The organism is Shewanella sp. 0m-6 (assembly GCF_052977325.1).
The window spans coordinates 1-57,671 of sequence record NZ_JBRIMD010000020.1 but is presented as its reverse complement, the minus strand read 5'-3'; the positions used below and the strand labels follow the sequence as shown (position 1 = coordinate 57,671).

Annotated in this window: 52 protein-coding genes (1 of these 52 running past the window's edge); 32 read left to right on the top strand and 20 right to left on the bottom strand. The window is 43.3% G+C overall.

Going from position 1 to position 57,671, the window contains the following annotated elements:
* Both ACVBJC_RS14945 and ACVBJC_RS14940 read left to right on the top strand, forming a co-directional pair.
* Nucleotides 1-2,397, top strand: the 3' portion of a protein-coding gene (locus ACVBJC_RS14945) for an amidohydrolase family protein (RefSeq protein ID WP_447161646.1). 798 nt of this gene lie to the left of the window's left edge; 2,397 of the gene's 3,195 nt are visible here — the last part of the coding sequence; the start codon falls outside the window, past its left edge; it ends in the stop codon at nucleotides 2,395-2,397.
* Between the two features lie 223 nt (nucleotides 2,398-2,620).
* Nucleotides 2,621-3,286, top strand: coding sequence for a hypothetical protein (locus tag ACVBJC_RS14940; RefSeq protein ID WP_447161645.1), 666 nt, complete (start codon nucleotides 2,621-2,623; stop codon nucleotides 3,284-3,286).
* Between the two features lie 18 nt (nucleotides 3,287-3,304).
* On the opposite strand, the gene ACVBJC_RS14935 is transcribed toward ACVBJC_RS14940, so the two are convergent.
* A complete protein-coding gene (locus ACVBJC_RS14935) occupies nucleotides 3,305-3,865 on the bottom strand; it encodes a DNA-3-methyladenine glycosylase I (RefSeq protein ID WP_447161644.1) in 561 nt (186 codons plus the stop codon).
* A gap of 117 nt (nucleotides 3,866-3,982) precedes the next feature.
* Here ACVBJC_RS14935 and glyQ point away from each other — a divergent pair, with 117 nt between their 5' ends.
* Together glyQ and glyS are read left to right on the top strand one after the other, a co-directional pair.
* Nucleotides 3,983-4,888 carry a glycine--tRNA ligase subunit alpha gene (gene glyQ / locus ACVBJC_RS14930; protein WP_447161643.1) on the top strand — a complete coding sequence of 302 codons (906 nt, stop codon included), beginning with the start codon at nucleotides 3,983-3,985 and terminating at the stop codon, nucleotides 4,886-4,888.
* A gap of 11 nt (nucleotides 4,889-4,899) precedes the next feature.
* Nucleotides 4,900-6,969, top strand: a complete 2,070-nt coding sequence (glyS, locus tag ACVBJC_RS14925) for a glycine--tRNA ligase subunit beta (RefSeq protein ID WP_447161642.1) — start codon at nucleotides 4,900-4,902, stop codon at nucleotides 6,967-6,969.
* Between the two features lie 70 nt (nucleotides 6,970-7,039).
* On the opposite strand, the gene ACVBJC_RS14920 is transcribed toward glyS, so the two are convergent.
* The 5 genes from ACVBJC_RS14920 to dnaA form a co-directional block, all read right to left on the bottom strand.
* Nucleotides 7,040-8,083 carry an HDOD domain-containing protein gene (locus ACVBJC_RS14920; RefSeq protein ID WP_447161641.1) on the bottom strand — a complete coding sequence of 348 codons (1,044 nt, stop codon included), beginning with the start codon at nucleotides 8,081-8,083 and terminating at the stop codon, nucleotides 7,040-7,042.
* A gap of 93 nt (nucleotides 8,084-8,176) precedes the next feature.
* The gene (gene gyrB / locus ACVBJC_RS14915; RefSeq protein WP_447161640.1) at nucleotides 8,177-10,594 is read right to left on the bottom strand and encodes a DNA topoisomerase (ATP-hydrolyzing) subunit B; all 2,418 of its coding nucleotides are present in this window, start codon (nucleotides 10,592-10,594) and stop codon (nucleotides 8,177-8,179) included.
* A 16-nt stretch (nucleotides 10,595-10,610) separates the two neighbouring features.
* Nucleotides 10,611-11,693 (bottom strand): DNA replication/repair protein RecF, encoded by a 1,083-nt coding sequence (gene recF / locus ACVBJC_RS14910; RefSeq protein ID WP_447161639.1) that lies wholly within the window; start codon nucleotides 11,691-11,693, stop codon nucleotides 10,611-10,613.
* 119 nt (nucleotides 11,694-11,812) lie between these two features.
* Nucleotides 11,813-12,913, bottom strand: a complete 1,101-nt coding sequence (gene dnaN / locus ACVBJC_RS14905) for a DNA polymerase III subunit beta (protein ID WP_447161638.1) — start codon at nucleotides 12,911-12,913, stop codon at nucleotides 11,813-11,815.
* A 19-nt stretch (nucleotides 12,914-12,932) separates the two neighbouring features.
* Nucleotides 12,933-14,318, bottom strand: coding sequence for a chromosomal replication initiator protein DnaA (dnaA, locus tag ACVBJC_RS14900; RefSeq protein WP_447161637.1), 1,386 nt, complete (start codon nucleotides 14,316-14,318; stop codon nucleotides 12,933-12,935).
* A 444-nt stretch (nucleotides 14,319-14,762) separates the two neighbouring features.
* Here dnaA and rpmH point away from each other — a divergent pair, with 444 nt between their 5' ends.
* From rpmH to mnmE, 5 genes are all read left to right on the top strand, one after another.
* Entirely contained in the window at nucleotides 14,763-14,900 is a 138-nt protein-coding gene (rpmH, locus tag ACVBJC_RS14895) for a 50S ribosomal protein L34 (protein ID WP_011867659.1), read from the top strand.
* 14 nt (nucleotides 14,901-14,914) lie between these two features.
* The gene (gene rnpA, locus ACVBJC_RS14890) at nucleotides 14,915-15,271 is read left to right on the top strand and encodes a ribonuclease P protein component (RefSeq protein ID WP_086020069.1); all 357 of its coding nucleotides are present in this window, start codon (nucleotides 14,915-14,917) and stop codon (nucleotides 15,269-15,271) included.
* Complete coding sequence (yidD, locus tag ACVBJC_RS14885) at nucleotides 15,238-15,492, top strand: membrane protein insertion efficiency factor YidD (RefSeq protein ID WP_249000586.1); 255 nt, start codon at nucleotides 15,238-15,240, stop codon at nucleotides 15,490-15,492. The genes rnpA and yidD overlap by 34 nt, the downstream gene beginning before the upstream one ends.
* A 3-nt stretch (nucleotides 15,493-15,495) precedes the next feature.
* Nucleotides 15,496-17,130 (top strand): membrane protein insertase YidC, encoded by a 1,635-nt coding sequence (yidC, locus tag ACVBJC_RS14880; RefSeq protein ID WP_447161636.1) that lies wholly within the window; start codon nucleotides 15,496-15,498, stop codon nucleotides 17,128-17,130.
* A 118-nt stretch (nucleotides 17,131-17,248) separates the two neighbouring features.
* Nucleotides 17,249-18,610: a tRNA uridine-5-carboxymethylaminomethyl(34) synthesis GTPase MnmE gene (mnmE, locus tag ACVBJC_RS14875; protein ID WP_447161635.1), complete on the top strand. Its 1,362-nt coding sequence runs from the start codon at nucleotides 17,249-17,251 to the stop codon at nucleotides 18,608-18,610.
* Nucleotides 18,611-19,446: 836 nt separating this feature from the next.
* Here the strand turns inward: mnmE and ACVBJC_RS14870 are convergent.
* Nucleotides 19,447-19,968 (bottom strand): type II secretion system protein, encoded by a 522-nt coding sequence (locus ACVBJC_RS14870; protein ID WP_447161634.1) that lies wholly within the window; start codon nucleotides 19,966-19,968, stop codon nucleotides 19,447-19,449.
* 310 nt (nucleotides 19,969-20,278) lie between these two features.
* Here ACVBJC_RS14870 and ACVBJC_RS14865 point away from each other — a divergent pair, with 310 nt between their 5' ends.
* A complete protein-coding gene (locus tag ACVBJC_RS14865; RefSeq protein WP_447161633.1) occupies nucleotides 20,279-20,923 on the top strand; it encodes a LysE family translocator in 645 nt (214 codons plus the stop codon).
* A gap of 136 nt (nucleotides 20,924-21,059) precedes the next feature.
* Here the strand turns inward: ACVBJC_RS14865 and ACVBJC_RS14860 are convergent, their stop codons facing one another.
* The 3 genes from ACVBJC_RS14860 to ACVBJC_RS14850 all read right to left on the bottom strand — a co-directional run bounded on the left by ACVBJC_RS14860 (nucleotide 21,060) and on the right by ACVBJC_RS14850 (nucleotide 23,563).
* Complete coding sequence (locus ACVBJC_RS14860; RefSeq protein ID WP_447161632.1) at nucleotides 21,060-21,353, bottom strand: SemiSWEET transporter; 294 nt, start codon at nucleotides 21,351-21,353, stop codon at nucleotides 21,060-21,062.
* A gap of 38 nt (nucleotides 21,354-21,391) precedes the next feature.
* On the bottom strand, nucleotides 21,392-22,321 hold the full coding sequence (locus ACVBJC_RS14855) for an SEC-C metal-binding domain-containing protein (RefSeq protein WP_447161631.1): 930 nt from the start codon (nucleotides 22,319-22,321) through the stop codon (nucleotides 21,392-21,394).
* A 270-nt stretch (nucleotides 22,322-22,591) separates the two neighbouring features.
* Nucleotides 22,592-23,563, bottom strand: a complete 972-nt coding sequence (locus tag ACVBJC_RS14850) for a nucleoside hydrolase (protein ID WP_447161630.1) — start codon at nucleotides 23,561-23,563, stop codon at nucleotides 22,592-22,594.
* A 431-nt stretch (nucleotides 23,564-23,994) separates the two neighbouring features.
* Between ACVBJC_RS14850 and mioC the strand changes: the two genes are divergently transcribed.
* From mioC to ACVBJC_RS14750, 20 genes are all read left to right on the top strand, one after another.
* Nucleotides 23,995-24,435 carry an FMN-binding protein MioC gene (gene mioC, locus ACVBJC_RS14845; protein ID WP_447161629.1) on the top strand — a complete coding sequence of 147 codons (441 nt, stop codon included), beginning with the start codon at nucleotides 23,995-23,997 and terminating at the stop codon, nucleotides 24,433-24,435.
* A 457-nt stretch (nucleotides 24,436-24,892) separates the two neighbouring features.
* Complete coding sequence (gene mnmG / locus ACVBJC_RS14840) at nucleotides 24,893-26,782, top strand: tRNA uridine-5-carboxymethylaminomethyl(34) synthesis enzyme MnmG (protein WP_447161628.1); 1,890 nt, start codon at nucleotides 24,893-24,895, stop codon at nucleotides 26,780-26,782.
* A gap of 119 nt (nucleotides 26,783-26,901) precedes the next feature.
* The gene (gene rsmG, locus ACVBJC_RS14835; RefSeq protein WP_447161627.1) at nucleotides 26,902-27,525 is read left to right on the top strand and encodes a 16S rRNA (guanine(527)-N(7))-methyltransferase RsmG; all 624 of its coding nucleotides are present in this window, start codon (nucleotides 26,902-26,904) and stop codon (nucleotides 27,523-27,525) included.
* 229 nt (nucleotides 27,526-27,754) lie between these two features.
* Nucleotides 27,755-28,543, top strand: a complete 789-nt coding sequence (locus tag ACVBJC_RS14830; protein WP_447161626.1) for a ParA family protein — start codon at nucleotides 27,755-27,757, stop codon at nucleotides 28,541-28,543.
* 9 nt (nucleotides 28,544-28,552) lie between these two features.
* Nucleotides 28,553-29,443, top strand: coding sequence for a ParB/RepB/Spo0J family partition protein (locus tag ACVBJC_RS14825; RefSeq protein WP_447161625.1), 891 nt, complete (start codon nucleotides 28,553-28,555; stop codon nucleotides 29,441-29,443).
* A gap of 223 nt (nucleotides 29,444-29,666) precedes the next feature.
* A complete protein-coding gene (locus ACVBJC_RS14820) occupies nucleotides 29,667-30,050 on the top strand; it encodes an ATP synthase subunit I (RefSeq protein WP_447161624.1) in 384 nt (127 codons plus the stop codon).
* Between the two features lie 12 nt (nucleotides 30,051-30,062).
* Nucleotides 30,063-30,893 carry a F0F1 ATP synthase subunit A gene (atpB, locus tag ACVBJC_RS14815; RefSeq protein WP_447161623.1) on the top strand — a complete coding sequence of 277 codons (831 nt, stop codon included), beginning with the start codon at nucleotides 30,063-30,065 and terminating at the stop codon, nucleotides 30,891-30,893.
* Between the two features lie 32 nt (nucleotides 30,894-30,925).
* The gene (gene atpE / locus ACVBJC_RS14810) at nucleotides 30,926-31,195 is read left to right on the top strand and encodes a F0F1 ATP synthase subunit C (RefSeq protein ID WP_447161622.1); all 270 of its coding nucleotides are present in this window, start codon (nucleotides 30,926-30,928) and stop codon (nucleotides 31,193-31,195) included.
* A 28-nt stretch (nucleotides 31,196-31,223) separates the two neighbouring features.
* Nucleotides 31,224-31,694: a F0F1 ATP synthase subunit B gene (gene atpF, locus ACVBJC_RS14805; protein WP_110458822.1), complete on the top strand. Its 471-nt coding sequence runs from the start codon at nucleotides 31,224-31,226 to the stop codon at nucleotides 31,692-31,694.
* 16 nt (nucleotides 31,695-31,710) lie between these two features.
* Nucleotides 31,711-32,244: a F0F1 ATP synthase subunit delta gene (gene atpH / locus ACVBJC_RS14800; RefSeq protein WP_447161621.1), complete on the top strand. Its 534-nt coding sequence runs from the start codon at nucleotides 31,711-31,713 to the stop codon at nucleotides 32,242-32,244.
* Nucleotides 32,245-32,258: 14 nt separating this feature from the next.
* Nucleotides 32,259-33,800: a F0F1 ATP synthase subunit alpha gene (atpA, locus tag ACVBJC_RS14795; RefSeq protein WP_220764212.1), complete on the top strand. Its 1,542-nt coding sequence runs from the start codon at nucleotides 32,259-32,261 to the stop codon at nucleotides 33,798-33,800.
* Nucleotides 33,801-33,848: 48 nt separating this feature from the next.
* Nucleotides 33,849-34,709 (top strand): F0F1 ATP synthase subunit gamma, encoded by an 861-nt coding sequence (atpG, locus tag ACVBJC_RS14790; protein WP_447161620.1) that lies wholly within the window; start codon nucleotides 33,849-33,851, stop codon nucleotides 34,707-34,709.
* 35 nt (nucleotides 34,710-34,744) lie between these two features.
* Nucleotides 34,745-36,121: a F0F1 ATP synthase subunit beta gene (gene atpD, locus ACVBJC_RS14785; RefSeq protein WP_447161619.1), complete on the top strand. Its 1,377-nt coding sequence runs from the start codon at nucleotides 34,745-34,747 to the stop codon at nucleotides 36,119-36,121.
* 31 nt (nucleotides 36,122-36,152) lie between these two features.
* On the top strand, nucleotides 36,153-36,581 hold the full coding sequence (locus tag ACVBJC_RS14780; RefSeq protein ID WP_447161618.1) for a F0F1 ATP synthase subunit epsilon: 429 nt from the start codon (nucleotides 36,153-36,155) through the stop codon (nucleotides 36,579-36,581).
* A 590-nt stretch (nucleotides 36,582-37,171) separates the two neighbouring features.
* A complete protein-coding gene (locus tag ACVBJC_RS14775) occupies nucleotides 37,172-37,546 on the top strand; it encodes a DsrE/DsrF/TusD sulfur relay family protein (RefSeq protein WP_447161617.1) in 375 nt (124 codons plus the stop codon).
* A 128-nt stretch (nucleotides 37,547-37,674) separates the two neighbouring features.
* Nucleotides 37,675-39,036, top strand: coding sequence for a bifunctional UDP-N-acetylglucosamine diphosphorylase/glucosamine-1-phosphate N-acetyltransferase GlmU (gene glmU / locus ACVBJC_RS14770; protein WP_447161616.1), 1,362 nt, complete (start codon nucleotides 37,675-37,677; stop codon nucleotides 39,034-39,036).
* A 308-nt stretch (nucleotides 39,037-39,344) separates the two neighbouring features.
* On the top strand, nucleotides 39,345-41,477 hold the full coding sequence (locus ACVBJC_RS14765; RefSeq protein WP_447161615.1) for a TonB-dependent siderophore receptor: 2,133 nt from the start codon (nucleotides 39,345-39,347) through the stop codon (nucleotides 41,475-41,477).
* 176 nt (nucleotides 41,478-41,653) lie between these two features.
* Nucleotides 41,654-42,424, top strand: coding sequence for a DeoR/GlpR family DNA-binding transcription regulator (locus ACVBJC_RS14760; RefSeq protein WP_447161614.1), 771 nt, complete (start codon nucleotides 41,654-41,656; stop codon nucleotides 42,422-42,424).
* 101 nt (nucleotides 42,425-42,525) lie between these two features.
* The gene (gene glmS / locus ACVBJC_RS14755; RefSeq protein ID WP_447161613.1) at nucleotides 42,526-44,355 is read left to right on the top strand and encodes a glutamine--fructose-6-phosphate transaminase (isomerizing); all 1,830 of its coding nucleotides are present in this window, start codon (nucleotides 42,526-42,528) and stop codon (nucleotides 44,353-44,355) included.
* Nucleotides 44,356-44,517: 162 nt separating this feature from the next.
* Nucleotides 44,518-46,089 (top strand): hypothetical protein, encoded by a 1,572-nt coding sequence (locus tag ACVBJC_RS14750; RefSeq protein WP_447161612.1) that lies wholly within the window; start codon nucleotides 44,518-44,520, stop codon nucleotides 46,087-46,089.
* A 74-nt stretch (nucleotides 46,090-46,163) separates the two neighbouring features.
* On the opposite strand, the gene ACVBJC_RS14745 is transcribed toward ACVBJC_RS14750, so the two are convergent.
* From ACVBJC_RS14745 to ACVBJC_RS14715, 7 genes are all read right to left on the bottom strand, one after another.
* Nucleotides 46,164-46,955 carry a helix-turn-helix transcriptional regulator gene (locus ACVBJC_RS14745; RefSeq protein WP_447161611.1) on the bottom strand — a complete coding sequence of 264 codons (792 nt, stop codon included), beginning with the start codon at nucleotides 46,953-46,955 and terminating at the stop codon, nucleotides 46,164-46,166.
* A gap of 316 nt (nucleotides 46,956-47,271) precedes the next feature.
* Entirely contained in the window at nucleotides 47,272-48,315 is a 1,044-nt protein-coding gene (locus ACVBJC_RS14740) for a GMP reductase (RefSeq protein ID WP_447161610.1), read from the bottom strand.
* Nucleotides 48,316-48,565: 250 nt separating this feature from the next.
* Nucleotides 48,566-48,859 (bottom strand): hypothetical protein, encoded by a 294-nt coding sequence (locus tag ACVBJC_RS14735; RefSeq protein ID WP_447161609.1) that lies wholly within the window; start codon nucleotides 48,857-48,859, stop codon nucleotides 48,566-48,568.
* A 262-nt stretch (nucleotides 48,860-49,121) separates the two neighbouring features.
* Nucleotides 49,122-49,871, bottom strand: a complete 750-nt coding sequence (pstB, locus tag ACVBJC_RS14730; protein WP_447161608.1) for a phosphate ABC transporter ATP-binding protein PstB — start codon at nucleotides 49,869-49,871, stop codon at nucleotides 49,122-49,124.
* A gap of 10 nt (nucleotides 49,872-49,881) precedes the next feature.
* A complete protein-coding gene (gene pstA, locus ACVBJC_RS14725) occupies nucleotides 49,882-50,733 on the bottom strand; it encodes a phosphate ABC transporter permease PstA (RefSeq protein ID WP_447161607.1) in 852 nt (283 codons plus the stop codon).
* Complete coding sequence (pstC, locus tag ACVBJC_RS14720; protein WP_447161606.1) at nucleotides 50,733-51,638, bottom strand: phosphate ABC transporter permease subunit PstC; 906 nt, start codon at nucleotides 51,636-51,638, stop codon at nucleotides 50,733-50,735. The genes pstA and pstC overlap by 1 nt, the downstream gene beginning before the upstream one ends.
* 78 nt (nucleotides 51,639-51,716) lie before the next feature.
* Nucleotides 51,717-52,526, bottom strand: a complete 810-nt coding sequence (locus ACVBJC_RS14715) for a phosphate ABC transporter substrate-binding protein (protein WP_447161605.1) — start codon at nucleotides 52,524-52,526, stop codon at nucleotides 51,717-51,719.
* A gap of 564 nt (nucleotides 52,527-53,090) precedes the next feature.
* On the opposite strand from ACVBJC_RS14715, the gene ACVBJC_RS14710 reads away from it, so the two are divergent.
* Nucleotides 53,091-54,287 carry a potassium/proton antiporter gene (locus ACVBJC_RS14710; RefSeq protein ID WP_447161604.1) on the top strand — a complete coding sequence of 399 codons (1,197 nt, stop codon included), beginning with the start codon at nucleotides 53,091-53,093 and terminating at the stop codon, nucleotides 54,285-54,287.
* Here ACVBJC_RS14710 and ACVBJC_RS14705 read toward each other — a convergent pair.
* The 3 genes from ACVBJC_RS14705 to ACVBJC_RS14695 form a co-directional block, all read right to left on the bottom strand.
* A complete protein-coding gene (locus tag ACVBJC_RS14705; protein WP_447161603.1) occupies nucleotides 54,284-54,481 on the bottom strand; it encodes a DUF2061 domain-containing protein in 198 nt (65 codons plus the stop codon). The two genes, ACVBJC_RS14710 and ACVBJC_RS14705, sit on opposite strands and share 4 nt — an antisense overlap.
* 182 nt (nucleotides 54,482-54,663) lie before the next feature.
* Nucleotides 54,664-55,566: a 1,4-dihydroxy-2-naphthoyl-CoA synthase gene (locus ACVBJC_RS14700; protein ID WP_447161602.1), complete on the bottom strand. Its 903-nt coding sequence runs from the start codon at nucleotides 55,564-55,566 to the stop codon at nucleotides 54,664-54,666.
* A gap of 138 nt (nucleotides 55,567-55,704) precedes the next feature.
* Nucleotides 55,705-56,058 carry a hypothetical protein gene (locus ACVBJC_RS14695; protein WP_447161601.1) on the bottom strand — a complete coding sequence of 118 codons (354 nt, stop codon included), beginning with the start codon at nucleotides 56,056-56,058 and terminating at the stop codon, nucleotides 55,705-55,707.
* An 88-nt stretch (nucleotides 56,059-56,146) separates the two neighbouring features.
* Here ACVBJC_RS14695 and ccoG point away from each other — a divergent pair, with 88 nt between their 5' ends.
* A complete protein-coding gene (gene ccoG, locus ACVBJC_RS14690; protein WP_447161600.1) occupies nucleotides 56,147-57,568 on the top strand; it encodes a cytochrome c oxidase accessory protein CcoG in 1,422 nt (473 codons plus the stop codon).
* Nucleotides 57,569-57,671 lie beyond the last annotated feature (103 nt).

Genomic DNA, 57,671 nt, shown 5'->3' with positions numbered 1-57,671 from the left:
CAGTCTTCACTATATCTACTCGACCTTAAGTCCGGTGAAACAGAAAAGCTATATGGCGAATTAGACCGTGACATGCAAGAAACCTGGGCTATTCATGGGGTATATCCAACCATGAGTTGGACTGCCGATAACGAAGAGATTGTGTTTTGGGCCAAGGGTAAAATCAACAAGCTTAAGGTTGAGTCTAAGTCGGTAGCGCAAATTCCATTTACGGTAAAAACTGAGCGCGCAGTTCAACCAGCGGTACGTTTCCAACAGGATCTAGATAAAGATGTGTTCGATGTGAAGATGCTGCGCATGGCTCAAGTATCACCAGATGGAAGCAAGGTGGCATTTGAAGCACTAGGTAAGATTTGGGTTAAGAGTTTACCCGATGGCAAAATGTCACGACTCACTAAGCTCGATAGTGAACTGCGAGAACTATTTCCACAATGGTCTCGTGATGGCAAGAGTGTTGTTTTCACCACTTGGGATGACCAAGAGCAAGGTACAGTGAGCCTAGCAAGCGTACGTAATAAGCGCGTAAAGGTACTCACCGAAGAGCCGGGGAAATATGTCGAACCCACCTTCTCTCCTGATGGTGAGACCGTGGTTTACCGTAAAGCCAAAGGCGGTTACATCACCCCGCGCACCTGGTCTCAAGAAACGGGCCTTTACCAAGTCGATATTGATGGTGATAACAATACTAAGATTACAGCCGAAGGATACCAACCACAGTTTGGTGCCGATAACGACCGCGTCTATTTTATGGAAAGCGGTGAAACACCACAGCTAGCTTCAATTGGCTTAAACGGTTTCGAGAAACGCGTGCATTACACCAGTAAGCATGCAACTGAGTTTAGAGTATCACCCGATGGTAAACAGTTAGCTTTTGCCGAACGCTTTAAAGTTTTCGTTACCCCCTTTGCCAAACACGGCGAAACAATTCAGATTGGTCCCAAGGCGAGCAACCTTCCTGTTGAGCAGTTAAGTGTTCGTGCGGGTGAAAGTATTAGTTGGAACAACGACAGCGATCAACTGTATTGGACCCTTGGTCCTGAGTTGTATCAGGTGAATGTAGATACTCAATATAATGAACAGGCTGAAGATAACAAAGTTAAGCCAACGATTACCGATCTTGGTTTCACTCAAAAGGCCGATGTTCCACGTGGAACAATCGCCTTCGTTGGCGGCAACATCATCACCATGGAAAACGATGAAGTAATCGAAAATGGTACGGTTATCGTCAAAGATAACCATATTGTTAGCGTTGGCCCTGCCTCTGTAATTGATATTCCTAGCGATGCTAAGGTCATCGATATCAAAGGCAAAACTCTGATGCCTGGTTTATTCGATGCCCATGCTCACGGTGCCCAAGGGGAAAATGAAATCATCCCTCAACAAAACTGGGAGTTGTATTCAAACCTATCATTAGGTGTGACGGCGATTCATGATCCATCAAATGATACTACCGAAATCTTTGCCGCTTCAGAGCAACAGAAAGCCGGTAATATTGCAGGTCCGCGTATATTCTCAACCGGTACCATTTTATATGGCGCAAACATACCAGGTTATACCTCTCATATAGATTCACTCGATGATGCAAAATTCCACCTAGAGCGCCTCAAGAAAGTCGGTGCTTTCAGTGTAAAGAGTTATAACCAGCCTCGTCGTAATCAACGCCAACAAGTTATTGCTGCAGCACGCGAGCTAGAGATGATGGTTGTACCTGAAGGCGGAAGCTTGCTGCAACACAACCTCACCATGATCGCCGATGGTCATACAGGTATTGAACACTCGCTACCAGCAGCCAATGTTTATAGCGATATAAAACAATTCTGGGGACAAACCGATGTGGGCTATACGCCAACACTCGTTGTCGCTTATGGCGGAATTTCAGGTGAGAACTATTGGTACGATAAGACAGATGTTTGGGCTCACCCACGTCTTTCTATGTATGTACCGTCGGATATTTTAGACGCCCGCTCCATGCGTCGCCCTACTGCACCCGATGAGCATTACAACCACTTCAATGTGGCTCGCGTTGCTAACGAGTTAAATGAAGTAGGCATCAAAGCGAATATCGGTGCCCATGGTCAACGTGAAGGTTTGGCCGCTCATTGGGAGATGTGGATGTTTGCTCAAGGCGGGATGAGTAATCTTGAGGTTCTAAAAACGGCCACCATCAACCCAGCGAAACACTTTGCAATGGATCACCAAATTGGTTCAATCAAGCAAGGTAAGCTAGCCGACTTAATCGTTATCGATGGTAATCCGCTAGAAGATATTCGCGTAACCGATCGAGTAACTTACACCATGGTTAACGGTAAACTGTTTAATGCAGAAACAATGGACCAATTAAATGGTGGTTCGAAAAATAGAGGTAAGCAGAGAGAAGCGTTCTTTTTTGAAGAATAAATTTCAATTTTTAATTTAAAATCTGAGTAACTTAGCTGTGGTTTTTTAAATTTGAGGGAAATTATTTTTTGATTCAAAAATTGCATTATTAGCCCAAAAGCTAACAATAAAAAAGGATGTTCCACGTGGAACATCCTTTATTCAAATGCCTTCATTAACTTTAGCTAATACATTATATTAAAACTTAGGGAATGGAACTCTTTACACATTAGGGAATAAAAACATGAGTACATATAGAGTAATTGCTTTAGCTATAGTTAGCGCTGCACTATCTATCATTGTCACAATACAGTTTATAAACTCAGCAGATACAACAACTCAAACCCCACAATTTACGACTGAAAAGACATTAACTCTAGAGAGCCAAAAAGAACCGGAAACAAATGCCGATAGCAACCGATTGAAACAAGAGGCAATCACGCAAAAACAACAACTTTCTACACAGCAGCCTGATAGCCTCAACAATCAATACACCAAACTCGTCGATGAGGCTTCGATAAATGCATTCTTTGTAAATGAACAAGGTACTCTTGATGGCGCGGCCTTGACCCATGTATTAACAGTCGGTATGGCAGATTTTATCGAGCAAACTTCTAGCGCAAACACAAATAGTGAGCTTGCGATTAATCGACAAGAAAAACTCAATCAGCAATTAATCGCCCTAAAAGACTTAGCTATCTATGAACAGCATACTGTCTGTTCTGGACGAATCTGCGCCCTGTCTCTTATCACTAACGAATTGACTGCAAAAAACAAAAAATTGATACAGGAGTTTGATAGCAATATTAGCTTTGTAAATACCTCTGAAAGTACAACGGGTGAAGTCGAGTTTAAAGCTATCTATTTGCACTCAGAAGACCCATCACAACTTCTGATGACACAGCCTTAAACGTTTAAGATATGAGTGTTATTTTTTATAACAAAAACAGTCCGTAGTGTGGTCATTGACCATGCCCACAGCCTGCATAAAGGCGTAGCAAATTGTCGGGCCGACAAAGTTGAATCCCATCTTTTTTAATGCCTTAGACATGGCTTCAGATGCTGGAGTTTGTGCCGGCAATTCACTCATAGATGTAAAGTGGTTGACCTTGGGTGAGCCATCAACAAAACCCCACAAAAATGCTGAGAAATCATTACCCTGCTCAACAAATTCAAGGTAGGCTTTTGCGTTTCTGATGATCGAGTTTACCTTTAAACGATTGCGTACAATTCCAGGATTAAGCAATAACTCTTCGACTTTTTGGGCATCGAATGTTGCGATTATTTTAGGGTCGAAATTGGCAAATGCCGCCTCATAATTTTGCTGTTTCTTAAGGATAGTGATCCAAGATAATCCTGCTTGTTGACCATCTAAACACAGTTTTTCAAACAGCTCTCTACTATCAAAAACCGGCCTTCCCCATACCTTGTCGTGGTATTCTTGATAGATGGGTTCAGCGCTAACCCAACCGCAACGCGTTACTTCCATAACCTTAATCCTAAATTTATCGTCAGTAAGATAAAAAATAACCTACATAAGCGTTATTCTACAAGGTATAATCGAAACCATTTTCTATTAAAGCTTCCAGGCAGTAGACAAGCGGATATGACGACGAAACACGACGTAAAAACATTCCAGGGCTTCATTATGACCCTGCAGGAATACTGGGCGCAGCAAGGTTGCGCAATCGTTCAACCATTAGATATGGAAGTCGGTGCCGGTACATTCCACCCGATGACATTCTTACGTTCATTAGGCCCAGAGCCAATGAGCAGTGCCTATGTTCAGCCATGTCGTCGCCCGACTGATGGCCGTTACGGTGAAAACCCTAACCGTCTTCAGCACTACTACCAATTCCAAGTAGTACTAAAGCCATCGCCAAGTAACATTCAAGAACTATACCTAGGCTCATTAGAAGCCCTTGGTGTTGATATGAATGTGCATGACGTGCGCTTCGTAGAAGATAACTGGGAATCTCCGACTCTTGGTGCTTGGGGTCTAGGTTGGGAAGTTTGGCTGAACGGCATGGAAGTATCTCAATTTACTTACTTCCAGCAAGTGGGTGGTCTAGAGTGTAAGCCCGTAACAGGTGAAATTACTTACGGTCTTGAGCGCCTAGCGATGTACATTCAAGAAGTAGACAGCGTCTACGACCTTGTATGGACCGATGGCCCAATGGGCAAGATCATGTACGGCGATATTTTCCATCAGAACGAGGTTGAGCAATCAACTTATAACTTCGAACATGCCAATGTTGAAGTACTGTTCAAGATGTTCGACGACTGTGAGCAAGCTTGTGAGCGTTTATTGACACTAGAAAAGCCACTTCCACTACCTGCTTATGAGCAAGTAATGAAAGCCTCTCATGCATTTAACTTGCTAGATGCTCGCCACGCTATCTCTGTTACTGAGCGCCAGCGTTATATCTTACGCGTTCGTACCATGGCTAAAGGCGTAGCTGAGTCTTACTATCAGGCCCGTGAAGCGCTTGGCTTCCCAATGTGTAAGTAGAGGAATAACAGATGAATTTTGAAAACTTACTTATTGAAGTAGGCACAGAAGAGTTACCACCAAAGTCACTGCGTAAGCTAGCCGAATCTTTTTTAGCCAACTTTACCGAAGAGCTAGCTAAAGCAGAATTAAGCTTTGAGTCTGCGGTATGGCATGCAGCGCCGCGTCGCCTAGCTATTAGCATCAACCAACTTGCACAGGCACAAGCAGACAAAGTTGTTGAAAAGCGCGGCCCTGCTGTTGCTCAAGCTTTTGATGCTGACGGTAACCCAACAAAAGCCGCTATGGGCTGGGCTCGTGGTAACGGTATTACTGTTGAGCAAGCTGAGCGTCTTAAGACTGACAAAGGTGAATGGTTACTGCACCAAGCGCGTGTTGTTGGTGTTGAAACTAAAAGCCTGATTGCCGATATGGCGCAGCGCTCTTTAGATAAGTTACCTATTCCTAAGCCTATGCGCTGGGGTAGCAACACGACTCAATTTATCCGCCCGGTCCATACGGTGACTATGCTACTAGGTAGCGAAGTGGTTGATGGTGAATTATTAGGTATTAAATCTGATCGCGTGATTCGTGGTCACCGCTTTATGGGTGAGTCTAGCTTCGAGCTAGATCATGCTGACAACTACCTTATTGCTCTTAAAGAGAAAGGTAAAGTATTAGCGGATTATGAAGCGCGTAAAGCGATTATTAAAGCTGGTGCTGAGGCTGCTGCAGCTAAGATTGGCGGCGTAGCCGATCTTGAAGATGACTTACTAGAAGAAGTGACTTCTCTCGTAGAGTGGCCAGTTGTATTAACGGCCAGCTTCGAAGAAAAGTTCTTAGACGTACCAGCAGAAGCCTTGGTATACACCATGAAAGGCGATCAAAAATACTTCCCTGTATTTGATAATGCCGGTCAGTTGCTACCAAACTTTATCTTTGTGACTAACATTGAGTCAAAAGATCCACAGCAGATTATTTCTGGTAACGAAAAAGTGGTTCGCCCACGTCTTGCCGATGCTGAGTTCTTCTTTGAAACTGATAAGAAAGAGTCGCTTGAAGCACGCCTTGCCAGCTTAGAAACCGTTGTATTCCAAAAGCAGCTTGGCACCATTAAACAGCGTGTTGAACGTATATCTGCTTTAGCGGGTTATATTGCTAGCAGCATTAATGCTAACAGCGAAGAAGCTGCGCGTGCGGGTCTACTGTCTAAGTCAGACTTAATGACTAACATGGTGATGGAGTTTACCGATCTTCAAGGCACCATGGGTATGCATTACGCACGCCTTAACGGTGAAACTGAAGCCGTTGCGGTTGCTCTATCTGAGCAATATAAGCCGAAATTCTCTGGCGATACCGTACCGACAGCACCTATCTCTATTTGTGTTGCACTGGCAGAAAAGCTCGACACGCTAGTGGGTATTTTTGGTATTGGCCAAGCGCCTAAAGGCGCTGCAGATCCATTTGCACTGCGCCGCGCAGCAATTGGTGTGCTACGTATCTGTTTAGAGAACAACTTGCCACTAGATCTTGTTGATTTAATTGCTAAAGCACAAGAACTACACGGCGAGAACCTCACTAACGAAAACGTTGCAGAGCAAGTACTTGAGTTCTTCATGGGTCGTTTCCGTGCTTGGTATCAAGATCAAGGTGTGAGTGTCGACGTTATTCTAGCGGTACTCGCTCGTCGCCCTACTGCACCAGCTGATTTTGAAAGCCGCATTAAAGCCGTTGCTCACTTTAGAACACTAGAGCAAGCATCAGCACTGGCAGCAGCCAACAAGCGTGTATCAAACATCTTGGCTAAAGTTGAAGGTGAACTACCAGCAGCTATCGATGACACACTACTTGTCGAAAATGCTGAAAAGGCGCTTGCAGCTAAACTTGCAGAGCTTCAGCCACAGCTAGCACCGCTTTTTGCGGCTGCTAACTATCAAGAAGCGCTAGCACTGCTTGCGAGCCTGCGTGAGAGTGTTGATACATTCTTCGAAGATGTCATGGTTATGGCTGACGACGAAGCACTTAAGAATAACCGCTTAGCGCTACTTTCTAGCCTACGTGAGCAGTTCTTACATGCCGCTGATATTTCACTCCTTCAGTAAACACTGAGTAGCTGAATAATAAAAACGCGCCCTTTGGCGCGTTTTTTATTGGGACTTTTTAGGAACAAACTTAAAACTGCACAAGTTTCAAATGCAGCTGCTCAAACGTTTCACGGTCTATGCTCGCTTCAAATAACAAGCGTTCTAATTGCTCCGGCTGTAACTTACCCGCTTCAAATAGCATAGAGCATTCACTGATAAGATTAGCGCGCCAAACCACCTCAGCAAGCCCACCAGCAGGCTTAGAATCAATGACAGCTAAACGGCTGAGCTCTGCCTCAAATAATGACGGTAACTCCCAATAGCGAGCCAGTAGCGCGCTGAGACTCAAAGACTTGGTTGTCATTACCTGCCGAAATAAACTAGAGCAAGGTTGTTCACCGGGTTCTGCTTGTTTAAATGCTTCTAATAACAGCTTAAAAATCGCAATCTTACCCACGTCATGCAATAAGCCTAATAAAAATGCACTATCAGCTTCCTCTTGAGCAAGCTCACTCGACAAGTAAGCCACTTGCATAGAGTGGCGCCATACTTGACTGCCGAAACGACGAAAATAAATAGGTTTAATATCAATAACTTTACGCATCATCGCAGTAGTAACAAAACGTCGCATCTGCTCACGTCCAAGCTGCACTAAAGCCAGCTGTAAGCTAGTGATCTCTTTATCGCTGCGTCTAAACAGTGGCGAGTTACATAGCTTTAATACCTCAACACTCAAGACAGGATCTCGCTCGATTAGAGCTAACAGTACTTTAGTATCGCTATTCTCATCGGCGAGCTGCTGGTCTAATGCCGCTATTTGCGTCGGCAATTTTAATACCCGATCAGCAATTGCCTTGGGGGATGTGAGAGCGGCTTCAACACGTCTAAATACACTTTTTTCAAGCTCGTTTGCTGTGCCATTTAGCTGGGTGCTTGGGAATAACAGGCTATAGAACAATGCAGAAAGGTCTATCGTCACATCAGCAACATCTGTTGCTGCCTGCGCTTTTATTGGCTTAGGCTCACTGAGTGTGGATTGAAAGTGTTCCATGGAGCCACTAAAGCTCTTTGGTTGCTCAATAACAACCTTCTCTCTGATATTAAACAGTTTTTTTAGCGCTTTACTAAACAATTTTTTATGACCAGTACGGGGTTTTTAACAAAAAAAATCGGTGCATATAGCACCGACTTTACTCAATATTTAAGTTTACCGATAAAACTAAACTTAAACGTCGAGGTTTGCCACATTAAGCGCGTTTGCTTCAATAAACTCACGACGAGGCTCAACTTGATCACCCATCAAACAAGTAAATAGTTGATCAGCACCAATCGCATCCTCAATGGTTACTTGCAACATACGACGTGACTCAGGATCCATTGTAGTTTCCCACAACTGCTCAGGGTTCATTTCACCCAATCCCTTATAACGCTGAATGTATAAGCCACGCTTCGATTCGCTCATCAACCACTCTAGCGCTTCAACAAAGCTGACAACATCTTTAGTACGCTCGCCACGTTGTACATAACCGCCGTCTTCAACTAGGCCGTTGATTTCGCTACCCATCTTAACGATGCGTTGGTAATCAGTAGACTGGAAGAAGTCATACGAGAACATATAGTGTGTATCGATACCGTGCTTACGGATGGTAATCTTTGGCAAATAAACCTGACGCTCAGGATCAAGTACTGGCTCAGCGCTATATAAGATACCGCCAGTTTCTTTATCAATAAGATCAGCGACAAATGCATCAGCCCAGGCTTTAACTTGTGCTTCGTCACTCAACATGTCATTAGTGATTGCTGGGTGATATAGCATTAGATCAGTGATATTAGTTGGGTAACGTTGCTCTAAACGAGCAATGATAGCTTCAACTTCACGATACTGATTAACTAAACGCTCTAGCGGTTGACCAGACATGCCTGGTGCACCTTGAGACGGATAGATATTGGCATTATCTAATGCTTGCGTTGTTAAGTATTCTGTCAACGCAGGATCATCTTTCAGATACTGCTCTTGTTTACCTTTCTTCACCTTGTACAAAGGTGGCTGCGCGATATAAACATAACCACGCTCAATCAGCTCAGGCATTTGACGGAAGAAGAAGGTCAACAGCAGTGTACGAATGTGCGAGCCGTCGACGTCAGCATCGGTCATGATAACGATGTTATGATAACGCGTTTTATCAGGGTTATATTCATCACGACCAATACCACAACCTAGTGCAGTAATCAGTGTTGCCACTTCTTGAGAAGATAACATCTTGTCAAAACGGGCTTTTTCTACGTTTAGAATCTTACCTTTAAGTGGAAGAATCGCTTGGTTCTTACGGTTACGACCCTGCTTAGCACTACCGCCCGCAGAATCACCCTCCACTATGTAAATTTCAGAAAGACCAGGATCTTTCTCTTGACAGTCAGCAAGCTTACCTGGCAAACCACCTAAATCTAATGCGCCTTTACGACGAGTCATTTCACGAGCTTTACGCGCCGCTTCACGAGCACGTGCAGCATCGATAATCTTACCGACGATCAATTTCGCTTCGTTTGGATGCTCCATTAGGTAATCACCTAACTGCTCACCCATTGTTTGCTCAACAGCTGACTTAACTTCACTTGAAACAAGCTTGTCTTTAGTCTGTGAGCTGAACTTAGGATCGGGTACTTTAACAGAGATAACAGCAGTTAAACCTTCACGAGCATCGTCACCCGTAGCTGCAGTTTTACCTTTCTTGTTAAAACCTTCACGTTCCATGTAGTTATTTAGGTTACGTGTCAATGCACCACGGAAGCCCGCTAAGTGAGTACCACCATCGCGCTGTGGAATATTGTTAGTAAAACAGAAAATATTCTCTTGGAAGCCATCGTTCCACTGCATAGCCACTTCAACGGTAATACCGTCTTCACGCTCTTGAATAAAGTGGAATACTTCTTTATTTACTGGTGTCTTGTTAACATTCAAGTAGTCAACAAATGCACTGATACCACCTTCATACTTGAAGAATTCGTCACGGTTATCGCGCTCGTCTACAAGACGAATACCCACGCCTGAGTTCAAGAATGATAATTCACGAACACGCTTAGCTAAGATATCGAAATGGAACAGGACATCAGTGAATGTCTCTGTACTTGGCCAAAAGCGGATTTCTGTACCTGTCTTAGTCGCTTCACCGATAGGCTTAATTGGTGCATCAGGTACACCGTGAGTATAAAACTGCTCGTATACCTTGCCTTCACGACGAATGGTCATTTGCAATTTAGAAGAGAGCGCGTTTACAACAGATACACCAACACCGTGCAAACCACCCGATACTTTATAAGAGTTATCATCGAATTTACCACCAGCGTGAAGTACGGTCATAATAACTTCAGCAGCAGAGATACCTTCCTCTTCGTGGATCGATACCGGGATACCACGGCCGTCATCTCGCACTGATACCGAACCATCGGCATGAATGGTAATAATGACGTCGTTACAGTGGCCCGCTAACGCTTCATCGATAGAGTTATCGACCACTTCGAATACCATGTGATGTAGACCTGTACCATCATCGGTATCACCGATGTACATTCCTGGTCTCTTACGTACCGCATCAAGGCCTTTTAGAACCTTAATACTCGAAGAATCATAACTATTCTCTGACATATTATTCTCTCGTCGGTTATTCAATTACCGTTACACAACCGTGTTCCACATGGAACATCTTACTTGGCGGCGTGATTAACGAATCCACTATTGCTGCAGGCTCAATAGCCGTGACAAAAACTTGTGCCCCGGTATCAGCTAATTGCTGTAACAATAGTTTTCTATGCTGTGCATCCAATTCCGATGGAAGATCATCCACCAGATAAATACTTTTTTTATCTATTTGTTGTTTGAGCAACTTTCCCTGTGCAATGCGTAACGCACAGACTAACAGTTTCAACTGGCCACGAGATAAAGCGTCTTGAGCGGGTAGGGTTCCTACTCGTAATCTTAAGTCCGCTTTATGAGGCCCGCTGACGGTATAGCCTGTGGCTAAATCTCTAGGATATTGCGTCTCGAGTAGCTGTGCATACTCAGTTTTCGCATCCCATCCTCGGGTGAAAGAAACCTTAACATCTACCTGAGGTAAAAACTCTCCGATTATACCCTTAAGTAGCTCATTTAACGAGTCTACATATTGCTTTCTTATGTCGGTTACCAGTTCAGCATAACGAATAAATTCTTTATCCCAAAATTGTATCGAACTATAGGGTGAACCATCTCTGAGCAACTGATTTCGCTGTTTTAAAATTCGACGAACATTGACCCATGCAGCATAAAAACGAGGGTCAGAATGAAATGCGCCCCAATCAATGAACTGACGTCTGGATTTTGGCCCTTCGAACAGTAATGAAAAGCTCTCAGGCGTGATCACTTGGATCGGTAAGGTTTCAGCTAACGTCGATAAACGCTTTACTTTATCACCATTAATTTTAACTTCAATATCGCCACTTCTAAATCGGCGTAAACCTATCTTACTCTGCTCGTCACCGTTCTCCATATTGGCAAACAGGGTCAAAGCATCATCGTCATTCTTAATCACACGTTGTGAGAGATGACTACGAAAAGACCGCCCCATTCCAAGGAAATAAATCGCCTCAAGAATGCTGGTTTTACCGCTACCATTCTGACCGTAAATTAAGTTAAGTCCGTCACCCGGCAGCAATTGTGCAGAGGTTATATTTCGAAAAGCTTCAATATGAAGACGGCTAAGACTCATTGATGACCTTTATAACAACGAAGGAGAGCTCTATGGCTCATTATGAAGTTAACCTGATAAAAACCCGTTAGGCCTTTATCAGGTTAGTCATTGATAGCTATAGAAGAGAGAGCTGTAGACTACAAACGCATTGGCATAACAACATACATAGAGTCTTGCTCTATATGGTTGTCGATAAGCGCACTTGAGTTGCCGTCTATCAAGGTAATACGTACATCATCAGAAGGCAGGTTATTTAAGACATCGAGTAAGTAACTGACGTTAAAGCCTATCTCTAGCGGTGTATTGTCATATTCAACATCTAAGATCTCTTCTGCCTCTTCCTGTTCAGGATTATTAGCAGTGATCTTAATTAAGTTATTTTCAAGCTGTACCCGCACACCACGGAACTTTTCATTCGACAGAATAGATGCACGCAGTAGCGCTTGTTTTAGCTGAAGACGACTAGCAATAACGATTTTGTCGCCACCCTTTGGCAGTACGCGACGATAATCAGGAAAACGTCCATCAACTAACTTACTGGTAAACGTGGCTGTTGCCGTGGTCGCTCTAATCGCATTGTCGCCAATCGCAATAGTGACATCGAGATCGTCAGCTTCAAACGAACGCATCAGCTCCAATACACCTTTACGCGGTACAATCACTTGCTTTTCAGGTAACGAGGCTTCGATCATACGATGGCTTAGCGCCAAACGATGTCCGTCTGTAGCAATAGCGCGCAGCACGTTACCTTCGGTTTCAAGTAGCAAACCGTTGAGGTAATAACGTACATCTTGGTTAGCCATAGAGAACTGCGTCGCATCAATCAGCGACTTCATTGTGCCCTGCTTCAGGGTAAACTCAATCTCAGCCTCAAAAGCATCGACATTTGGATACTCTTCAGCTGGCAAAGTAGCCAACGTAAATCGACTGCGACCCGAACGTAATAGTAAACGATTGTCTTGCTGCTCTAACTTAAGTTCTACCTGTTCAGGCAGAGACTTAACGATATCCAAAAACTTCTTTGCAGGGACGGTAGTACGACCTTCTACAACCTCACCTTCGAGCTGAACTTCACCGACTAATTCGACTTCTAAATCGGTACCAGTCAACTTAAGTGAGTGATTACTCACTTCGACTAGAAGGTTTGCCAGAATTGGCAAGTTGTGACGTCTTTCAACCGCACCACTGACTAATTGAAGCGGTTTTAACAAGGCGTCCCTATCAATTGAAAATTTCATTGATTCAATATCCCTGATATTAAGAAGATAAAGTTCTTATCAAGTTAGCATAATCTTCTTTAATGTCATGACTTTCTTCACGCAACTGGGCAATTTTACGGCATGCGTGTAAAACAGTTGTATGGTCACGACCACCAAATGCATCGCCAATTTCAGGCAAACTTTGGTTGGTTAATTCTTTTGATAACGCCATTGCCATCTGTCTTGGTCGCGCCACGCTACGTGAACGACGCTTAGATAACATGTCAGCCATCTTAATCTTGTAGTATTCCGCTACCGTCTTTTGGATATTATCGATAGTGACTAGCTTCTCTTGTAGAGCCAGCAAATCGCGCAATGCTTCACGCACAAAATCGATAGTAATCGGACGGCCGGTAAAGTTAGCGTTAGCAATAACACGGTTTAGCGCGCCTTCAAGCTCGCGTACATTTGAACGTAAACGCTTAGCAATAAAGAACGCCACTTCATCAGGTAAGTTAATGCCACTCTCTTGCGCTTTACGCATTAAGATCGCCACACGGGTTTCTAACTCTGGTGGCTCAATAGCAACCGTTAGGCCCCAACCAAAACGAGATTTAAGACGATCTTCAACACCGTCGATCTCTTTCGGGTATTTATCCGATGTAAGAATGATCTGATGATTACCTTCTAGCAATGCATTAAAGGTGTGGAAAAACTCTTCTTGAGATCGATCTTTGTTAGCAAAGAATTGAATGTCATCGATAAACAATGCATCCACGCTACGGTAGTAACGCTTAAATTCTTCAATCGCGTTATTTTGTAACGCTTTAACCATGTCTTGCACGAAACGCTCAGAATGCATGTAAACCACTTTTGCATTCGGGTTATTTTTAATTATGCCATTACCAACAGCGTGCAATAGGTGAGTCTTACCTAAACCAGTGCCACCATAAAGGAACAATGGGTTATAAGCACCACCAGGATTTTCAGCCACCTGCAAAGCAGCCGCTTTACCTAATTGGTTTGATTTACCTTCTACGAAGTTATCAAACTGGTAAGTAGGATTAATATTACTGCGGTGATTAGCATTCGCCATTGGCTCTGCATGCGGAGTATTAAAAGAAGGCTTAACAACTTCTCTACTAGCAGGTCTGCTAGTTCTTATTGCTGCAGTGGCTTGAACAACTGGCTTAGCCGACGGGCGGCTACCGATATCAAAGCGCAAATTTGGCGCATCGCTACCCATTTGTTCAGTAAAAAATTGGTTGATGATATTTAGGTATTTGTCCCTAACCCAATCCAACACAAAACGATTAGGCGCATAGATGACGAGTGTGTCGCCTTCCATTTCTGCTTGTAACGGTCTTATCCACATACTGAATTGCTGAGCAGGTAGCTCATCTTGCAGCCTTGCGATACATTGTTGCCAAAGTGAAACCGCCACTGTAGTTATCCCCAAAAGATCATACAAAAGAGGCCTATTCTATAGTGAGATCACGCTGATCGCTATCCTTTAAATATATTTATCCCCAGATAGATCAACTAATCATTAAGATCACGATCTTAAAAGATCCCTTGCGATCAAAAAATATTGCTCCTGCTGCAAATCCAGCTTTATAAAGCGATCCAGATCGATCTATAATAGAAAGCTTTCGATCAGCTTTTAGATCTATGAAACCACAAGATGTAGTGGTAACTCACAGAGTTATCCACATATTCTAGTGGCTCTAAAGCTTCGGAATATATTCAGAGATGGCAATATTTAATCACTTGCACTCATTCATGGTTGACGTGCATAACTAAAGTGATTACAATTCGGCCTCTTTTTTGCCCTTAGCTCTTTTTTGGAGTTTAAGGTTTATTAACCTAACAAAGACGGATTGCCATAATGAGTAAACGTACTTTTCAACCTAGCAACCTGAAGCGCAAGCGTTCTCACGGCTTCCGCGCTCGTATGGCTACTGTAGGTGGCCGTAAGGTCATCGCACGTCGCCGTGCTAAAGGTCGCGCTCGTCTTTCTGCGTAACCGTAGAAATGCAAGTGACTAGCTATACCTTTACGCGGGAGTTACGTTTGTTAACTCCCGCGCAATTTAAATCTGTATTTACCAAACCTATCAAAGCGTCCTCCGCTGAAATAACCTTACTTGCAATTCCTAATTCTGAACAACACCCTCGTTTAGGACTAACTGTTGCCAAGCGTTATGTCAAAAAAGCAAACCAACGTAACCGTATTAAACGCATAATTAGAGATAATTTTCGTTTACACCAGCATGATCTACCCGCTGTGGATATCGTTGTGCTTGTCAGAAATGGCGTGCTTGATATGGAAAACGCAGAACTCAAAAACTTAGTAGAAAAGCTATGGCGAAAACTCTCTCGCCGTTACAATGGCTAGCAACTACGATTATTCGTGGTTACCAACTACTCATAAGCCCCATGCTGGGGCCTCGTTGTAGGTTCAATCCAACGTGTTCACATTATGCAATCGAAGCAATTCGATTGCATGGAGTAGTGAAAGGGTGTTGGTTCGCAGCGAAACGCATATTAAGATGTCACCCTTTACATCCGGGCGGAGAAGACCCCGTCCCTAACAAAAAACATAGGTGCGATAAATAGGTTATGGAATCTCAACGCAATATATTGCTGATCGGTTTGCTGTTTGTCAGCTTCCTACTGTGGCAACAGTGGCAAGCAGATAAAGCACCTCAACCGGTGGCAGCAGCTCAAACACAGTCTTCAATTCCAGCTTCTACAGTTGCTGACGCCCATAGTTCAGATGTGCCTGATGCCGATTCAGCCGTACCTGAAGCGATAACAGCATCTAAAGAACTGATCACCGTATTTACTGACCAACTAGAAATCAAAATTGATCCTATTGGTGGTGATATTGTTTACTCAGCCCTACTTGCTCATAACCTTGAGGAAAACGGCGACGAGCCATTCGTTCTTCTAGAGCAAACAAACGATATCTATTATATCGCTCAAAGTGGCCTTATTGGTCGTGACGGTATCGACAGCAGTGTAAAAGGTCGAGCTCACTTTGATAGCGCTTCACGTGAGTACAAGTTGGCTGATGGCCAAGATACTCTTAGCGTGCCACTGACTTATGTTAGTGACAAAGGCGTAACTTATACCAAATTATTTATCTTCACTCGCGGTAAGTACAACATCGCTGTTGATTACAAAATTAACAACACTTCAGATGCACAGCTTCAAGTTCAAATGTATGGACAGATTAAGCACAGCATCAAGGAGAGCGAAAGCAGCATGATGATGCCTACTTATCGTGGCGCAGCATTCTCAACTGCTGACATTCGCTATGAAAAGTACAGCTTCGACGACATGGCTGATAAAAACCTAGATGATTCTACACTAGGTGGCTGGGTTGCAATGCTGCAGCATTACTTCGTATCTGCATGGGTACCACCTGCTACTGAGAAGAATATTATCTTCTCTAGTGTACGAAATGGCCTTGCTAATATTGGTTTCCGTGGTGAGCTACATGATATCGCACCTGGCGCTGAACAAACCATTACAGCTGAGTTCTATGTTGGTCCTAAAGATCAAAAATCACTATCAGCACTTTCTCCATCACTAAACCTAGTTGTCGACTATGGCTTCCTATGGTGGTTAGCTGTACCTATCTACAAACTATTGATGTTCTTCCATTCAATCGTTGGTAACTGGGGTTTTGCTATCATCTTAATTACCCTAACAGTTCGTGGTTTGCTGTACCCGCTAACGAAAGCGCAATACACCTCTATGGCAAAAATGCGTAATCTACAGCCTAAGCTTGCTGAACTGAAAGAGCGTTTTGGTGATGACCGTCAGAAGATGGGTCAAGCTATGATGGAACTGTACAAGAAAGAGAAAGTGAACCCTATGGGTGGCTGTCTACCAATCTTGTTACAGATGCCTATCTTCATCGCACTATACTGGGTACTACTAGAAAGTGTTGAATTGCGTCACGCGCCATTCATGCTATGGATTACTGACTTGTCAGTACAAGATCCTTACTACGTGTTACCAATCCTAATGGGTATCTCGATGTTCATTATGCAGAAGATGCAGCCAATGGCACCGACTATGGACCCAATGCAAGTTAAGATGATGCAGTGGATGCCAGTAATCTTTACCGTATTCTTCCTATGGTTCCCAGCTGGTCTGGTTCTATACTGGTTGGTAGGTAACTTAGTAGCGATTACCCAGCAGAAAATTATCTATGCTGGTCTGGAGAAGAAAGGGTTAAAATAACCTTTAGCTCCGACTAACAAAAAGCGGTCTAATACTGAGTATTGACCGCTTTTTTGCTATCTATGTAGAAACAATATTTTTTAACTTCACTCTGAAAATCAGATTAGGAAACACAGTAATGACAACAGATACTATCGTGGCACAAGCGACCGCTCCAGGGCGTGGTGGCGTAGGTATTATTCGCGTATCTGGCGACTTAGCGAGTAATGTTGCTATGGCCGTTTTAGGACATATCCCTAAAACCCGTTACGCAGACTACTGTGATTTTAAAGATGATAGCGGCGAAGTTATCGACCAAGGTATTGCGCTATTCTTTAAAGGTCCAAACTCCTTTACCGGTGAAGATGTACTAGAGCTTCAAGGCCATGGCGGCCAAATCGTTCTCGATATGCTGATTAAACGAGTGATGGAAGTTGACGGGCTGCGAATTGCCAAACCCGGTGAATTCAGCGAACAAGCCTTTATGAACGACAAGCTTGACCTCACTCAAGCCGAAGCCATTGCCGACTTAATTGATGCCACTAGCGAACAAGCCGCTAAAAGCGCTCTAAACTCACTTCAAGGTGAATTCTCTACTCAGGTACATGATCTAGTAGAAAAGGTCACCAACCTACGCCTATACGTCGAGGCTGCAATTGATTTCCCCGATGAAGAGGTAGACTTCCTATCAGATGGTAAAATTGCCGCATCTTTAAATGGCATTATTGGCAAGCTTGATGGGGTTCAAGCCAGCGCAAAACAAGGCTCTATCATACGTGAAGGTATGAAAGTAGTGATAGCTGGCCGACCTAATGCAGGTAAATCAAGCCTATTGAATGCACTTGCAGGAAAAGAGTCAGCGATTGTGACCGAAATTGCTGGCACCACACGCGATGTATTACGTGAACATATCCATTTAGATGGTATGCCACTGCATATTATCGACACTGCAGGCCTACGTGATACTGTCGATACCGTAGAAAAAATTGGTATTGAACGTGCGTGGGATGAGATAAAAACAGCCGATCGCGTTTTGTTTATGGTAGATGGCACCACAACCCCCGCAGTTGACCCGCACGAAATCTGGCCAGACTTTATCGATCGCCTACCAAGTAATTTAGGCGTAACTGTTGTGCGTAACAAAGCCGATCTTACCGGCGAAGATCTTGCGGTAACTCACGAGTCAGGCCACAGCGTTTACCGGATCTCAGCTAAAACAGGCCTAGGGGTTGACGATCTAAAGCAACACCTAAAATCATTGATGGGTTACCAAAGTAACCTTGAGGGTGGCTTTATCGCTCGTCGACGTCATTTAGAAGCACTCGACTTGGCAAGTAGCCATCTACTACTGGGTAAAGAGCAATTAGAGGTCTATCAAGCAGGTGAGCTACTCGCCGAAGAGCTACGCATGTGTCAAATGGCACTATCTGAGATAACGGGTAAATTTACCTCAGATGATCTGCTCGGCAAAATCTTTAGTTCATTCTGTATCGGTAAGTAAAACAGTTCGAATTAAGAATAATTCCACAAAATATAAAGCCACAGTAGCCTTAACTACTGTGGCTTTTTGTTTATCTAAATAGCGATCATGTTGCAGATAAGATCCATTATGATCAAAAGCAGAAAAACAATGATCGAGATCATCAAAGCTGAGATAAGTATCAACAGAGATATCAACAAGCTGTATTGATCTGTGGATAGATCTAAATCAACAGTTAGACATCTTTTTAAGTTAATGATTTAGATGGGTTTTATATAATTAAACCTAAGATCATAATATATTGATTTTTGGAATTATTTGATCTTCTTAGATAAGTTATACTCAGAAAAAGCAGCCTATGATCGCGCTAGGAATTGCACTCAATTTAAAAGTTATCACAGACAAAAATCAGCAACTATGGCCGATTGATAAGATAGCTGATCTAAACTCCTATTTTGACACTCCGCCAATTTTAAAATGCGCAAAATCCCCTCTATAAAGCTAGGCTCAACTATACGCTTAACTTGTTGAGATCAGCATTGTCTTGTATTTACCTGACATACGTAAAATATGTCCTCCACAGGGATATATGGGAAATGTCTTTAAGGCGTATGGAATAGGAATACTTAAGACCATGGAGGTCGAATGTCATGAATACACGACTATAATGAGGTATGAGGTAGAACAGAGGAACAATTAATGACCTTGCCTCAGAAGCGATACACTACCGCAGAGCGGTCTCATCTTTTACTATTTGCGAATAGTTCCACGTGAAACCTTATGCAGCTTAAGTCTTTACTTATTTAAAGTAATATTAAAATCCAGATTCAAACAAAATGATTTTACTAACTAATTGATTAGCAACCAGAATCAACGATTTCAAAAACAGGCGGGGTAGTGGGACTTGTGGCCTCTGTATATTTTAGGTAGCAACTATCACCACTATACTTTTTTGATTGGGTCATAAAGCGAATGGAATTATCGCCGCCGTTATTATGAAAATACCAATCCCCGTACTCATCAGCATTGAAAACAGAATCAGTAAAAGTCGCCATAATTAATATACTCCAGGCTTTCTTGGAGTCAGCAGCAGGGTAACCGTAGGCTAAATGTATTTTTTGGCCATCGATGATAATGACATTTTCATCATCGGTAGCATCATCCTTATCTTCTGGCGGCTTATTCTGTAACCCCTGCAACACTGATTTAGAGTAAAGCACATTCATAACACCGTGCATTTCAGCTTTTAAACCTTTTAAAGATGAAATCCTGGCATCAGATTGAAGATCAATAAAACGAGGAGCAGCTGTCACAGCGAGTAAACCTAGAATAACAATAACCACTACTAACTCTATTAGTGTAAAGCCACTTTTCTGCATGAAGTTCATCGTTTTAATTAACAAGAAGAGAACAGTATTATATTGAATTAACAAACAATTTGAAATAAATACTGCTCACTCTTATTAAAGATCCCCTTTTCACAAGCACAGCGCATAATTGTGCCCTATAAAGCTAAATAAAACACAATATCGCTTATTACACCAACCTATAACTCCCCCCTATAACTCATGCGTAAACAAAGTCTGCCAAGCTAGTGAGCGCTTTTACAAGCTGTATCACTTTCATTCCAATACGATCACTGTAGAATCCGCGCCTTGTTTTGATTGCTTACTTTTATACAGCGCATTTATGATGATCGATTTGGCTTTACTACCACTATATTTAACAACCGTTGTCGCCCTCCTACTCATCCCAGGTCCAGATATGCTATTGATAGCGAGTTCTAGCCTTAGCTACGGTAAAAAAGTAGGGGTTTACGCGAGCTTTGGTAATGCAACATCAGGACTTGTCTTAACGTTATTGGCCGCTATGGGTGTGTCGGCAGTAATAGCGATGAATCCAATGGCACTCGAAGTGCTGCGAGTGCTAGGTGCAGCCTATCTATTAAAAATGGGGTGGGATTGTATGCGTAGCTCTGCTGCACAGGCACCTGAAATTGAGCAGCAGAACAATCTTGCCAAGCTCTTATATCGCCGTGCAGTCGTCAGTAATCTACTCAACCCTAAAGCATTAATATTTTTCGTTTTATTTTTGCCTCAATTCGTTTCAACTCAATTAACTGCCAGTTCAGGCGAACAAATGCTAGCACTTGGGTTACTGCTTAACGTGATGGGATTGGCCTTTAATCTACTACTGGTGGCCTTAGTTGGTAGCGTAGGCAAGCCATTACTCAAGAATGAGAAGTTCCGAACTTATCAAAATAAGTTTATGGGTGTGATCTTCTTTGTTTTAGCCATTTGGTTACTGGCTTCTCAAGTACAAAATATCAGTTGATATAAGCAAAATTGAGATCAAAAAAAGCGGGTATATCCCGCTTTTTATGTACATGATGCATTCGGTCAACATTTGAAGCTATCTTCAGCTTTTTGGCAAAGAAAAAACGGCATATTTAGCGAAAAGCAGATATAAATTAAAACGTGCCTCCTGTTAGGATAATAATCCCAACCACCATTCCCATATACATAATAAAACCAAGGCTATTACCCACCCAAATTGTTGGATTTTTATGATATAAACCATATGTCGTCCACAACAATGCGATAAAGGCATAAAGCACCCAAGTAATAAGTGACAAACCTGCGGCATGCTCACTGTGAGAGAAAAAAAGCTTGTACAATTGCGGCAAAGTGGCAAGTGGGCTAATCAGTCCCATGGCTAACATTAAAGGCTCTAGTGCTTTGCCTACTCGTTCAATGATTGACATACTATCACCTCTTTATTGTTGTTATATCGCGCCAATATTTAATTCAAACAACACTTTTTATATTTTTTTCCACTGCCGCAAGGGCAAGGATCATTGCGGCCAGCTAAAGTATCTTTGATGAATGGTTGCTGAGGAGCAATATTCTCAAAGTAGCTTTCGTCAAATTCATTCGGCGAATTCATAAGATCATCGAATACCGCCATTAAAGCTTCATCACTCATCTCTGATTCATTATTGAAACCAGCCCACTGACTCAGCGAGTCAATAATATCGAATTCACCACTTATCAGGCCACTTTCCCATTCAGAGTAGCCAATACTGTTGTTGTCCCAATCAATAATACATTGATTTTCAAGGACCCCTTCATCTATCACTTTACGTACGACTAACTCTACCATTTGGGTATGATATTGATTGAACTGATTAGAAATCAATAAATTAGTCAGCTCAAACAGGGCTATAGAATGTTCATAGGCAACAAGGTTATCGATAAAGTCAGGAATACTTTGATTAAGTGTCTCTTTATCGATTTGGCCACTATTAAGCTGTGAAAATAGTGCCCCTAAAGCAGCCATTTTAACTATTTCTCCAGCGCATTCAGAGTTAACCAGAAGGCAAAGTTGCTCAGGTTTCCCTTGAGCCAAGATATAATAAGCAGTAGAAAGCTCAGAACCAATAAAGTCACCCAGTAGTGCATCTAAAGGACTATTACAGTCGTCTTTATTGGTTAAATTGATCAGAGAATCAAAACAGCTAAATTGCTTACGATCGATAATAAGACAAATACCGAAGAACAACAGGTTAGCCTCTGGATCAGTCAATGCTTCTTTAGCAATAAATGCCTGCATTAACTCATCAATAACGGGCAGTAATTCTGGCCACTGCAGCCTAGCGGCTTGTATAGCGTCAACCGGGAGCTCTGTTAAGTCGCCACGACTTAGCGTCGTTACTATCTCATCTAACTTCATATTACATTCAAGGTTCATAAGTGATTTAGCATTCTAGAACACTCAAAAAGAAAGCTAAAGCCCCACTCAATACAGTGGTAACGATTATCTTGAATACAAGGTAACTATCGAACAGTCGTCGATACTGAGCGAAATATTGAATGTCGCGATGAAATATCAATAGATATAAGCAGAAATGGGTAATAAAAAAGCGGGGAGTTTCCCGCTTAGTTAGGTTATTTGCGCATTACCGATAATATGAAACTCATCAAGCATTAATAGCAACTTCAATTAGCTTCTATGACCATATTCAATAATGGTTTCACGATAAAGCTGCAGTAATGCCTCATCCTTTACGGCTACTCCGACTTGCTGGACAGGTTTTAGCTCCCAATCATCATGTGGATAGACACGTCCATCAAACTTCTGGATTGTCAGCCCTTCTGCCGGCCCATCGGTCACAACGCGAATAGGTCCTTTTCTTAAGGTAAATAAAGAAGGATTAATAACATAAGCAATGGCTGATGGATCATGCACATGACAACCTTCTAAACCGACTTTTTCAGAGTAAAACTTAAGATAATAACGACTAATATCCCAAATAAACTGACCCACTTCAGCGGCGTCATCTCTAAGTTGATCAAGAAAGTCCTTAGTAAAGAAGCTCTCCTCTGTTACATCTAAACCGATAACAACGACTGGCCAAGGTGCGGTAAAGACGATATCAGCCGCATGCGGATCATCATGGATATTTGCTTCAGCATAAGGAGTAACATTGCCACGATGATTATTCTCACCGAAGGCGCCACCCATCACGACAACTTCTTTTACTAAGCCTGCGATCTCAGGCGCCGCATCGAGTGCTAACGCCAAGTTAGTTAATGGCCCAACCGCAACTAAGGTTATTTCACCAGGTTCCGCTTTAACGCTATCAATAATGTATTGGTAGGCAGGACGAGGATCGGCAGTCACCCCCAACTCTTTTGGGGCATGCACATCACCAAAGCCTGTTTCACCATGCACAACAACAGTTGGCCCAACCGGATCGCGCACGATGGGTTGACTTGCCCCTTGTGCTACATCAGCCTTAAAACCATACTTTCTTTTTAAAAACAGCGCATTATTAGTTCCATTCTCAATAGTGGCATTACCATAAACAGTGGTAATGGCCATAAGTTCAATAGCTGGGTGAGCTTCAGCAAACAAGATAGCCATTGCATCATCAATCCCCGGATCAGTATCGAGAATTATTTTATTTATCATTTTATTCAGATCCTAATAATTATAATTTTATTAACCTAGGTAGCCGATCAAGATACCTTTATCCGCTTTTAACAAACGTGATCTAAGCGCTAGAGCAACAACATAACAACAGCAACAGGCTATATTTTTGGATTCAATCATCATCACAGTTCTATTTTTATACCGAATAAACCTAATAATTGGCTTATCTTCAGCTTTAACTCGCGTTTCTAATGGCTGCTTTGGGCTTTATTGGACCAAAAAATTGCCATTTAACTGGCTAAATTCAGCGTAAATCACGTCAAGCTACAAGATTCAAAATTGAATTTAACTTATGATGCACGCAAATAATAAGCGCCAATAATCTATAATTTGCCCTTAATATTGCTCTTAATAAAACAAGGGTATTGGCAAACTTAGCGCTCTTTCGACAGTAACAATTAGGACAAATAATGGCAAAAGTAGACATTTTAGTCGGCACCACACTAGGCAGCGCTGAATATGTAGCGGATGAAATATCCGATCAATTAGGCGATTTAGGCCATGAAACTATCGTGCATTTAACACCAAATTTGAGCGATCTTAGCCAGGATTCACTCTGGTTAATTGTTTCTTCAACTCATGGAGCGGGTGATCTGCCCGACAATATAGTGCCATTTTTCGACGAGATCCAAGCCAAAAAGCCCGATCTTAGCGCAATAAAATTCGCCTTATGTGCCATCGGCGATTCTAGCTACGATACTTTTTGTCAGGGCCCAGAAAAATTAGTCGATCAGCTTAACCTATGCGGTGCACAAGTCTATGTGGATAAGATCCAGATCGATGTGCAATACGATCCAATCCCAGAAGATCCAGCATTATCATGGGTTAGCGGCTGGCAAGATCAACTTTAAGATCGACTTTCATCTCAGCTTTACGGGTTATCTTTTTAGTAACGCACAGATTAGATCTAACTTATCCACATATAACTCTTTTATTTAATAAATATGTGGATAAGCTATTATTTTGATCTGATCAACGTCTGTATTAATTCACACTCGATCTGCTCAATGATCCACCTTGTGGATAAGTAGGCGATCTATCCCCAAGCTTAAGCCGGTTAGATCGCGATCAGAACACAGGATCGTTTTACTGTAAACCACTAAATCTAAAGAGGAATTAGAGTTATCCACCGAAAAGTGCGATCCTAATAGTAAACATAATAAGAGATCTATATAAAGATCTTAAGATCTATTAAGGCGATCCACCTTGATCAAAACAAGCAAAATAGATCGTTCACCTTAAGCGAAGCAAATGCTAAAATGATCCGCTCAGAAACAATTTATCCTTTTACAAATCGAAGGCTGTCGAATGCAATTTCATGAACGGTTTGATGTAATCGTTGTTGGTGGTGGTCATGCTGGTACAGAAGCGGCGTTAGCTTCTGCAAGAATGGGCTCCAAAACACTTTTACTGACCCATAACATAGATACTTTAGGACAGATGTCCTGTAACCCTGCTATCGGCGGCATAGGTAAAGGACACTTAGTCAAAGAAATTGATGCGTTAGGTGGAGCAATGGCCGTTGCTACCGATTTTGCAGGTATTCAATTTCGAACATTGAACTCGAGTAAAGGGCCAGCTGTTCGTGCAACTCGTGCACAAGCAGACAGAGCACTTTACCGACACAAGATCCAAGAAATTTTACAGCACCAACCAAACTTACGTATTTTCCAGCAAGCGGTAGACGATCTTGTAGTCGAAAATGGCAAAGTCATTGGTGCCGTCACTCAAATGGGTTTAGCCTTTGAAGCACCTGCAGTCGTTCTTACTGCTGGTACATTCCTAGGTGGTAAAATCCATATTGGTCTTGAAAATTACAGCGGCGGCCGAGCAGGTGATCCACCTGCAATTGCGTTAGCCAATAGGTTAAGAGAATTACCAATTCGTGTGGGACGTTTAAAAACGGGTACCCCGCCACGCATTGACGCTAACACCATAGATTTTTCTCTAATGACAGAGCAAAAAGGCGATGATCCATTGCCTGTGATGTCATTTATCGGCGATGTAAATGATCATCCTGAGCAGGTTTCTTGTCATATCACTCATACCAATGAGCGCACTCACGATATTATTCGTGGTGGTTTAGACAGAAGCCCAATGTACTCAGGGATTATCGAAGGTATTGGTCCACGCTATTGCCCTTCTATCGAAGATAAGATCAATCGCTTTGCAGACAAAACATCGCATCAGATCTTTATTGAACCAGAGGGATTAAATACCACCGAGATCTATCCAAACGGTATTTCTACCAGTTTGCCTTTTGACGTGCAGTTGAACTTAGTACGTTCAATCAAAGGTATGGAAAACGCACAGATCATGCGTCCTGGTTATGCGATTGAATATGATTATTTTGATCCTCGCGATCTTAAAAACTCATTAGAAACTAAAACCATTAGTGGTTTGTTCTTTGCGGGACAAATTAATGGTACTACCGGTTATGAAGAAGCTGGGGCACAAGGCTTGTTAGCGGGCATGAATGCATCGCTACAGGTTCAAGGTAAAGAATCTTGGGCGCCACGACGAGATCAAGCCTACCTAGGTGTTTTGGTAGACGACTTGTCGACATTAGGTACCAAAGAACCGTACCGTATGTTTACCAGTCGTGCTGAATACCGTTTGCTGCTTCGTGAAGATAATGCTGACTTACGATTAACCGAAAAAGGCCGTGAGCTAGGCTTGGTTGACGATAAGCGATGGGCATTGTTTAGTGAGAAAATGGAATCGATCGAAACTGAACTACAGCGTTTACGTGGTCAGTGGATCCATCCAAACTCACCGCTAGTTGAAGCGCTTAACCCGAATTTGAATACACCGATCACTCGTGAAGCAACGTTTGAAGATCTGCTGCGTCGTCCAGAAATGGATTATCCAAAGTTGATGTCTATCGATGGTTTCGGTCCAGGACTCGAAGATCAACGCGCTGCAGAGCAAGTGCAGATCCAGGTAAAGTATTCAGGTTATATCCAACGTCAGCAAGGTGAAATCGATAAAGCTATTCGTCATGAAACCACCCTGCTACCGCTAGATTTGGATTACCAAGAAGTACCGGGTTTGTCGAATGAGGTGATTGCTAAGATGAATGAGCACAAGCCTGAAACGATTGGCCAAGCTTCACGGATCTCTGGAATGACCCCTGCGGCAATCTCAATCCTATTGGTTCATCTGAAAAAACGTGGTCTATTACGTAAAAGCGCTTAATTCTCCACATATTCGGTCGTTTTGGATGATAAAGGGAAGCTTTGAGGCTTCCTTTCATCTTTTCTGCGATTCATAATACTGATTGATTTTTGATTCGCTTTATTTTGAGGACACAAACTGTGTTATCTGCCCAATTAAATGATTATATGGCCGAAGTTGGCCTGACTGCTACTGAGCAGCAAAAGAAGCAGCTTGTAGACTTTGTCGGCATGCTTAACAAGTGGAATAAGGCATTTAACCTGACATCTGTACGTGACCCAGAGCAGATGTTAATCCGTCATATCATGGATAGTTTAGTGGTATCGCCTCACCTTAAGGGATCGCGTTTTATTGACGTCGGCACAGGTCCTGGTTTACCTGGGATCCCGCTCGCGATCTTAAACCCAGATAAAGAATTTGTCTTACTCGATAGCTTGGGTAAGCGGATCCGTTTCCAAAAACAGGTACAGTTTGAGTTAGGTATCAATAATATCTCTTCAATAGAAAGCCGTGTTGAGGCTTACCAACCTGAAGAGCTATTTGATGGCGTATTAAGCCGTGCGTTCGCTTCAATCCAAGATATGCTGCACTGGTGCCACCATTTACCCAAAGTGGATGGTTGTTTCTATGCGCTTAAGGGGCAATTGAGTGAAGAAGAAATGTCACAATTGCCAGCTGGGTTTGTGGTAACCGATGTCTTTGAACTTAAAGTGCCAAAACTGGATGAACAGCGTCATTTATTGCGTGTCATCAAGCAAGGCTGATTAATTTTTAATGCGGTTGTCACCTTTTGATGACCGTTAGCTTATTTTATCTAAGTCGCTATAGAAATGGACTAGGTGAAGCCAGTAGTTGCAGATAATGCGAACAGAAGAGTTGCAATCTTTCGGCGCTTCAAGCAATTTGTTACTAATAACCATTAGATTAGTGCGCTAATTTCCAGGGTTAAACAACACACTGGAATCTAATAAAAGTGACTTACAGGGTGATATTGTGGGTAAAGTGATTGCCGTGGCCAACCAGAAAGGTGGCGTCGGAAAAACAACAACTTGTGTAAATTTAGCGGCCTCTCTTGCGGCGACTAAACGTCGTGTTTTGTTGATCGATCTCGATCCTCAAGGTAATGCGACCATGGGGAGTGGCATCGATAAATATACTGTCGAAAACACCGCTTATGAGTTATTGGTTGAAGAAAAACCCTTTGCAGATGTTGTTTGCCGAGATACTAACGGTAAATATGATCTCATTGCTGGTAATGGTGACGTTACTGCTGCGGAAATTAAGCTCATGGAGTTCTATGCCCGTGAGGTTCGTTTACGTAATGCTCTTGCCCCTATCAAAGATGATTATGACTTCATTTTTATTGACTGCCCGCCTTCACTAAACATGTTAACGGTTAATGCCATGTCAGCAGCCGATTCTGTTTTAGTCCCTATGCAATGCGAATATTACGCGCTGGAAGGCCTTACGGCACTAATGGATACCATTAGTAAACTTGGTGCTATGGTTAACTCGGGTCTGCATATAGAAGGGATCTTGCGTACTATGTACGATCCCCGTAACCGACTTTCTAATGATGTTTCCGATCAGCTAAAACAGCACTTCGGTGACAAAGTTTATCGTACAGTGATCCCAAGGAATGTTCGTTTGGCTGAGGCACCAAGTTTTGGCGCTCCAGCGATGTATTATGATAAATCGAGCGCAGGGGCTAAAGCTTACCTAGCTCTCGCTGGCGAAATTATTCGTCGAGCAGAGCAACTCACCCAGGCTGAGCAAGTTTAAGGATAAAAAATGACACTGAAAAAAAGAGGCTTGGGTAAAGGCCTTGATGCATTACTAAGCACAAGCCAAGCAGCAAGTAAGCGCGCAGAACCTATTACTGCGACTGAAGTTGAACAAAATATTAAAAACGACGATTTAATTACGTTAGATATTGATAGGTTACAACCTGGTAAGTATCAACCGCGTAAAGATATGTCATCAGAGGCATTAGAAGAGCTTGCAGAGTCTATTCGGGCTCAAGGTATTATTCAGCCAATCGTTGTGCGTAAAATCTCGCCTGAAAGCTATGAAATTATTGCCGGTGAGCGTCGCTGGCGTGCATCTCAGCTTGCAGGACTGACGAAAATTCCTTGTATTGTAAAGCAGGTGGCTGATGAGGCTGCTGTTGCTATTGCTTTGATTGAGAACATTCAGCGTGAAGACCTAAATGCGATGGAAGAAGCCATTGCATTAAATCGCCTCATTGAAGAGTTTGATCTGACCCACCAACAAATTGCCGATGCAGTTGGTAAGTCTCGTGCAACGGTATCGAACCTATTGCGTCTTAATGGTTTAAACGAGCCTGTAAAGCGTATGCTTGAGTACGGCGATATCGATATGGGCCACGGTCGTGCATTGCTTGCCATCGGTGGTGATGAGCAAACAAATCTAGCTCGATTAGTCGTCGCGAAAGAATTAACCGTTCGTGAAACTGAACGATTAGTGAATAAAACCTTAAATCAAACTGAAATCGCTGAAAAACCAGCTAAAGATCACGATGTAGTCCGTTTAGAGACCCAACTAATTGAAAGGTTAGGCGCTAAGGTCACTCTTACCCATAACAAGAAAGGGAAAGGTAAAATGGTAATTAACTATCAAGATCTGGCTGAATTAGAGGGTATTATCAGCAAAATCCGCTAAAAAAACGAAGTTAACACGATATTATGTAATTTTGTGACATTCGTTAATCTTACACTTTTAGACTTTTGGCGTAGATCACGCTAAAAGTCTCCTTTTTCTACTACTTAAACTTGCTTTGAATGTCTGAAACGGTATACTTTCGCAAGCTTTTTGTACCTCGGGTTTATACGGATATTTGTAATCCGGTCATCGAAACAAGAAGTTATAATGCGGAGAAGGTAAATTGAGCAAGGTTTTAGCGCGTCGTGGCCGGTGGTCAGCCTATAAAATAGTTTTGCTACAGGCAGCGATGGCTGGGTGTGTTTCAGTTTTCTTTTTTGCTATGTGGGGGGGGCCGTATGGCGCATCTGCTTTGGCAGGTGGTGCTATTGCAGTACTCCCTAATTTTGTGTTCGCAACCCTAGCTTTCTCCCATGCGGGAGCACAAGCATCAGGAAAGGTCGTACGGTCTTTTTTCCTGGGGGAAGCGGTAAAGTTGCTGTTAACCATTGTGTTATTTTCGCTTGCATTTGGCTTGATGAAATCGTCATTTATGCCGTTATTCGTCAGTTATTTATTAGTGTTAGTCGTACCTTGGACAGCCCCTTTATACTTCAAACAAAATTAAGTGAGATTAATCATGGCGACAACTGGGGATGATACGTTAACTATAACGGCTTCCGACTATATCCAGCATCACCTGACTAATGCGAAAATGTGTTCTACGGATAGTGGAATTGCTTTTAACCATGCATGTCAAGATGCGGGATTTTGGACTTGGCACATTGACTCACTTTTGTTTTCAGTAGGTCTAGGGGTTCTATTTTTGTGGGTTTTCTACAAAGTAGGACAAAAGGCAACAATTGGTGTTCCAGGCAAGCTTCAATGTTTTGTTGAAATGTGCGTGGAAGGTGTTGATAAAATCGTTAAAGACTCATTTCATGGGCGGAACGCGGTTATTGCACCATTAGGTCTTACTATTTTCGTCTGGGTTTTCCTGATGAACTTAATGGACTTGATCCCTGTTGACTTTGTACCTGAGGCCGCAAACAGATTATTAGGCGTTCCTTACCTAAAGATTGTACCTACAACTGACTTGAACGTAACTTTGGGCTTAGCTTTAAGTGTGTTCGCGTTAATTGTTTTTTACAGTATCAAGGTTAAAGGGTTTGGTGGGTTCACTAAAGAACTGACTATGCAGCCTTTCAATCACTGGGCTCTGATTCCAATTAACTTTGTTTTGGAAACAGTTACCCTGATTGCGAAGCCGATTTCATTATCGCTTCGTCTGTTTGGTAACCTGTATGCAGGTGAGTTGATCTTTATTCTGATAGCGCTGATGCCTTGGTGGGCACAGTTTGCATTATCAGTGCCTTGGGCCATTTTCCATATTTTGGTAATTGTGCTGCAGGCGTTTATCTTCATGATGCTTACGATTGTATATCTAAGCATGGCACATGAAGACCATTAATTTATTAAAATTAAATACTTATCGGAGATAAAATGGAAACTGTAATTAGCTTTACAGCAATAGCTGTTGCAATTATGATCGGCTTAGCAGCGCTAGGTACTGGTATTGGCTTTGCTATTCTAGGTGGTAAATTCCTAGAAGCTTCTGCTCGTCAGCCAGAACTTGCCCCTGCACTTCAAACTAAAATGTTCATTGTAGCTGGTCTACTTGATGCGATCTCAATGATTGCAGTTGGTGTTGCATTATTCTTCGTATTCGCTAACCCGTTTGTGGGTCAATTAAGTGCAGTTTTAGCTGGCTAATCGTCCCCCTTAGTAAGGAGTTGTCGTTATGAGTATTAACGCTACCCTGCTAGGCCAAGCGATTTCTTTTCTACTCTTTGTGTGGTTTTGCATGAAGTTTGTATGGCCGCCATTGATGAACGCTATCGAAGAACGCCAGAAGAAAATTGCTGATGGTCTAGCTGATGCAGGACGTGCTGCAAAAGATTTAGAGTTGGCTCAGGTTAAAGCAACAGAGCAGCTAAAAGACGCAAAAGCAACAGCAAACGAAATCATTGAGCAAGCTAATAAGCGCAAAGCTCAAATCGTTGATGAAGCAAAAGTTGAAGCTGATACTGAGCGAGCGAAAATTATTGCTCAGGGACACGCTGAAATTGAAAACGAACGTAATCGCGTAAAAGAAGACTTGCGTAAGCAAGTAGCTGTACTAGCAATTGCTGGCGCAGAAAAAATTCTTGAACGTTCGATTGATGAAGCCGCACACAGTGACATAGTTAATAAACTTGTTGCTGAACTTTAAATAAGGAGCTTGAGTTATGGCTGAAATAACCACCATCGCTCGTCCTTACGCAAAGGCAGCTTTTGAATTAGCTCTTGAACACAAAGCAGTAGAGAGTTGGGCTGAAATGCTAAGCTTTGCCGCATTAGTGAGTGAAAACGAAACTATGCAGCCTTTACTGTCTGGCTCTATTGCCAGCGGTAAGCTTGCCGAACTCTTTATTGGAGTTTGTGGTGAGCAAATCAACGAGCAAGTTCAGAACCTGTTAAAGGTAATGGCTGAAAACGGTCGTTTAGTTGTGCTACCAGCTGTTGCTCAACAATATGTTGAGATGCAACGTGAGTACGCGAAAGAAGTTGAAGCAGAAATTGTTTCAGCTACTGAGCTAACCTCAGAGCAACTACAAGCGCTGAGCGCTTCTTTAGAGAAGCGTCTAGCACGCAAAGTTAAGCTAAATTGCAGCATAGATACCAGCCTTATTGCTGGTGTAATTATCACGGCAGGAGACTTAGTCATTGATGGCTCGGTCCGCGGAAAAATTTCGCGTCTGTCTGATGCACTGCAATCGTAATTGGGAGTTTGAGCATGCAACTGAATTCCACTGAAATCAGCGATCTGATTAAACAGCGGATCGAGCAGTTCGAAGTCGTTAGTGAAGCTCGCAACGAAGGTACTATCGTTGCAGTAAGTGACGGCATCATCCGCATCCACGGCCTAGCCGATGTTATGCAGGGTGAAATGATCGAGCTGCCTGGTAACCGTTTTGCAATCGCGTTGAACTTAGAACGTGATTCTGTCGGTGCCGTAGTAATGGGCCCTTATGCCACGTTGGCAGAAGGCGACAAAGTTAAAACAACAGGCCGTATTTTGGAAGTACCTGTTGGCCGTGGTCTATTAGGTCGCGTAGTCAACACTCTAGGTGAACCAATTGACGGTAAAGGACCTATCGATAGCGATGGTTTCTCTCCTGTTGAAGTAATTGCACCTGGTGTAATTGAGCGTAAATCAGTTGATCAGCCAGTGCAAACTGGTTACAAAGCCGTTGACTCTATGATCCCAATCGGTCGTGGACAACGTGAATTGATCATTGGTGACCGTCAGATCGGTAAAACCGCTCTTGCGATCGACGCGATTATCAACCAAAAAGATTCTGGCATTAAGTGTGTATACGTAGCGGTAGGCCAAAAGGCTTCTACAATCGCTAACGTGGTACGCAAGCTAGAAGAGCACGGCGCTTTGGCGAACACCATTGTTGTTGTTGCTACAGCTTCTGAAGCTGCTGCACTGCAATATTTGGCTCCATACTCTGGTTGTACAATGGGTGAATACTTCCGCGACCGCGGTGAAGACTCACTAATCGTATATGATGATTTGTCTAAGCAAGCAGTTGCTTACCGTCAAATTTCATTGCTTCTTAAGCGTCCTCCAGGACGTGAAGCATACCCAGGTGATGTATTCTATCTTCACTCTCGTCTGTTGGAACGTGCTTCACGTGTTAACGCCGAGTATGTTGAGAAGTTCACTAAAGGTGAAGTTAAAGGCCAAACTGGTTCTTTGACTGCTCTACCAATTATTGAAACTCAAGCGGGTGACGTTTCTGCATTCGTACCGACTAACGTAATTTCGATTACCGATGGTCAGATCTTCCTTGAAACAGACCTATTTAACTCTGGCCTACGTCCAGCGGTTAACCCAGGTATCTCAGTTTCTCGTGTTGGTGGTGCGGCGCAGACTAAGATCATCAAGAAACTGTCTGGTGGTATTCGTACCGCTCTTGCACAGTATCGAGAGCTTGCAGCGTTCTCACAGTTTGCATCTGACTTAGATGATGCAACTCGTGCTCAGCTTGAGCATGGTGAGCGTGTTACCGAACTTATGAAGCAAAAGCAATATGCTCCAATGAGTATCGCTGATCAGTCTGTGTCTATTTTCGCAGCTGAAAAAGGTTACTTGAAGAGCGTTGAGCTGAACAAAGTTGGTAACTTCGAAGCGTCTCTGCTCTCTTTCATGAACAGTGAACATGCTGACCTAATGAAGACCATCAACGATACTGGCGATTATAACGCTGATATCGAAGGTGAGCTGAAGGCTAGCTTGGACAAGTTCGTAGAAACCCAAACCTGGTAAAATTTAGAGGTGCCTCTGGCACCTCAGGTCCAGAATTGGAGAGTAAAGATGGCCAACGCTAAAGAGATTAAAACCAAGATCGCGAGTGTTCAAAACACTCAGAAGATCACGTCTGCAATGGAAATGGTTGCCGCGAGCAAAATGCGTAGAGCACAAGATCGCATGGCTGCTAGTCGTCCATATGCAGAAAATATGCGTAAGGTGATCGGTCACGTGGCGCAAGGTTCTCTCGAATATAAGCATCCTTATTTGGAAGTGCGAGAAGCTAAGCGTGTTGGTTACATTGTTGTGTCAACCGACCGTGGTCTTTGTGGTGGTCTGAACGTCAACCTTTTCAAGAAGGTTGTCGCAGACGTGAAGAAGCAGCGTGAAGCTGGTGCAGAAGTTGAATTCTGTACAATTGGTGCACGTAGTGCGCAATTCTTCAATAGCTTTGGCGGATCTGTTTCTGCTTCTGCTTCAGGTTTAGGCGATGCTCCAAAGCTAGCTGACCTGATCGGAACAGTACGTGTGATGCTAGAAGCATACAACGAAGGCAAGCTGGACCGTTTGTACGTAGTATTCAACAAGTTTGTAAATACTATGACGCAAACGCCGGTGATCGAGCAGCTGCTACCTTTGCCTAAGTCAGAAGAAGATGAGTTTACTCATCAGTGGGATTATATCTACGAGCCGGATCCAAAGTTATTGTTAGATACTTTGCTAGTTCGTTTTGTTGAATCTCAAGTTTATCAAGGCGTTGTTGAAAATATTGCATCTGAGCAAGCGGCCCGTATGGTTGCTATGAAGGCTGCAACTGACAATGCTGGTGAACTTATCGGTGACTTGCAGTTAGTCTATAACAAGGCCCGTCAGGCTGCGATTACGCAGGAATTGTCGGAAATTGTTTCTGGTGCTGCTGCTGTTTAGGCTAGGTAACGAATACAAGTTTTAGAGGATTAATCATGAGCACAGGTACTGTTGTCCAAGTAATTGGCGCGGTTGTGGACGTTGAGTTTCCACATGATGCCGTACCTCAGATATATGACGCTCTAGAGATCAAAAGTGAAGGCTTGGTGCTGGAAGTTCAGCAGCAACTAGGTGGTGGTGTAGTTCGTACCATCGCTATGGGTTCTTCAGATGGTCTGCGTCGTGGTCTTGAGGTGACAAACACAGATTCACCTATTTCAGTTCCGGTTGGGTCTGCGACTCTAGGCCGTATCATGAACGTATTGGGCGAGCCTATTGATGAAGCGGGCCCTATCGGTGAAGAAGATCGTTATGTGATCCACCGTGAAGCACCTTCATATGAAGATCAATCAAGCACTACTGAGCTTTTAGAGACGGGTATCAAGGTTATCGACCTTGTATGTCCATTCGCTAAAGGTGGTAAAGTAGGTCTGTTTGGTGGTGCTGGTGTTGGTAAGACCGTCAACATGATGGAACTTATTAACAACATCGCTAAAGCACACTCTGGTTTATCAGTATTTGCCGGTGTAGGTGAGCGTACTCGTGAGGGTAACGATTTCTACTACGAGATGGAAGATTCTGGCGTTCTAGATAAAGTGGCCATGGTATATGGTCAGATGAACGAGCCTCCAGGAAACCGTCTACGTGTGGCACTGACTGGTCTAACAATGGCTGAGAAGTTCCGTGACGAAGGTAAAGATGTTCTTTTCTTCGTTGATAACATCTATCGCTACACCTTGGCAGGTACTGAAGTATCTGCACTGCTAGGCCGTATGCCATCAGCAGTAGGTTACCAGCCAACATTGGCTGAAGAGATGGGTGTACTTCAGGAGCGTATTACATCGACTAAGACAGGGTCTATTACCTCTGTTCAAGCCGTTTACGTACCTGCGGATGACTTAACGGATCCATCACCAGCAACAACCTTCGCTCACTTAGATGCGACTGTTGTATTGTCACGTAACATTGCTTCACTGGGTATTTACCCAGCGGTTGACCCATTGGATTCGACTTCACGTCAGCTAGATCCACAGGTTGTTGGCCAAGAGCATTATGATGTTGCTAACGGTGTTCAAACCGTACTTCAGCGCTATAAAGAGCTGAAAGATATCATTGCGATCCTAGGTATGGATGAATTATCTGATGAAGATAAGACAACTGTATTCCGTGCTCGTAAGATTGAAAAATATCTTTCACAGCCTTTCTTCGTAGCAGAAGTATTCACCGGTTCTCCAGGTAAGTACGTTTCTCTTAAAGACACAATCCGTGGCTTCAAGGGCATTCTAGAGGGTGAGTTCGATCACCTTCCAGAGCAAGCGTTCTACATGGTTGGTTCAATCGACGAAGCTGTTGAGAAAGCTAACAAAAAATAACTAAGTCTTTGACTTAGTTTAAGGAGAACGGATGGCAGCCATGACAGTACAGCTTGATATGGTAAGCGCAGAGAGTCATATCTTTTCTGGTCGAGTAGCTCAGCTACAAGTATCAGGAACAGAAGGTGAACTAGGTATTATGCCTGGTCACGCAGCTCTGTTGACAAGTATCAAACCTGGCATGGCGCGCATCGTCAAACAAGATGGAAGCGAAGAGGTGTTTTACCTTTCAGGTGGTATCCTGGAAGTACAACCTTCTTCAATTTCAGTATTGGCTGACGTCGTTATGCGTGCCGATGAGATTGATGAGCAGGCAGCTATAGAAGCCAAGCATCGTGCAGAAGCTCATATGGCTGATGCTGGTGCTGACTTTAACTATGCTGCGGCAGCAGTTGAGTTAGCTCAAGCTATTGCCCAGTTGCGTGTTGTCGAGACCATCAAGAAGAACATTGCCAGATAAGGTTATTGTTTGAAGAAAAAAGGCGCCTTAAGGCGCCTTTTTTGTGTCTGGAACACTTATGCCAAAACCCATGGATGGTTAGTTTTGGTATTTGTGTCTAAAAGAAGGTTAAAAGCAGGCCCTAGGAAAAGCGAAGAAAGGTCCTAGGTGCTAGGAAAGACAAAGACGAACGGCCTGCGGCCTAAGGAACGTGACTGCGTCACTTACGGAACGCTACGCTTACGGAAAAGATGGGAAAAGAAGGCTCTAGATGACAGGAAAAGCAAACGCTTCGCTGACGGATAACGGAACGTTCGCAAGCTCACTCACGGAAAAGATAAAAGCTAAGTTTAGCGAGAGCTTCTGTGACCCTTCTCATCAATCTACTCTAGGTTGTTTTGCCCACCAGCTTTGGTATTAGCCACCTTAGGACTGCCGATGCTGCTCTTATAGGATTTAGCAGGAACGCTCTAGCCGTGACCTGGTCACGTCCTAGCAGCTGGTATATTTAACTGTCTGAAGAACTCTTTTCCGCAATCGGCATAACGTCAGAACGTGATCTAAGTAAGAACCCTTGGCTAATTTGAGTGTTACCCTCATGGATTAATTTTATGCTTGAGAGTTCTTCCATGCAGCACGTACTGATAATTGTTAATGATGCCCCCTATGGTACAGAAAAGTTGTTTAATGCCCTTCGATTGGCTATACAGCTCAACGAGCAAGACTATTCACCCGTTCGAGTAAGCCTATTTTTACTGTCTGATGCAGTTACTGCAGTTCTACCTAATCAGAAACCTACTGAAGGCTATAACATTCAACAGATGCTAGAGATTGTTGCCGCACAAAAAACACAAATTAAGTTTTGCGGTTCTTGCATGCAAGCTCGTGGACTGGCAGATCTGAAAGTCATTGAAGGTTGCGAGGAAGCGACTATGGATGATCTTGCTCAATGGGTACTGGTGGCAGATAAAACCATTAGCTTTTAATCTAGATCCTGCAGCAAGTCGAGTCGCTTTTAATACTGGTATCGCTTAAAATCGTAATCTGATAAATACCTCATTTTCTAACATTAGCTCAAATACTAGCTTAAGCATTAGCTCAAGGATATAAACCAATGGCACTGAATGTAGTGATTTTGGCCGCAGGCAAGGGAACCCGCATGCGCTCAGATCTTCCAAAAGTTCTTCACCCTATCGCTCATAAGAGCATGGTTCAGCATGTTATCGATACTGCACATCAAGTGGGCAGTGATGCTATCCAGCTAGTTTATGGCTATGGCGCTGATAAACTGCAGGCAAGCTTAGGTGAACAGCAACTTAATTGGGTACTACAAGCTGAGCAATTGGGCACTGGCCACGCGGTAGCGCAGGCGAATGACAATATTAGCGACGATGATACGGTGCTTATTCTTTATGGTGATGTGCCGTTGATTCAGGCATCGACGCTTGATGGATTATTGGCTGCACGTGATGCTAATGGTTTGGCTATTCTTACTGTTAATCTACCAAACCCAACGGGTTACGGCCGTATTGTTAGAGAGAACGGTAACGTCGTGGGTATCATCGAGCAGAAAGATGCTAATGCCGAGCAGCTTGCTATCAATGAGATCAACACTGGCATCATGGCTGCACCGGGTAAGCAACTTAAAGCCTGGCTTAGTCAGTTGTCATCAGACAATGCTCAAGGTGAATATTACCTTACCGACATCGTTGCTATGGCGCACAATGATGGCGTTGCTATTACCACCGCACAGCCGGAGTCTGCTGTGGAAGTTGAAGGTGCAAATAACCGCGTACAACTAGCGCAACTTGAGCGAGCTTATCAAGCGCGTGCGGCAGAAAAGCTGATGCTTGAGGGCGCTAACCTGCGCGACCCTGCACGTATTGATATTCGTGGCGATGTAACTGTCGGCATGGATGTGATGATTGATGTTAACGTGATTATCGAAGGTAAAGTGACGATTGGTAATAACGTCACCATTGGTGCTGGCGCGATTCTTATTGATTGCGAGATTAGTGACAACGCGGTAATTAAACCCTATTCGATTATCGAAAGCGCTAAAGTGGGAGTCGCTGCAAGTGCTGGGCCTTTTGCTCGTTTACGTCCCGGCGCTGAACTTAAAGAAGATGCTCACATTGGCAACTTTGTTGAGATGAAAAAAGCGGTATTAGGCAAGGGTTCCAAAGCGGGGCACTTGGCTTATATTGGTGATGCAACCATAGGTAGCGGCGTTAATATTGGTGCAGGTACCATTACTTGTAACTATGACGGTGCCAATAAGTTCCAGACAATCATTGAAGACAATGTATTTGTTGGTAGCGATACCCAGCTTGTTGCCCCCGTGACTATTGGTAAAGGGGCCACCTTAGGTGCAGGTTCTACCATTACTAAAGATGTTGCAGCCGATGAGTTAGTGATCACGCGCGTTAAGCAACGGCATTTAACGGGCTGGGCGCGACCTGTTAAGCAAAAATAAGTAGGCTTATGCCATTGAAGAGGCGACCTTTGGGTCGCTTTTTTGTTTTCTGGACTAGTTTTGACTAAATTTTTGACTAAATAGTACTCCTGCCAGTAACGGCTTTAATCGCGAGGCTTGCCTATGTCTTACCTCTAAATTAAGGGTTGTTGCGCATACATTTTAGACTGGTAAATGCCCGATACTGAGTACATATTTGAACTGCGTCACTCTCTATTGTAAATATGTGTAAAGAAACTTAAATAAAAATAATTCTCATTTATATTGCGACTCAATTAATACATTCATGTGTCATTTTGGGGTTGGATATGTCTGTTGGGACGTCATTTAAGTTTTCACGTTTAGGGCTTGCAATTGTTGCTGGATTGGCTTCATCTTCTGTTTTTGCTGAGGATGCTAGTGTTGGAACTGCTATTGTCGCTGAGCCAAATATCGAGCGTATTAGCGTTATGGGTCGTAGCTTTAACGATTACAACGTTGGCTCATCTTCAGGTGCTATGCGTGGTGATATCGATATCTTAGACACGCCTCAATCTGTCACCGTTATCCCTGACTTTGTTACTGATGAACAGCTAGCGACTAACCTTTCTGAAGTGCTGGTTAACGACTCGAGTGTGACGGGGGGATCTGAAAAATGGAATCGCCAAGTATTTAATATTCGTGGTTTTGAACTTTCTTCTGGTTCAGGCTTCTTGATCAATGGTCAGCAGCAGTGGTCTCACTACGTACAGCCTATTGAAACACTACAGCAAGTTGAAGTGCTTAAAGGTCCGTCAAGTATGCTTTATGGCCAGTCAGGCCCTGGCGGCTTGATCAACATGGTTACCAAGAAGCCTACTTACGAGACGATGCTAGATATTGGCTTTGATACCGATGAGCATGGTTCTACCCGTTTCCAACTTGATGCGGGTGGTAGCCTCAACGAAGCTGAGACCATTCGTTACCGTACGGTATTGGTTAAGCAAGACACTACTTACTGGAGAGAGTATCAAGACGGAAGTCATCAAGAGCGTGATCGCTGGTTAGGCTATCTTAACCTAGAGTTTGATATTACCGATGACTTACTACTCTCACTTAAATATGATCATACTCAAGACAAAACGGGTATCGATCGAGGTGGTTGGTTAAACAGTAGCGGTGACTTGATTGGCGGTCGTGACATTATTTGGGATCAGCCATGGGCATTTACCGATAACACCATTTCTAACTTAGGTGCTGAGCTGCTTTATAACCTAACCGATGACTGGCAAGTTAAAGCGGGTTATAACGATCAGCAGTTTAATCGTCAACGTTTAGATTCTTCGCCATCACTTATCAGTGGCTCTGAAGATCCATTTACAGATGGTTATTATATTAGTCCATTTGACCGTTATGACGACTGGCAGCACAAAACCGGCTTTGTTGATTTCACTGGTAATATCTACACCGGTGATATAGAACACCAGTTGCTTGTTGGCGCTAACATGCTTGATTACTACTATGGTCAGCTCAAAGAGTCGGGTGAGAAAAACCAATTAGTCATGCCTGGTCAGGCTGTCCCTAGGCCAGATCTTGATTACAACCGTGATGCAACCAAATACGAAAGTGAATACAAGCACTACGGTTTCTATGTTCAAGACTTAGTGACGATTACCGATGAGTGGCAGGTGCTTGCTGGTGTACGTTACGACGAACAGAAGAAAGAAGGTTTGGGTAATAATAGTTATGCGGTATCGCCTAAATTTGGTGTGATCTACTCACCTGCGGATAACGGCAGCATCTACGTTAACTACTCTAAGAGTTTTACCCCTCAAGGGATAGTAAACAACATTGATGACGTTAATGATGGTAAGAATCTCGATCCTGAATACGGCGAGCAGTATGAAGTGGGCACTAAGTGGGAACTGTTTGACGGTAGCCTACTGTTAACCGGTGCCGTATTTGATATCACAGTATCAAATGTGACGGTAACTGAAGAGATTGAAGGTAGTTCTGAAACTATTACGACTCAGTCAGGTGAGCAGCGCCATAAAGGTTTTGAGGTGGGCGCTCAAGGTCAAGTGAGCGATAGCTGGTTTATGACGGGTTCTATGATGTATCTCGATGCTGAGTATCATCGCCCTGAAACGGATAGCTTGAACGGTAAGACTCCTGTTGATGCGCCTGAGTGGTCTGCAAACGTATGGACGCGTTATGAGATGACCGATGATTTAGCATTAAACTTTGGTGCTCTCTATGTGGGTGAGCGTTTTGCTAATACCAGCAATACGATTAGTAAAGATGGTTATGTACGCTTCGATATGGGCGCTGCATACACTATGGACGTAATGGGGAGTGATGTCAGCGTTCGTGTAAACGTGAAAAACCTATTCGATGCAGATTACCTAGCGGGCGGTACTAATACCGATGTGACTGTAGGTGAAGGGCGTCACTTTAGCCTAGCGCTAGAAGCTAAGTTCTAACGAAAGCTGCAAGTCTAATGAGTGCTAAAGCCTCAACCTTAGGGTTGGGGCTTTTTTGTATCTGTTTCCCTAGAATGTCGTTGGCTTGTTTAGAGGTTAAGTCGTATCAAAAACTGGCAAATAAGTTTCGTTTCACTATAATATGCCTTTCGAATCGAAACTTAGCGAAAGGTTTTATGAACAAACGAAACACTCAACAACGACGTCACAGCATTATTAGCCTGCTTAACCAGCAAGGAGAGGTGAGTGTTGAAGAGTTGTCCCTACGTTTTGAAACTTCTGAAGTCACCATTCGCAAAGACTTAGCCACATTAGAAAAAACCGGACTTTTACTGCGTCGTTATGGTGGCGCCGTCGCCGTGCCTGATGAAGTTACCCAGCAGTTTACAGCTAAAATAGCACCGAATAAGTTATCTATCGCAAAGGCGGCTGCTCAGCTGATTAACGACCATAATCGCATTATTATCGATAGCGGCAGTACTACGTCAGGTTTGATTGGTGAGCTTAATGCTAAGCGTGGTTTATTAGTGATGACTAACTCCCTTGCTCTGGCTAATTCGATTCATGAGCTAGAAAATGAGCCGACGCTATTAATGACGGGCGGCACTTGGGATCCGCATTCTGAGTCTTTCCAAGGACAGATTGCCGAACAAGTGTTGCGTTCATATAACTTTGATCAGCTGTTTATCGGTGCTGACGGTATCGATCTTGAGCGTGGCACGACAACCTTTAATGAACTGACTGGTTTAAGCAAGGTGATGGCGGAAGTGTCACGAGAAGTGGTGGTGATGCTCGAGTCAGAAAAGCTGGGTAGACGCATTCCAAACCTTGAACTACCCTGGAGCAAAATCAGCGTGTTAGTCACCGATGATAGGTTACCGAGTGAAGCGCTAGACATCATTTCTAAGCATGGTGTGCGAGTTATTCTAGCACCTTATGCAGGGTAACGTATTCAGAGTCATCATCTCTGATTAATCGCGTTATCCATTTTAAAATTCAATTTTTAACTTTAAATTTATCTCTCACAAAGAGAGTCTAGGTAAATAATATGTGTGGAATCGTTGGTGCTGTAGCACAAAGAGATGTAGCTGAAATTCTTGTGGAAGGGCTAAGACGCCTTGAATACCGTGGATATGACTCTGCGGGTGTTGCGGTATTAAATAATGGTGAGCTCAATAGAACTCGCCGTGTGGGCAAGGTACAAGAGTTATCGGCTGCACTCGATATTGCACCACTTGCTGGTGGTACAGGTATTGCGCATACACGCTGGGCAACTCATGGTGAGCCGAGTGAGCGTAATGCACACCCTCATTTATCTGAAGGTAATATAGCAGTCGTTCACAACGGTATTATCGAAAACCACAATAAACTGCGTGAGATGCTAAAAGGCTTAGGCTATACCTTTGCATCAGACACTGATACCGAGGTGATTTGTCACTTAGTGCATCATGAGTTAAAGGCACATGACACGCTACTTGCAGCGGTTCAAGCAAGCGTTAAGCAACTAGAAGGTGCCTACGGCACTGTGGTTATCGACCGTCGTGACAGTGAGCGTATGATCGTGGCTCGCTCTGGCAGCCCACTGGTTATCGGTTATGGCCTAGGTGAAAACTTCGTTGCTTCTGATCAGCTAGCACTTTTACCTGTGACACGCTCTTTTGCTTTCTTAGAAGAAGGCGATGTGGCTGAAGTGACGCGTCGGACCGTGAGTATTTATGATGTAGATGGCAATGCGGTTGAGCGTGAAGTTAAAGAGTCTGAAGTAACTCATGACGCCGGCGACAAAGGTGAATACCGTCATTACATGCTAAAAGAGATCTACGAGCAGCCAACAGCTATCGCTCGTACACTTGAAGGCCGTATTGCGGGTGGTAAAGTATTAGATACTGCATTTGGTGACAACGCAGCTGAATTCCTAAAAGACATTAAGCACGTACAGATTATTGCTTGTGGTACCAGTTACCATGCCGGTATGGCAGCACGTTACTGGTTAGAAGATTGGGCGGGTGTATCGTGTAACGTCGAAATCGCTTCTGAGTTCCGTTACCGTAAATCTCATCTATTCCCTAACAGCTTACTCGTTACTATTTCACAGTCTGGTGAAACCGCAGATACCTTAGCGGCAATGCGCTTGGCTAAAGAGATGGGTTATAAGGCAACATTGACGATTTGTAATGCGCCAGGGTCATCACTTGTTCGTGAATCTGATATGGCTTACATGATGAAAGCAGGCGCCGAGATTGGCGTAGCGTCAACTAAAGCCTTCACTGTGCAGTTAGCGGGTCTATTAATGCTGACATCTGCTATTGGCCGTTACAATGGTATGTCTGATGAGATGCAAGCTCAGATCAGCCAAAGCTTGCTTTCTATGCCAGCTAAAGTAGAGCAAGCACTAGGTTTAGACGATGCGATTGCCGAACTTGCTGAAGATTTTGCCGATAAGCACAATGCACTATTTTTAGGGCGTGGTGATCAGTACCCCATCGCAATGGAAGGTGCGCTTAAGCTTAAAGAGATCTCTTATATCCACGCCGAGGCTTACGCTTCAGGTGAGCTTAAGCATGGTCCATTAGCACTGATTGACGCTGATATGCCGGTTATCGTAGTTGCACCAAACAATGAGCTATTAGAGAAACTAAAGTCTAACGTTGAAGAGGTACGTGCTCGCGGTGGCTTGATGTATGTATTCGCCGATAAAGACGCAGAGTTCGAGTCGGATGACACCATGAAGGTGATTCCGGTTCCACACTGTGATGAGTTTATGGCACCGTTAATCTACACCATTCCACTACAGTTACTGTCTTATCACGTAGCCTTGATTAAAGGTACCGATGTCGATCAGCCACGTAATTTGGCTAAGTCAGTGACGGTTGAGTAACAGATAGAATTAAATTTATCATTTAATGATTAGAAACCTCCCTTGTGGAGGTTTCTTTGTTTTAGAGATCTTACTTTCTCCTATGTTATCCCCCTAAAGGGGGATGCTGTAATGACAGGCTTATCACATGCTATCCATAGGCCAATATCAAGGAGAGAAATAATGAAAAAACTAATAAGGCTTAGCGTATCGGCCTTGGCTGTGAGTAGTATACTAGCCCTTACTGGCTGCGGTAGCGACAGCGATAACGCCACCCAACCGCCGGCTCCAGAGCCACAGCCAACAGTATTGACGGGAATATTTTCGGATAGTCCAGTAGCGGGAATGGGCTATGAAACTGCGGATCATAGTGGTGTCACGAACGCTCAGGGACAGTTTAATTATAACGAGGGTGAGTCTGTAGAATTCTACATAGGCGCTACGCGTTTTCCAATTGTCGCGGGTCAGGAAGAAGTGACACCGATGGATTTGTACCAAACAGATTCGGCTGATAATACAGGAGTGATTAACACCTTGCGCTTACTGCAGTCGCTCGATACAGATAATGACCCCGATACAGGAATTCAATTAGCGGATGATATCCATGAAACGCTAGCGGGCCATCAGGTGGACCCTACAGCAGATAATTTTGATGAGCAGGCTGGGCAAGCACTTGTCGCATCTGGATTGGAGGCTGAAGATCTGGTCGATGCTGATGATGCGTTAGCCCACTTCGGTCAGAGTCGGGGATATCAATTAACGGATTTGACTGGGCAGTGGCATACGGTCTTCTTCTCTATCCCCGTTGCCGGCACATACTCACCGGATGCCTTTAATTATGTGGTTGAAGAGTGGACTATCGACGCCGCGGGTAATGTCACTATGGCGGCTAAGGTAAAGAGTGCTGGGGATCTAGATACTGACACATTTAAAGTTAACTTAAGTGAAAGCGGCATGCTGAGCTTTACTGAGATAGACAATCTCGATATGGGTTTAAGCAGTAATAAAGACAAGATTGCCAATTACTTTAGTGAAGAGGGCGAGCAGGAACTTGGCTTTTCGATAAAGTTAGCTGGTGGCCAACAGCTTAGCGATCTCGAAGGACTGTGGTGGGGTACAGGAGTTGAAACCCCTGTGAGCGCTAACTTTAATCAGAACGAGTTTGGTGTGTGGATCGATAAGCTTGTGATTGATGACCAGGGTAAGGCTGACATTACAGAGCTAACAGTTGGTAATCAGCAAGCGAGTAATGAGGTAGAAACGGTTCAATTTGCTATGAATGAGATGGGTAAGATCACCATCGAAGATGACGATGAGTCTGCGGTGACTTACCTTTCTCGCGGTAAAGATGTCATTTTGCGCCATAGCTTTAAAGCAACTCGACAGAATATGTCGGTACTATTGCGTGCCAATGAAAATCCAACTATTGCGGATCTAGAGGGAAGTTGGCGCCTATATAACTTACAGATGCCAGACGATGGCAGCATGAACACCGATGGTTTTGGCTATTGGATTGTCGAACTGAATATTAATGCTGATGGTCTTGCTGTGTGGAGCCATGTGGCAACGTCCGAAAATGAGACGTTAACTGACCAATCTATGCAGATGAGTCTAGTGGATGGGTTATTTGTTGGTGACGAAGATAAGTGGGCTATGAACCAAGATAAAGACCTAATGGTGGTGGTATCTCAATGGCAAGATGGGGCTGATGAGTTCTCGGCCTTTGCTATTGCAATTAAGCAAGTTAAGCCATAACTCTCTTTAGTGCTTTAATGAGTAAAGCCTGCAGATATCGGCAGGCTTTTTTTGTAATAGCCAATTGACGAGACCTAACTATTAAGGCCGATAGTCACCACCAGCTCATCATGGTTATAGCGCCACAACAATTGATTTTGATGCTTAGAGCCCGTTTTGTGTAGTACGCTTTTTATCTGGCTCTTTATGGTTTCCTTGCTGACGTTTCGAATATCTGCGATATCAGAGCCCGAATGACCACTGATTAATAAGCTCAGCACCTGGTATTCAGCAGGCGTTAACTTGATCGGTCTATGCCTGATCGTCAGTGGAAAATGTTCTTGGCAGCGACAAAGGGCTTTATCTTGCTCCATACTTGCTAATTGTTTAGCGTGAAAAGCACTAACCCATGGTTGCATTGAATGGCCTAGCTTCTCATGTAATCGTCGTGCGCTACGACTAAATACCTTGTTAAGCGAGTGAGCCGTAAATAACAGGTACAGGTGCTGGTTGACGCCTAAAAGTAGAATTAGGCTTGAACGATAGCGAACATAAGGCAGTAAGTTTTCACTGTAGATTTGGTCCGAAATCAACTCGGGATCAACTAGGCTCTCCATTATTTGCGAAGTATTTATCAGGCCTTTGCGTAAGTATGTATTAAAGAAAATATCATGCCGCCAGTGTTGTTGGTAAAGCGGGATATCTTTTGTTGAGATCTCTGGTGACCAGGTGTGTTGTCTCTCTAGGCAAGTATCGATAACAGTAATGCTCGTCGCATCAGCCTGCAAAATATTCGATAGATAGCTAAAGTCTTCACCTTTAATCTCTCTCGTCGACATATTTTCTATTAATAAGTACTGCCACTTGGAAAAATCGTCCCAGTTCACAAGCCCTCCTAGCGAAAACATGGGCGAACATGCCGCCATTAACCTTAACTTAACAAAGGTAGCTGTTTTGGAATTGATATAGATCAAAAATATGCTTAAGTAAGCACCGCTAATCGTCATGTATTATCTGGAGTGTTGTGACTAGAGGGGGGCATTATTTAAATCTGGTAGATAATATATTTATAAAAGGCGGTTGGGATTAGAGGAAGTAATACAAATGACAAAAAATCGAGTATGAACATTATCTTTATAACTTGGCGTTAACCACTTAATAGGAGCTCTGTTAAAGCCCCTATAAAATGAGTTGTTTTATAGTTTACTCTTTACCGTAAACGTTATTTTCCTGCTCTTGAACACGAATAAACGTGGTGCGTTTAGTGAGTTCTTTGAGTGATGCAGCACCAACATAAGTACAAGTAGATCGTACGCCACCCATAATGTCATTAATGGTGTTATCTACGCTGCCTCTAAATGGCAGTAATACCGTTTTACCTTCTGCTGCGCGGTACTTAGCAACGCCACCAGAGTGTTTATCCATTGCTGACTGTGATGACATGCCGTAGAACTTAACCATGGTTTTGCCATCTTGCTCAATAACTTCGCCGCCGCTTTCTTCATGGCCTGCTAACATACCGCCAAGCATCACAAAGTCTGCACCGCCACCAAAGGCTTTAGCGACATCACCAGCACAACTACAGCCGCCATCACCAATAATCTGTCCACCTAAGCCGTGGGCTGCATCAGCACATTCGATAATGGCTGAAAGTTGTGGGTAGCCAACGCCAGTTTTAACACGCGTTGTGCATACTGAGCCTGGGCCAATACCTACTTTAACGATATCTGCACCGGCAATAATCAGTTCTTCAACCATATCACCAGTGACCACGTTCCCCGCGCTAATGACAGTTTGTGGATGAGCTTGTCTTACTTTGCGTACGTAATCGACTAGATGTTCTGAATAGCCGTTAGCGATGTCGATACAGATAAAGTTAAGCGCATCAGAAAGCGCTAAAATTTCACTTAACTTAATGAAGTCAGCATCTGAGGTACCGCTTGAAACCATCACATGTTGTAGTACATCAGCAGGTTGGCTGGCAACAAACTCGCCCCACTGCTCAACAGTGTAATGCTTATGAACCGCTGTCATAACATTGTGTGTAGCTAGGCTAGCTGCCATCTTAAAGCTGGCTACAGAATCCATGTTCGCGGCAATAATTGGTACACCAGACCAAGTTTTACCACTGTGCTTAAAAGTAAATTGACGGTTTAGATCTACTTGAGAACGACTCTTTAACGTTGAACGCTTAGGTCGGATAAGTACATCTTTAAAACCTAACTTTATATCTTGTTCAATACGCATAGTTTATTCCTCACATGGATTTTGCGCGCAGCAAAACTGCCGATAAAAAGATTTTTTATCGGGCATTAAATTAATTCCTGAGCTTATTTCAGGCACAAAAAAACCGCAGCGTTTTGGGGCGCTCCGGTTTTAGGCATTATAGGAACAGATTTTCAGTTAGCAAGTTCTTAAATTAAAACTATCATTCCCTAATGAAGGAAGGTTGCTATGCTGTTGTATATGTACATTCTTGCCTGTATTAGTGTTGCGCCTATGTTTGTTCTTGTCTTTCTGCTGCGCCTTTCGCTTTAGACTGCTTTATGTCGAAGTTATCTAATAGTAACAATGTATCTGCGATGGCTGATTTAAGTTTTGCAGCTGGTGGTGAATTGAGGTTCTTGGCTTGTTTTAAAGATTCTCGGCGAGTGACAAACTCTAACATTGTCTCGAGATTCTCTGGACTATCGATATCTAGTGGGGGCAATTTCTTGATGCATGCATTGTTGTAGATTTCGAATTCTCTTTGCAGGTGTTCTTGAGCTTCTCTAGTTCTTTCCATATTCATGTAAGATAGCCTCTTTGTTCAATATACCTATATACCGAAGCTATCTTAATAATGCGCCTTTAACAAGCTTACGTTTTTTGGTTAGCCTTGTTTTTTTAGGTTTATTAGCTATTTCCATCTTAGGTACTAGTTTATTGTCGTGAAAATTCACTTAATAATTAACAAAAACTTCAACGATGTTAGTACGCTGGACCACTAATTCTATTTCTATGAATGATAGCAATGCGCTCAACTGTGGCGTGAGCGCATTGCTATGTATAACCTAACCAAACTTGCCACTAACGTAACCTTGAGTCCGTTGATCTAATGGACGGTTAAAAATTTGGCTCGTGTCACCATGCTCAACTAGCTCACCCATCCAGAAAAATGCTGTTTTGTCTGAGATCCGCTTTGCCTGGTTCATAGAGTGAGTCACGATGACGATAGTGAATTGTTTACGCAGTTCATCCATTAACTCTTCAATTTTATGGGTTGCAATGGGGTCTAATGCGCTCGTGGGCTCGTCCATTAAAATCACCTCCGGCTTCATGGCTATGGCTCGGGCAATACATAATCGTTGTTGCTGGCCGCCAGATAGACCAAACGCGGGAGTATTAAGTCTATCTTTAACTTCTTCCCATAGCGCTGCACTCCGCAACGACTCCTCCACCGCATTATCTAAGACTTTTTTATCTTTAATGCCTTGTGCTTTGAGGCCGAAAGCCACATTTTCGTAGATACTCATTGGAAAGGGATTTGGCTTTTGGAACACCATGCCAACTCGCATTCTTAAGTGTTTAACATCCACATCTTGATAAATATTGCTGCCCTCAAACATCACGTCACCGTTAATCTTTACCCCCGCAACTAAGTCATTCATGCGGTTTAACGTGCGAAGTAAGGTTGATTTACCACAACCTGACGGGCCAATTAACGCGGTTACTTGGCGAGCTGGAATGGCTAAAGAGATATCTTTGAGCGCGTGGTTGTCGCCGTAAAATAGGTTTAAGTTGTTCACTTCTAGCTTATTCATGGAGATAACCTTATTTGGATGATTTATTTAAACGTGAGGCAATCACTTTCGTCGCCATATTTAAGATGAGAACCAGCACAATCAAAACCGTCGCGGTGGCATAAGCTTGATCCCACTCATGTTGGGTAAATAGCTCTTGGGTTAATTTATAAAGGTGTACAGTCAAGGTGCGGCCTGATTCAAGCACCGATTCTGGAATTTGTGTCACCATACCAGCGGTTAAAAATACGGGGGCTGACTCACCTATCACTCGTCCAGTGCTTAAAATTATTGAAGTTACAATACCTGGTAGGGCGCTGGGCAGGACTAAGCGAAAAATGGTGTAGATTTTTGAGCTACCTAAGGCATAGCCGCCTTCACGATAGCTCATAGGCACTGACAGGAGCGCTTCTTCAGTTGTACGGATTATCACGGGGAGAATTAGCATGGCTAGGGTTAATGCTCCTGATAAAATAGAAAAGCCTAGTCCAAGTGTAGTGACAAAGAAGGTCATACCAAATAGACCATAAACAATCGATGGGATGCCCGCTAATGATTCGGTACAAAAGCGGATCACCTTAACCACTTGGCTGCCTGGAGCGGCATATTCCGTTAGGTAAATAGCTGTCATAATGCCAATCGGGGCGGCAAAGGCGAGTGATAGGCCGACCATATACACGGTGGATACTATCATGGCCCAAATTCCTGATGCTTCACCAATACGAGTGTAAGCGCCAGTAATGAATTCCCAGCTAACGTGAGCGAGGCCATTACTTAATATGTGCCATACCACCCAAAGTAAAAACAGCAGAGTTGTAGCCGCAGCAGACCAGATGGCTAGCATCATCAATTTGTCTTGGTTGTCTCGTGAAAGTTTTAACATTAGTGCGCTCGCTTTCTGTTGAGATAAAGCAGTGAACCGTTAAGTATTACGATAAATACCAGTAACACTATGCCCGTAGAGTAGAGTGCGCTGGCATGAATGCCTGTAGCGTATGACATCTCCATCGCGATATTGGCGGTTAAGGTTCTAGCGGGCTCTAAAATTGAGCCAGGCATTGCTGGGGCATTGCCCATCACCATAATGATTGCCATGGTTTCGCCTATCGCGCGGGCGACACCTAGCGCAATACCAGTGTAAATACCGCTTCGTGCAGCCGGTATTAGTACCTTAAAAATACTGTAGATATGCGAAGCACCGAGTGCGAGCGCTCCCTCTTTATAGATTGGTGGTAAGGCGCGTAGGGAGGTTTCTGAAATCGTAATGACGGTCGGTAAAATCATAATGGCTAAAACGATGACGCCCGCGAGTATGGTGTTACCCGCAGGGATGTTAAATATCGTTTCTATGGCGGGGACGATAATCACCAAGCCAAAGAAGCCATAAACCACAGAGGGGATACCAGCAAGCAGCTCAACGGCAGGGCGAATAATATTGGCCAACCAATTTGGTGCGAGCTCTGCAAGAAATACCGCGGTAAGTAGCGCAATAGGTACACCAATCATTACGGCGCCAGCTGTTGATATTAGCGATGCAACCATCATAGGTAGCAAGCCAAATAGTGCTGGTGGCAGCCACTCTTTACCTAATAGCATTTGTGAAACACCGGCTTCTTTAAAAGCAGGTAAGCCTTCGCTAAAGACAAACCAACCTATAGTCGCAACTGAAAGTACGCCGACCATTGCGCTGCATAAGAAAAGAAGGTGAAACCCCATCTCTTTCAAGTCGTATGATTTTGCTGGGGCGAGCTGAAGCCCTTGCAACCCAGCTTTACTGGCTGTCGTCATCACTTATCCTCGACATCGAACTGATGAAAAATGATTGAATGAGAACAGAAGAATATTTATTCCTCTGTTCGTTATCGTTTACTTAACAGGAATGTAGCCTTCTTCAGCCACTATGTTTTGTCCATCTTCAGACAGGATGTATTCAATGAAGTTGTTAGCATTGCTTGGTGCATTTTTATCTATCAATACAATGAAGGGGCGTGCGATTTGATAGTCACCGGCTATGATGTTGTCATCAGTTGCTGCAACACCGTTGACGTCGACAGCACGAAGGCTTGCATCGACACTGCCTAAAGAGATGTAACCGATTGCATAAGGGTTATTGGCGACGATGGTTTTGATCATACCGTTACCATTACCTACTTGAGCGGTCGGAGAAATTGCGGTGACCTTGTGGCCGTTAATCGTGCGTTGAAGTTTCATTATCTCTTCAAATGCACCGCGAGTACCGGATCCATTCTCACGAGTGACGACAACGATTGGGCGTGATTCACCGCCGACTTCGTTCCAGTTTTTAATTTCGCCTCGATAAATTTTTGAAATCTGTTCTTGAGTTAAGTTTGTTACTGGGTTTGTTTTATTGACCGCGGCAGCAATTCCGTCACGAGCAATAACGATCTCTTTGGTGTCACTGCTAAGCTCATTATCTTTTATATTGCGAGAAGACATACCTATCATACTGGTGCCATCTTTGGCTGCTCGTATCCCCGCTGATGAGCCTGTGCTTTGTACTTCTACACTGCTGTTGGTGTTGTTTTGATAGTTTTCTGCCAGCACTTCCATTACATGGGCTACAGATGTCGAACCTGATACTGTAACAGTGCTTGCTTGAGCTAGTGGTGCAGCCATTAGACTTACTGCGGTTAACAAGCCAAATACTTTTTTCATTACGATTTCCACTCTATTGTTTGGTCGCTTAGATACCAGTTATTTTACAAAACCAAGTTAGTTGCCTCGTTGCAGGCAAGCGCATTAAGACAGAGGAATATGACAGTTAGGTGACAACACCTTTAGTGCGACAGGTTTAAATGGGATTAAGCAAAGCGTTATGGTCAATGCGTAGAAAACAAAATGGCGGTTTTTGTTAAATGAATAAAAATTAAGGGGGAGTTTTCTTAATTGATAATATAACGTCTTAAGCTAGAGGCTGGGGAGGCTTGAAGAGATTGGCGTTAAATGGTTGCAATAAACTCCGGTCGGAATTAACTTAGTCTTAAGACTATTTTAACAATAAGAGTGCCGATTTATGCTATGTTTCTGTTGTGAGTTAGTAAGATAAATTTATTATTAAACTTTTATGACAGCCAGTCAAAACCGCATTTTTATCTGTAAAACCATAGCCAAATAGCGCCTGTTCGCAAATAGCAATGCCGAGTGATTCTATTGAGCCTATCTTCATTACTCGACACTTGTTTCGTAATTACATTATATAACCACATTAAAGGTGCATAAATGACCACTGAAATGATCATGATTGGTATGTCGGCGTTAATTTTAGTTGGCATATTACTGCACCACCCTTCAAGAACACTTGGTATTCCGTCGTTGCTTATTTTTATGGGTGTTGGCTTGATGCTAGGCAATGGCGAGTTTAACTTTGTCTATGACGACCTAGATAAAACCGCATGGATAGGTGGCTTGGCGTTGAACATGATTGTATTCGTTGGTGGCATTAATACCTCAACGGACAAAATTAAAGTCGCCTATAAAGAAGGCGGGATCCTCGCATCTTTTGGGGTGTTATTTACCACGCTTATTTTTGGCTTTATTTTATACTGGCTGTTGGATTTCAACTTTATTACCTGCCTATTGTTTGCTGCTATTGTGTCATCGACAGATGCTGCAGCAGTGTTTTCAATTCTTGAATCTAAAAAGCTTAAGCTAAAAGAACAGACCGACACGGTATTAGAGTTTGAATCGGCCACTAACGATCCCGTCGCTATGCTACTGGTTATCTTTTTAACTGATATGGCGCTTTCAAGCAGTAAGACCGTAGTGGCATCTGAGATCGCTATAGAATTGGTCACGCAAATTGGTGTCGCTATGATTGTCGGTTGGCTGGTGGCTAGCATCGCGGTCTGGTTATTAAATCGAATTCACCTATCAGAGTTTGGTCTCATCCCTGTATTTGTACTCGCAAGCTTTGTGATTGCGACCTATGGTGCCGACGTACTGGGTGGCAATATTTTATTGGCTTCATATATAGCGGGGGTGGTAATAGGTAATGGTATTAAGCGAGGCCAGCTTGTTAATCTGCACTTCTTTAATAGTTTATCTTGGTTAGCACAGGCCTTAATGTTTATCGTGTTGGGCTTACAAATATTCCCGCAATCATTAGCTGCCGTGTTTATTAGCTCATTACTACCGGCACTACTGTTGATCTTTGTTGCTAGACCTTTAGCTGTGCAGCTTTGTTACTTGCCTTTTACTAAGGCGAGTTGGAAGAAGCGGCTGTTTATTTCCTCTATTGGTCTAAAAGGGGCGACCCCCATTGTATTCGCATTGATCCCCGCGGCGGCAGGTGTACCGGGATCGTTAGATATCGTGCACATGGTGTTCTTTATCGTATTGTTCTCAGTGTTTATTCAAGGGGGGGCTATTGGACCGCTCGCGAACAAACTGGGTTTAAATAATACTGATAAAGATTAAGCTGGCGCAGTTTGCAGTGCGTTTTTAGACTCGATGTTTTTCCACACCTTTTCGTGAAAGTAGAAAACAACGGTATTAACAGCAGGTTCTATTAACGCGACGGCACCACCAATGACAACGCTTCCTGTTAACAGGTAAGTAATGGTGAAGGCGACGCCAAAGTGTAGAATTGCGAATGTCATGGTTTTAATCATAATGAGTGCCTCTATTTGAATTGCCTAAATGGTAATGGTTATCATTTGCAATTGAAAGGGGTTTACATAGATTAGTTTGATAGGCTTTGTCGATTGGAAATGCACTTTGGGTATAAACCCATCAATATAGTTCGTGTACTGATGGGTTTACGTTAGGCTTTCATTAACAGATTAACTGTAAATTAGTAGTGCCAAGGGAATGAAGAGAAGTCCTGATCACGCTTTTCTAAGAAGGCATCACGACCCTCTCTGGCTTCTTCGGTGCCATAAGCTAGGCGAGTCGCTTCTCCGGCGAATAACTGCTGACCAACTAAGCCGTCATCGGGTAAGTTAAAGCCGTATTTCAACATACGCATCGCGGTAGGAGACTTAGAGTTGATCTCTTTAGCCCACTTTAATGCTTCTGTTTCTAATTCTTGGTGAGGGATAGCGCGGTTAACCATTCCCATGTCAAAGGCTTCTTCTGCAGAGTAATTAAAGCCAAGGAAGAAGATTTCTCGAGCGCGCTTTTGGCCTATCATCTTAGCAAGGTAAGCGCTGCCATAACCTGAGTCAAAACTACCTACATCAGGGTCAGTTTGCTTAAATACCGCGTGCTCTTTTGAAGCAAGGGTTAAGTCACATACCACATGTAGACTATGGCCACCGCCAACAGCCCAGCCTGGTACAACAGCAATAACCACCTTAGGCATAAAGCGGATTAAACGCTGTACTTCTAAAATATGTAAACGCCCCATACGAGCCACATCTGGCGTGCCTTCTTCAGCACCTTCATACTTGTAGCCATCTTTGCCGCGAATACGTTGATCGCCACCGGCACTGAAAGACCATTGACCTTTAGCTGAAGGGCCATTACCTGTTAGTAATACACAACCAACATCAGACCACTGACGCGCATGATTGAGTGCGGTGTAAAGTTCATCAACGGTTTTAGGGCGGAACGAGTTTAAGCAATCAGGGCGGTTAATTGCGATACGTACAGTGCCCTGATCTTTGGCTCTGTGGTAGGTAACATCTTCGAAATCAAATCCTGGAACAAGATCCCATAATTCGGGATCAAAAATGTCAGATACTGGTAGTGTCATGAGCCTTTAGCCTTTTTTCTTCATAGAAATACGATAATAGCTAAAGGCTAGGCCTAATCAGATCTCAGGTCAATCTAGTTTGCATGCTAATCGATTAACTGAGATCTGTTGCGTTATTTGACTAAAGACTTTAGGCCTTTAATTAAGCTTGTCGCAAATGTAAGTTTGATTTTCCTTACTAAAAGCTGAATGTTTATTGGCGCCACTACCACAGAAATCAGCTTTAAACTCATTGAGTTTGGCCTGTGATTGCGTAATTACAGTTAACGCTTGTTGCTCCGTAGCAGAAAGGCGGTCTGCAATATCAGTTTTTAACAAATCGAGTGTATTATCTACACGCTGGATCTGAGTGCCTGTCATGCTATCAAGCTTGTCCTCTGCCTGTTGAAATATTCCTTCAATCTCAGCGATTGGCTCGTCTAAGGTATCGGTTTCTGTATAAAGGTAGTAAAGAATGCCACCGATGATTGCCAATATGATCCAACCCTTCATCTTTTAGTCCTATGTAGGTGAATAACTTGTAGTATAAGCGTTATAATAAGCTAGTTTTCCAGAAAAATTAAAGCTGTAAGGCTGCAAAATGAGCGCAGAACAAAATAATAAAGACTTCTCTAAAGCTGAAAGAATCAAAATTCATCAACCCGATGCCAGTAAAGCCGACCGCTTTAATCCGCGTAATCGTATTTATGTCCGTGCTGTTGAGGGCTTGTGGAGCACTCTGCGTCGCCGTCTAGGTTGGGTGGCAATGTTGTTCTTTTTAATTCTGCCTTGGATCCCCTGGGGAGACCGCCAAGCGGTGTGGTTTAATCTTGCCGAGCAAAAGTTTCATGTCTTTGGTTTAACCATCTGGCCGCAGGATTTTACCTTACTCGCAGCATTATTAATGATCGCGGCATTTGGGTTGTTTTTTATCACAACATATCTCGGTCGAGTATGGTGTGGCTACACATGCCCGCAAACCGTGTGGACTTTTATCTTTATATGGTTTGAAGAAAAGCTAGAAGGGTCGCGTAATAAGCGTATTAAGCTCGACCAGATGCCATGGAGTTTCAACAAACTGTGGCGCAAAACCGCTAAACACGCATCTTGGTTGCTAATCTCTTTACTTACAGCAATGACATTCGTGTCTTACTTTGTGCCGACCAGTGAAGTCTATAAAGAAGTGTTCACCCTAACAGCCAGTGGCGGTGTTTACTTCTGGGTTATCTTCTTCACCTTTGCGACTTACGGTAACGCAGGGTGGATGCGCGAAATTATGTGTCTTCACATGTGCCCCTACGCACGATTCCAAGCAGCCATGTTTGATAAGAACACTTATATAGTGGGTTATGATACCAAGCGCGGTGAAACCAGAGGGCCAAGGTCGAGAAAAGCCGATCCTAAAGCACTAGGCTTAGGAGACTGTATAGACTGCGACTTATGCGTGCAAGTTTGTCCTACTGGCATCGATATCCGTAATGGCTTGCAATATGAGTGTATAAACTGTGGTGCATGTATTGATGCATGCGATACGACTATGACACGTATGGGCTACGATAAAGGACTGATTAGCTACACCACTGAAAATAAGTTAGAGGGCGTAAAGGAAAAAGTGCTTAGGCCAAAGCTTGTGGGTTATGGCGTAGTACTGTCAGTGATGATTTTAGTTCTTGTTTATGCAGCTGCTACGATAGCCCCCATTCGTATCGACATTATCAGAGACAGAAACCAGCTCTATAGAGAAACCGATGACGGTTTGATAGAGAACACCTTTACGTTGAAGATTTTGAATAAGACAGAAGAGGCCCACCTTTACAATATGAGTGTTGAAGGGCTAGCCAATTATGATTGGATTGGACCTCAACAAGTGAGCATTAAAGGAGGGGAAGTCTTAACCTTACCTATTAGTGTTGCTGTTGACCCTGTAGACCTGAGCCGAACAATGACTCATATCAACTTTAAAGTGACTACTGATGATGGTGAAATTGAAGCAAAGCAAGAATCTCGCTTCTTTGGTAACTGATCCTTTACTGTGAAACATGTAAAAAGGGGGCTTTTAGCCCCTTTTTTGTACGTATCGTTTGTTAACTATGCATTTGATTCGATTATTCTAATTTAATTGAAAA

Coding starts and splice junctions, on each gene's coding strand:
- ACVBJC_RS14940 (WP_447161645.1), top strand. CDS start 2,621: ATGAGTACATATAGAGTAATTGCTTTAGCTATAGTTAGCGCTGCACTA.
- ACVBJC_RS14935 (WP_447161644.1), bottom strand. CDS start 3,865: ATGGAAGTAACGCGTTGCGGTTGGGTTAGCGCTGAACCCATCTATCAA.
- glyQ (WP_447161643.1), top strand. CDS start 3,983: ATGACGACGAAACACGACGTAAAAACATTCCAGGGCTTCATTATGACC.
- glyS (WP_447161642.1), top strand. CDS start 4,900: ATGAATTTTGAAAACTTACTTATTGAAGTAGGCACAGAAGAGTTACCA.
- gyrB (WP_447161640.1), bottom strand. CDS start 10,594: ATGTCAGAGAATAGTTATGATTCTTCGAGTATTAAGGTTCTAAAAGGC.
- recF (WP_447161639.1), bottom strand. CDS start 11,693: ATGAGTCTTAGCCGTCTTCATATTGAAGCTTTTCGAAATATAACCTCT.
- dnaN (WP_447161638.1), bottom strand. CDS start 12,913: ATGAAATTTTCAATTGATAGGGACGCCTTGTTAAAACCGCTTCAATTA.
- rpmH (WP_011867659.1), top strand. CDS start 14,763: ATGAGTAAACGTACTTTTCAACCTAGCAACCTGAAGCGCAAGCGTTCT.
- yidD (WP_249000586.1), top strand. CDS start 15,238: ATGGCGAAAACTCTCTCGCCGTTACAATGGCTAGCAACTACGATTATT.
- yidC (WP_447161636.1), top strand. CDS start 15,496: ATGGAATCTCAACGCAATATATTGCTGATCGGTTTGCTGTTTGTCAGC.
- mnmE (WP_447161635.1), top strand. CDS start 17,249: ATGACAACAGATACTATCGTGGCACAAGCGACCGCTCCAGGGCGTGGT.
- ACVBJC_RS14870 (WP_447161634.1), bottom strand. CDS start 19,968: ATGCAGAAAAGTGGCTTTACACTAATAGAGTTAGTAGTGGTTATTGTT.
- ACVBJC_RS14865 (WP_447161633.1), top strand. CDS start 20,279: ATGATGATCGATTTGGCTTTACTACCACTATATTTAACAACCGTTGTC.
- ACVBJC_RS14860 (WP_447161632.1), bottom strand. CDS start 21,353: ATGTCAATCATTGAACGAGTAGGCAAAGCACTAGAGCCTTTAATGTTA.
- ACVBJC_RS14855 (WP_447161631.1), bottom strand. CDS start 22,321: ATGAAGTTAGATGAGATAGTAACGACGCTAAGTCGTGGCGACTTAACA.
- ACVBJC_RS14850 (WP_447161630.1), bottom strand. CDS start 23,563: ATGATAAATAAAATAATTCTCGATACTGATCCGGGGATTGATGATGCA.
- mioC (WP_447161629.1), top strand. CDS start 23,995: ATGGCAAAAGTAGACATTTTAGTCGGCACCACACTAGGCAGCGCTGAA.
- mnmG (WP_447161628.1), top strand. CDS start 24,893: ATGCAATTTCATGAACGGTTTGATGTAATCGTTGTTGGTGGTGGTCAT.
- ACVBJC_RS14825 (WP_447161625.1), top strand. CDS start 28,553: ATGACACTGAAAAAAAGAGGCTTGGGTAAAGGCCTTGATGCATTACTA.
- atpB (WP_447161623.1), top strand. CDS start 30,063: ATGGCGACAACTGGGGATGATACGTTAACTATAACGGCTTCCGACTAT.
- atpE (WP_447161622.1), top strand. CDS start 30,926: ATGGAAACTGTAATTAGCTTTACAGCAATAGCTGTTGCAATTATGATC.
- atpF (WP_110458822.1), top strand. CDS start 31,224: ATGAGTATTAACGCTACCCTGCTAGGCCAAGCGATTTCTTTTCTACTC.
- atpH (WP_447161621.1), top strand. CDS start 31,711: ATGGCTGAAATAACCACCATCGCTCGTCCTTACGCAAAGGCAGCTTTT.
- atpA (WP_220764212.1), top strand. CDS start 32,259: ATGCAACTGAATTCCACTGAAATCAGCGATCTGATTAAACAGCGGATC.
- atpG (WP_447161620.1), top strand. CDS start 33,849: ATGGCCAACGCTAAAGAGATTAAAACCAAGATCGCGAGTGTTCAAAAC.
- atpD (WP_447161619.1), top strand. CDS start 34,745: ATGAGCACAGGTACTGTTGTCCAAGTAATTGGCGCGGTTGTGGACGTT.
- ACVBJC_RS14780 (WP_447161618.1), top strand. CDS start 36,153: ATGGCAGCCATGACAGTACAGCTTGATATGGTAAGCGCAGAGAGTCAT.
- ACVBJC_RS14775 (WP_447161617.1), top strand. CDS start 37,172: ATGCTTGAGAGTTCTTCCATGCAGCACGTACTGATAATTGTTAATGAT.
- glmU (WP_447161616.1), top strand. CDS start 37,675: ATGGCACTGAATGTAGTGATTTTGGCCGCAGGCAAGGGAACCCGCATG.
- ACVBJC_RS14765 (WP_447161615.1), top strand. CDS start 39,345: ATGTCTGTTGGGACGTCATTTAAGTTTTCACGTTTAGGGCTTGCAATT.
- ACVBJC_RS14760 (WP_447161614.1), top strand. CDS start 41,654: ATGAACAAACGAAACACTCAACAACGACGTCACAGCATTATTAGCCTG.
- glmS (WP_447161613.1), top strand. CDS start 42,526: ATGTGTGGAATCGTTGGTGCTGTAGCACAAAGAGATGTAGCTGAAATT.
- ACVBJC_RS14750 (WP_447161612.1), top strand. CDS start 44,518: ATGAAAAAACTAATAAGGCTTAGCGTATCGGCCTTGGCTGTGAGTAGT.
- ACVBJC_RS14740 (WP_447161610.1), bottom strand. CDS start 48,315: ATGCGTATTGAACAAGATATAAAGTTAGGTTTTAAAGATGTACTTATC.
- ACVBJC_RS14735 (WP_447161609.1), bottom strand. CDS start 48,859: ATGAATATGGAAAGAACTAGAGAAGCTCAAGAACACCTGCAAAGAGAA.
- pstB (WP_447161608.1), bottom strand. CDS start 49,871: ATGAATAAGCTAGAAGTGAACAACTTAAACCTATTTTACGGCGACAAC.
- pstA (WP_447161607.1), bottom strand. CDS start 50,733: ATGTTAAAACTTTCACGAGACAACCAAGACAAATTGATGATGCTAGCC.
- pstC (WP_447161606.1), bottom strand. CDS start 51,638: ATGACGACAGCCAGTAAAGCTGGGTTGCAAGGGCTTCAGCTCGCCCCA.
- ACVBJC_RS14715 (WP_447161605.1), bottom strand. CDS start 52,526: ATGAAAAAAGTATTTGGCTTGTTAACCGCAGTAAGTCTAATGGCTGCA.
- ACVBJC_RS14710 (WP_447161604.1), top strand. CDS start 53,091: ATGACCACTGAAATGATCATGATTGGTATGTCGGCGTTAATTTTAGTT.
- ACVBJC_RS14705 (WP_447161603.1), bottom strand. CDS start 54,481: ATGATTAAAACCATGACATTCGCAATTCTACACTTTGGCGTCGCCTTC.
- ACVBJC_RS14700 (WP_447161602.1), bottom strand. CDS start 55,566: ATGACACTACCAGTATCTGACATTTTTGATCCCGAATTATGGGATCTT.
- ACVBJC_RS14695 (WP_447161601.1), bottom strand. CDS start 56,058: ATGAAGGGTTGGATCATATTGGCAATCATCGGTGGCATTCTTTACTAC.
- ccoG (WP_447161600.1), top strand. CDS start 56,147: ATGAGCGCAGAACAAAATAATAAAGACTTCTCTAAAGCTGAAAGAATC.